This window comes from Pseudomonas sp. PSE14, assembly GCF_029203285.1.
Taxonomy (GTDB): Bacteria; Pseudomonadota; Gammaproteobacteria; order Pseudomonadales; family Pseudomonadaceae; genus Pseudomonas.
The window spans coordinates 281,940-337,741 of sequence record NZ_CP115669.1 but is presented as its reverse complement, the minus strand read 5'-3'; the positions used below and the strand labels follow the sequence as shown (position 1 = coordinate 337,741).

51 protein-coding genes and 1 other RNA gene (2 of these 52 cut by a window edge) are annotated in these 55,802 nt (G+C 66.0%); 15 read left to right on the top strand and 37 right to left on the bottom strand.

Annotated elements, in window-relative coordinates:
- Positions 1–33, top strand: the 3' portion of a protein-coding gene (locus O6P39_RS01560; protein ID WP_275609735.1) for a hypothetical protein. It extends 306 nt beyond the left edge of the window; 33 of the gene's 339 nt are visible here — the last part of the coding sequence; its start codon lies beyond the left edge, outside the window; the stop codon is at positions 31–33.
- Between the two features lie 15 nt (positions 34–48).
- Here the strand turns inward: O6P39_RS01560 and O6P39_RS01555 are convergent, their stop codons facing one another.
- From O6P39_RS01555 to O6P39_RS01535, 5 genes are all read right to left on the bottom strand, one after another.
- The gene (locus O6P39_RS01555; RefSeq protein WP_275611866.1) at positions 49–1,044 is read right to left on the bottom strand and encodes an extracellular solute-binding protein; all 996 of its coding nucleotides are present in this window, start codon (positions 1,042–1,044) and stop codon (positions 49–51) included.
- Between the two features lie 298 nt (positions 1,045–1,342).
- Positions 1,343–2,560 (bottom strand): 2-octaprenyl-3-methyl-6-methoxy-1,4-benzoquinol hydroxylase, encoded by a 1,218-nt coding sequence (locus tag O6P39_RS01550; protein ID WP_275609734.1) that lies wholly within the window; start codon positions 2,558–2,560, stop codon positions 1,343–1,345.
- 25 nt (positions 2,561–2,585) lie between these two features.
- Entirely contained in the window at positions 2,586–3,770 is a 1,185-nt protein-coding gene (gene ubiH, locus O6P39_RS01545; protein WP_275609733.1) for a 2-octaprenyl-6-methoxyphenyl hydroxylase, read from the bottom strand.
- 1 nt (position 3,771) lies between these two features.
- Positions 3,772–5,106 (bottom strand): Xaa-Pro aminopeptidase, encoded by a 1,335-nt coding sequence (gene pepP, locus O6P39_RS01540; RefSeq protein ID WP_275609732.1) that lies wholly within the window; start codon positions 5,104–5,106, stop codon positions 3,772–3,774.
- Positions 5,107–5,115: 9 nt separating this feature from the next.
- On the bottom strand, positions 5,116–5,670 hold the full coding sequence (locus tag O6P39_RS01535) for a UPF0149 family protein (RefSeq protein ID WP_275609731.1): 555 nt from the start codon (positions 5,668–5,670) through the stop codon (positions 5,116–5,118).
- 186 nt (positions 5,671–5,856) lie between these two features.
- Here O6P39_RS01535 and O6P39_RS01530 point away from each other — a divergent pair, with 186 nt between their 5' ends.
- The 4 genes from O6P39_RS01530 (at position 5,857) to O6P39_RS01515 (ending at position 7,251) form a co-directional block, all read left to right on the top strand.
- A complete protein-coding gene (locus O6P39_RS01530) occupies positions 5,857–6,066 on the top strand; it encodes a TIGR02449 family protein (protein WP_015475059.1) in 210 nt (69 codons plus the stop codon).
- The gene (locus tag O6P39_RS01525; RefSeq protein ID WP_275609730.1) at positions 6,063–6,377 is read left to right on the top strand and encodes a cell division protein ZapA; all 315 of its coding nucleotides are present in this window, start codon (positions 6,063–6,065) and stop codon (positions 6,375–6,377) included. Before O6P39_RS01530 ends, O6P39_RS01525 begins: the two co-directional genes overlap by 4 nt.
- 32 nt (positions 6,378–6,409) lie before the next feature.
- Positions 6,410–6,588, top strand: a non-coding RNA gene (gene ssrS / locus O6P39_RS01520) — 6S RNA.
- A 9-nt stretch (positions 6,589–6,597) separates the two neighbouring features.
- The gene (locus O6P39_RS01515; RefSeq protein ID WP_275609729.1) at positions 6,598–7,251 is read left to right on the top strand and encodes a 5-formyltetrahydrofolate cyclo-ligase; all 654 of its coding nucleotides are present in this window, start codon (positions 6,598–6,600) and stop codon (positions 7,249–7,251) included.
- On the opposite strand, the gene O6P39_RS01510 is transcribed toward O6P39_RS01515, so the two are convergent.
- Complete coding sequence (locus O6P39_RS01510) at positions 7,239–7,370, bottom strand: hypothetical protein (protein ID WP_275609728.1); 132 nt, start codon at positions 7,368–7,370, stop codon at positions 7,239–7,241. The two genes, O6P39_RS01515 and O6P39_RS01510, sit on opposite strands and share 13 nt — an antisense overlap.
- A gap of 314 nt (positions 7,371–7,684) precedes the next feature.
- Here O6P39_RS01510 and O6P39_RS01505 point away from each other — a divergent pair, with 314 nt between their 5' ends.
- Positions 7,685–8,146, top strand: a complete 462-nt coding sequence (locus tag O6P39_RS01505) for an EVE domain-containing protein (protein ID WP_275609727.1) — start codon at positions 7,685–7,687, stop codon at positions 8,144–8,146.
- An 85-nt stretch (positions 8,147–8,231) separates the two neighbouring features.
- A complete protein-coding gene (locus O6P39_RS01500; protein ID WP_275609726.1) occupies positions 8,232–10,070 on the top strand; it encodes a diguanylate cyclase in 1,839 nt (612 codons plus the stop codon).
- 110 nt (positions 10,071–10,180) lie between these two features.
- Here O6P39_RS01500 and O6P39_RS01495 read toward each other — a convergent pair whose 3' ends face one another.
- The 4 genes from O6P39_RS01495 to O6P39_RS01480 form a co-directional block, all read right to left on the bottom strand.
- Positions 10,181–11,305 (bottom strand): ABC transporter permease, encoded by a 1,125-nt coding sequence (locus O6P39_RS01495; RefSeq protein ID WP_275609725.1) that lies wholly within the window; start codon positions 11,303–11,305, stop codon positions 10,181–10,183.
- Between the two features lies 1 nt (position 11,306).
- The gene (rbbA, locus tag O6P39_RS01490; protein ID WP_275609724.1) at positions 11,307–14,042 is read right to left on the bottom strand and encodes a ribosome-associated ATPase/putative transporter RbbA; all 2,736 of its coding nucleotides are present in this window, start codon (positions 14,040–14,042) and stop codon (positions 11,307–11,309) included.
- Positions 14,039–15,112, bottom strand: a complete 1,074-nt coding sequence (locus O6P39_RS01485) for an HlyD family efflux transporter periplasmic adaptor subunit (RefSeq protein ID WP_275609723.1) — start codon at positions 15,110–15,112, stop codon at positions 14,039–14,041. The genes rbbA and O6P39_RS01485 overlap by 4 nt, the downstream gene beginning before the upstream one ends.
- 166 nt (positions 15,113–15,278) lie before the next feature.
- Positions 15,279–15,686, bottom strand: a complete 408-nt coding sequence (locus tag O6P39_RS01480) for a flagellar basal body-associated protein FliL (protein ID WP_275609722.1) — start codon at positions 15,684–15,686, stop codon at positions 15,279–15,281.
- 148 nt (positions 15,687–15,834) lie between these two features.
- Here O6P39_RS01480 and O6P39_RS01475 point away from each other — a divergent pair, with 148 nt between their 5' ends.
- The gene (locus O6P39_RS01475; protein WP_275609721.1) at positions 15,835–16,812 is read left to right on the top strand and encodes an NADPH:quinone oxidoreductase family protein; all 978 of its coding nucleotides are present in this window, start codon (positions 15,835–15,837) and stop codon (positions 16,810–16,812) included.
- A 695-nt stretch (positions 16,813–17,507) separates the two neighbouring features.
- Here the strand turns inward: O6P39_RS01475 and O6P39_RS01470 are convergent.
- From O6P39_RS01470 to O6P39_RS01440, 7 genes are all read right to left on the bottom strand, one after another.
- Positions 17,508–19,031 carry a malonyl-CoA synthase gene (locus O6P39_RS01470; protein WP_275609720.1) on the bottom strand — a complete coding sequence of 508 codons (1,524 nt, stop codon included), beginning with the start codon at positions 19,029–19,031 and terminating at the stop codon, positions 17,508–17,510.
- Between the two features lie 9 nt (positions 19,032–19,040).
- Positions 19,041–20,360 carry a malonyl-CoA decarboxylase gene (locus tag O6P39_RS01465; protein ID WP_275609719.1) on the bottom strand — a complete coding sequence of 440 codons (1,320 nt, stop codon included), beginning with the start codon at positions 20,358–20,360 and terminating at the stop codon, positions 19,041–19,043.
- A 28-nt stretch (positions 20,361–20,388) separates the two neighbouring features.
- Positions 20,389–21,849, bottom strand: coding sequence for an amidase (locus tag O6P39_RS01460; protein ID WP_275609718.1), 1,461 nt, complete (start codon positions 21,847–21,849; stop codon positions 20,389–20,391).
- Between the two features lie 165 nt (positions 21,850–22,014).
- A complete protein-coding gene (locus tag O6P39_RS01455; protein WP_275609717.1) occupies positions 22,015–23,049 on the bottom strand; it encodes an extracellular solute-binding protein in 1,035 nt (344 codons plus the stop codon).
- 21 nt (positions 23,050–23,070) lie between these two features.
- Positions 23,071–23,877, bottom strand: a complete 807-nt coding sequence (locus tag O6P39_RS01450; protein WP_275612058.1) for an ABC transporter permease — start codon at positions 23,875–23,877, stop codon at positions 23,071–23,073.
- On the bottom strand, positions 23,877–24,800 hold the full coding sequence (locus O6P39_RS01445; protein ID WP_275609716.1) for an ABC transporter permease: 924 nt from the start codon (positions 24,798–24,800) through the stop codon (positions 23,877–23,879). Before O6P39_RS01445 ends, O6P39_RS01450 begins: the two co-directional genes overlap by 1 nt.
- Before the next feature lie 13 nt (positions 24,801–24,813).
- Positions 24,814–25,932, bottom strand: a complete 1,119-nt coding sequence (locus O6P39_RS01440; RefSeq protein WP_275609715.1) for an ABC transporter ATP-binding protein — start codon at positions 25,930–25,932, stop codon at positions 24,814–24,816.
- Positions 25,933–26,161: 229 nt separating this feature from the next.
- Here O6P39_RS01440 and O6P39_RS01435 point away from each other — a divergent pair, with 229 nt between their 5' ends.
- Positions 26,162–27,082: a LysR substrate-binding domain-containing protein gene (locus O6P39_RS01435; protein WP_275609714.1), complete on the top strand. Its 921-nt coding sequence runs from the start codon at positions 26,162–26,164 to the stop codon at positions 27,080–27,082.
- Between the two features lie 112 nt (positions 27,083–27,194).
- On the opposite strand, the gene O6P39_RS01430 is transcribed toward O6P39_RS01435, so the two are convergent.
- The 4 genes from O6P39_RS01430 to trxA form a co-directional block, all read right to left on the bottom strand.
- Entirely contained in the window at positions 27,195–28,163 is a 969-nt protein-coding gene (locus O6P39_RS01430; protein WP_275609713.1) for a CDP-6-deoxy-delta-3,4-glucoseen reductase, read from the bottom strand.
- Between the two features lie 123 nt (positions 28,164–28,286).
- Positions 28,287–29,753, bottom strand: a complete 1,467-nt coding sequence (gene ubiD / locus O6P39_RS01425; RefSeq protein ID WP_275609712.1) for a 4-hydroxy-3-polyprenylbenzoate decarboxylase — start codon at positions 29,751–29,753, stop codon at positions 28,287–28,289.
- 114 nt (positions 29,754–29,867) lie between these two features.
- Positions 29,868–31,130 carry a transcription termination factor Rho gene (rho, locus tag O6P39_RS01420; protein ID WP_275609711.1) on the bottom strand — a complete coding sequence of 421 codons (1,263 nt, stop codon included), beginning with the start codon at positions 31,128–31,130 and terminating at the stop codon, positions 29,868–29,870.
- Between the two features lie 251 nt (positions 31,131–31,381).
- The gene (gene trxA, locus O6P39_RS01415; RefSeq protein ID WP_015475045.1) at positions 31,382–31,708 is read right to left on the bottom strand and encodes a thioredoxin TrxA; all 327 of its coding nucleotides are present in this window, start codon (positions 31,706–31,708) and stop codon (positions 31,382–31,384) included.
- A 190-nt stretch (positions 31,709–31,898) separates the two neighbouring features.
- Between trxA and ppx the strand changes: the two genes are divergently transcribed.
- On the top strand, positions 31,899–33,401 hold the full coding sequence (ppx, locus tag O6P39_RS01410) for an exopolyphosphatase (RefSeq protein WP_275609710.1): 1,503 nt from the start codon (positions 31,899–31,901) through the stop codon (positions 33,399–33,401).
- Between the two features lie 211 nt (positions 33,402–33,612).
- Here ppx and ppk1 read toward each other — a convergent pair whose 3' ends face one another.
- Entirely contained in the window at positions 33,613–35,805 is a 2,193-nt protein-coding gene (gene ppk1, locus O6P39_RS01405) for a polyphosphate kinase 1 (RefSeq protein ID WP_275609709.1), read from the bottom strand.
- Positions 35,806–35,826: 21 nt separating this feature from the next.
- Positions 35,827–36,840, bottom strand: a complete 1,014-nt coding sequence (gene hemB, locus O6P39_RS01400; protein WP_275609708.1) for a porphobilinogen synthase — start codon at positions 36,838–36,840, stop codon at positions 35,827–35,829.
- 222 nt (positions 36,841–37,062) lie between these two features.
- Between hemB and O6P39_RS01395 the strand changes: the two genes are divergently transcribed.
- Positions 37,063–37,623, top strand: a complete 561-nt coding sequence (locus tag O6P39_RS01395; protein WP_275612057.1) for a DedA family protein — start codon at positions 37,063–37,065, stop codon at positions 37,621–37,623.
- Between the two features lies 1 nt (position 37,624).
- Here O6P39_RS01395 and O6P39_RS01390 read toward each other — a convergent pair whose 3' ends face one another.
- On the bottom strand, positions 37,625–38,863 hold the full coding sequence (locus tag O6P39_RS01390) for a sterol desaturase family protein (protein WP_275609707.1): 1,239 nt from the start codon (positions 38,861–38,863) through the stop codon (positions 37,625–37,627).
- Positions 38,864–39,004: 141 nt separating this feature from the next.
- Here O6P39_RS01390 and elbB point away from each other — a divergent pair, with 141 nt between their 5' ends.
- Positions 39,005–39,658 (top strand): isoprenoid biosynthesis glyoxalase ElbB, encoded by a 654-nt coding sequence (gene elbB / locus O6P39_RS01385; RefSeq protein ID WP_275609706.1) that lies wholly within the window; start codon positions 39,005–39,007, stop codon positions 39,656–39,658.
- Positions 39,659–39,804: 146 nt separating this feature from the next.
- On the opposite strand, the gene O6P39_RS01380 is transcribed toward elbB, so the two are convergent.
- The 5 genes from O6P39_RS01380 to O6P39_RS01360 form a co-directional block, all read right to left on the bottom strand.
- On the bottom strand, positions 39,805–40,275 hold the full coding sequence (locus O6P39_RS01380) for a YaiI/YqxD family protein (RefSeq protein WP_275609705.1): 471 nt from the start codon (positions 40,273–40,275) through the stop codon (positions 39,805–39,807).
- Between the two features lie 72 nt (positions 40,276–40,347).
- Positions 40,348–42,249, bottom strand: coding sequence for a cytochrome c/FTR1 family iron permease (locus tag O6P39_RS01375; protein WP_275609704.1), 1,902 nt, complete (start codon positions 42,247–42,249; stop codon positions 40,348–40,350).
- A 128-nt stretch (positions 42,250–42,377) separates the two neighbouring features.
- Entirely contained in the window at positions 42,378–43,007 is a 630-nt protein-coding gene (locus tag O6P39_RS01370) for a LysE family transporter (RefSeq protein WP_275609703.1), read from the bottom strand.
- Between the two features lie 239 nt (positions 43,008–43,246).
- Positions 43,247–44,005, bottom strand: a complete 759-nt coding sequence (locus O6P39_RS01365; RefSeq protein WP_275609702.1) for a TerC family protein — start codon at positions 44,003–44,005, stop codon at positions 43,247–43,249.
- 109 nt (positions 44,006–44,114) lie between these two features.
- Complete coding sequence (locus O6P39_RS01360; RefSeq protein WP_275609701.1) at positions 44,115–46,025, bottom strand: ATP-binding cassette domain-containing protein; 1,911 nt, start codon at positions 46,023–46,025, stop codon at positions 44,115–44,117.
- 47 nt (positions 46,026–46,072) lie between these two features.
- Here O6P39_RS01360 and O6P39_RS01355 point away from each other — a divergent pair, with 47 nt between their 5' ends.
- Positions 46,073–46,537, top strand: coding sequence for a TIGR02444 family protein (locus O6P39_RS01355; protein WP_275609700.1), 465 nt, complete (start codon positions 46,073–46,075; stop codon positions 46,535–46,537).
- A gap of 3 nt (positions 46,538–46,540) precedes the next feature.
- Here the strand turns inward: O6P39_RS01355 and O6P39_RS01350 are convergent, their stop codons facing one another.
- Positions 46,541–47,767, bottom strand: a complete 1,227-nt coding sequence (locus O6P39_RS01350; RefSeq protein ID WP_275612056.1) for an AlgP family protein — start codon at positions 47,765–47,767, stop codon at positions 46,541–46,543.
- Between the two features lie 127 nt (positions 47,768–47,894).
- On the opposite strand from O6P39_RS01350, the gene O6P39_RS01345 reads away from it, so the two are divergent.
- The gene (locus O6P39_RS01345; RefSeq protein WP_275609699.1) at positions 47,895–48,545 is read left to right on the top strand and encodes an FKBP-type peptidyl-prolyl cis-trans isomerase; all 651 of its coding nucleotides are present in this window, start codon (positions 47,895–47,897) and stop codon (positions 48,543–48,545) included.
- Positions 48,546–48,603: 58 nt separating this feature from the next.
- On the opposite strand, the gene rsd is transcribed toward O6P39_RS01345, so the two are convergent.
- Positions 48,604–49,071 (bottom strand): sigma D regulator, encoded by a 468-nt coding sequence (gene rsd, locus O6P39_RS01340; RefSeq protein WP_275609698.1) that lies wholly within the window; start codon positions 49,069–49,071, stop codon positions 48,604–48,606.
- A gap of 254 nt (positions 49,072–49,325) precedes the next feature.
- Positions 49,326–49,808: a disulfide bond formation protein B gene (locus O6P39_RS01335; RefSeq protein WP_275609697.1), complete on the bottom strand. Its 483-nt coding sequence runs from the start codon at positions 49,806–49,808 to the stop codon at positions 49,326–49,328.
- Between the two features lie 114 nt (positions 49,809–49,922).
- Between O6P39_RS01335 and O6P39_RS01330 the strand changes: the two genes are divergently transcribed.
- Positions 49,923–51,008, top strand: a complete 1,086-nt coding sequence (locus O6P39_RS01330; protein ID WP_275609696.1) for a sorbosone dehydrogenase family protein — start codon at positions 49,923–49,925, stop codon at positions 51,006–51,008.
- A 45-nt stretch (positions 51,009–51,053) separates the two neighbouring features.
- On the opposite strand, the gene O6P39_RS01325 is transcribed toward O6P39_RS01330, so the two are convergent.
- From O6P39_RS01325 to algR, 5 genes are all read right to left on the bottom strand, one after another.
- Entirely contained in the window at positions 51,054–52,286 is a 1,233-nt protein-coding gene (locus O6P39_RS01325; RefSeq protein ID WP_275609695.1) for a heme biosynthesis HemY N-terminal domain-containing protein, read from the bottom strand.
- Positions 52,283–53,392, bottom strand: a complete 1,110-nt coding sequence (locus O6P39_RS01320) for a uroporphyrinogen-III C-methyltransferase (protein WP_275609694.1) — start codon at positions 53,390–53,392, stop codon at positions 52,283–52,285. The genes O6P39_RS01325 and O6P39_RS01320 overlap by 4 nt, the downstream gene beginning before the upstream one ends.
- A gap of 15 nt (positions 53,393–53,407) precedes the next feature.
- On the bottom strand, positions 53,408–54,178 hold the full coding sequence (locus tag O6P39_RS01315; RefSeq protein WP_275609693.1) for a uroporphyrinogen-III synthase: 771 nt from the start codon (positions 54,176–54,178) through the stop codon (positions 53,408–53,410).
- Positions 54,175–55,116, bottom strand: a complete 942-nt coding sequence (gene hemC / locus O6P39_RS01310; protein ID WP_275609692.1) for a hydroxymethylbilane synthase — start codon at positions 55,114–55,116, stop codon at positions 54,175–54,177. The genes O6P39_RS01315 and hemC overlap by 4 nt, the downstream gene beginning before the upstream one ends.
- Positions 55,117–55,229: 113 nt before the next feature.
- Positions 55,230–55,802 carry the 3' portion of an alginate biosynthesis regulator AlgR gene (gene algR / locus O6P39_RS01305; RefSeq protein WP_275609691.1) on the bottom strand. The gene runs 174 nt beyond the window's last position, so 573 of the gene's 747 nt are visible here — the last part of the coding sequence; the start codon falls outside the window, past its right edge; the stop codon is at positions 55,230–55,232.

Sequence of the window (55,802 nt, the reverse complement as noted above, 5' to 3'; positions counted from 1 at the left end):
GCACAGTACCAGGCAAAGGCCGACGCCCCTTGAGGCGTCGGCAGGCAATCAGTTCCAGCCGGCGCGATCCATCAGTTTGATCGCCTCGGCCTGGCGCTTGCCGGCAACTTCAACCGGGATGCTGTCGGCCTTGAATGCGCCCCAGGCCGCCACTTCCTGCGACGGCGCCACCTTCGGGTTGGCCGGGAATTCCTGGTTGATACCGGCGAACAGCGCCTGGGCCTGCGGGCCGGTCATCCATTCCACCAGTTTCTTGGCTTGCTCCGGGTGCGGCGCATACTTGGTCAGGCCGATGCCCGACAGGTTGACGTGCACGCCACGGTCGCCCTGGTTCGGCCAGAACAGCTTCACCGGCAGGTCCGGCTTCTCCTGGTGCAGACGGCCGTAGTAGTAGGTGTTGACGATGCCGACGTCGCACTGGCCGGCGGCGATGGCCTGGAGCAGCGCGGTGTCGTCGGAGAACACGTCAGTGGCCAGGTTGCTCACCCAGCCCTTGAGGATTTCCTCGGTCTTCTGCTCGCCGTGGGTCTCGATCAGGGTGGCGGTCAGCGACTGGTTGTAGACCTTCTTCGCCGTGCGCAGGCACAGGCGGCCTTCCCACTGCTTGCCGGCCAGCGCCTCGTAGGTGGAGAGCTCATCGGGCTTCACCCGCTGGGTGGAGTAGGCGATGGTGCGCGCGCGCAGCGACAGGCCGGTCCAGCTGTCGGTGCCGGAGCGGTACTGCGGCGGGATATTGGCATCCAGTGTGGGCGAGTCGAAGGGCTGCAGGATACCCATCTTCTCGGCCTGCCAGAGGTTGCCGGCGTCCACGGTGAGCAGCAGGTCGGCCGGGGTGTTGGCGCCTTCAGCCTTGATCCGCGCCATCAGCGGCGCTTCCTTGTCGGTGATGAACTTGATCTTCACCCCGGTCTTCTCGGTGTAGGCGTCGAACACCGGCTTGATCAGCTCGTCGATGCGCGAGGAATAGACCACCACTTCGTCGGCGGCCTGGGCAGTGCCAGCGATGGCGGCCAGCAGGAGGGTGGCGGGAAGACCTTTGCGCATGAGCATGGGCGTGTCCTTTGCGGGGAAGATATCCCGCAAATGATAAGGAACCGCATTTGCTACTGGGTCGCGTAGGTGTGTCGGGGTGTTTCGGGAGGGTGCGGTTTGGGGTCGCGGGGATACTGGGGTAGTAAACCAAGAGCCCCCCACCCCAGTCCTCTCCCAGAGGGAGAGGGAGCTATTCGGAGCAGGTGGATGTCGCGGAGTCAACCGGCGAGCCCTGAATCATCCGCTTGCGCCGATCAGTCCCCTCTCCCCTTGGGAGAGGGTTAGGGTGAGGGGCCGAAGGCCGCCGTTATCAAACCCGCGCCAACGTCGGCAGATCGCCGGAGAGCCCCAGCGCCTGCCGCACGAACATGCCCTTGGCTTCATGGTGCTTGTCCACCAGCCGCAGCCCGGCATTGCGCAGCCAGCGCACCGCCAGCGGGTCGGCCTGGAACAGGCGCTGGAAGCCTTCCATCGCCGCCATCATCGCCAGGTTGTGCGGCATCCGGCGGCGCTCGAAGCGGCTCAGCACGCGCTCTTCCGCAATATTCTCGCCCCGCTCGTAGGCATGCAGAATCACCTCGGCGAGCACCGCGGCATCAAGGAAACCGAGATTGACGCCCTGCCCGGCTAGCGGGTGAATGGTGTGCGCGGCATCGCCGATCAGCGCCAGCCCCGGCTCCACGTAGCGCTTGGCGTGACGCTGGCGCAGCGGGATGCACAGGCGGCGGTCGGCATGTTCGATGGCGCCCAGGCGGTGCTCGAAGGCCCGCCCCAGCGCAGCGCAAAACCCGTCGTCGTCCAGCGCCATGATGCGTTCGGCCTGTTCCGGGGTGGTCGACCAGACGATCGAGCACCAGTGCGCGTCACCCTCTTTCGCCAGCGGCAGGAAGGCCAACGGGCCGTCATCGGTGAAGCGTTGCCAGGCCGTGGCCAGGTGCGGCTTCTCGCAGCGCACGCTGGTGACGATGGCGTGGTGCAGGTAATCCCACTCGCGGGTGGCGCAGCCGGCCAGGCGGCGCACCGCCGAGTTGGCGCCGTCGGCGGCGATCACCAGCGGCGTGCGGATTTCCCGGCCATCGGCCAGGGTCAGCAGCCAGTCGTCGCCGGAATGGCGCAGTTGCTCCAGGCGCGCGCCGGGCAGCAGGCCGAGGGCGGAGTCGTGCAGGCGATCCAGCAGGGCATCCTGCACCACGCGGTTCTCGACGATATGGCCGAGCACCTCGGCATGCACGCTGGCGGCGCTGAAGTGGATCTGCCCGGTGCCCGAGCCGTCCCACACCTGCATCTCGCGATAAGGCTCGGCGCGGCGCGCGGCGATGCCGTCCCAGGCGTGCAAGCGCTGGAGGATGCGCCGGCTGGCTTCGGACAGGGCGCTGACGCGCGGTTCGAAGCTCGACTCGCGGTCGAACGGCTTGACGCTCATCGGGCTGCCATCCAGCAGCAGGATGTCCAGGCCGCTGCCTTCCAGGGCCAGGGCCAGTGCGCTGCCGACCATGCCGGCCCCGACTATTACCAGATCCGCGTGCATCGAATTTCCTTTTGACTGGGGGCTGTCACACCGGGCGGGCGCCCAGGCCCATGGCCTGGCGAGCGAACCAGCGCTTGGCCGGCGGCAGCAGGTCGAGGCCGAGCAGGCCCAGGTTGCGGCCGGTGGCGAGCAGCGGCTGGGCGTTGGAGAACAGGCGGGTGACACGGTCGGAGAAGCCGACGGTCATCTGCTGGTCCAGGCGCTGGCCGTCGAGATAACGCTGCAGCACGGCGAAATCGCCCGGCGCGGCCTCTTCCTGCAACAGCCGGTCAGCCAGGGCCTGGGCATCACGCAGCGACAGGTTGAAACCCTGCCCGGCGATCGGGTGCAGGCTGTGGGCGGCATTGCCCAGCACCACCAGGTGCGGGCGAATCTGTTCCTCGGCCTCGATCAGGCTCAGCGGGTAGCCATAGCGGGCGCCGACCTGGCGGAAGGCGCCGAGGCGATAGCCGAAGGCTTCCTGCAACTCGGACAGGAAGGCCGCATCGGACAGCTCGCGCAGGCGCTCGGCATCGCGGCCGTTGCGGGTCCAGACCAGCGCGCAGCGGTTTTCCGGCAACGGCAGCAGGGCCAACGGGCCGTTCTCGGTAAAGCGTTCGAAGGCCTGGCCTCGGTGGGCTTCGGACGGGCTGACGTTGGCGATCAGCGCGGTCTGCCCGTACGACGAGGAGCGCACGCCGATGCCCAGCTGCTCGCGCAGGCCGGAACGGCCGCCATCGGCCAGCACGGCAAGGTCGCAGTCCAGCTGCGTGTCGTCGTCCAGAGTCAGGCGATAGCCATCGCCGATCGCTTCCATCCGCCGCACCTCGGCGGGGCAGCGCCAGCTGACCACTTCCGGGTCCAGGGCACGCCACAGGCTCTGGCCGAGCCAGGCGTTCTCCACCACATAGCCCAGGGCCGGAACGCCCTCCTCTACCGCTGTCAGGCGCGCGGAACCGAAGCGGCCACGGTCGGAGACGTGAATCTGCGAGATCGGCTCGGCGCGCTGGGCGATCTGCTGCCAGAGCCCCAGGCGTTCGTAGATCTGCCGGCTGCCGAAAGACAGCGCGGACGAGCGCGCATCGTAGCTGGGCTGATAGGCATCGCCGGGGGCGAACGGCTCGACCAGCACGATCCGCCAGCCGCGCTCGCGGGCGCCGGCCTGGAGAATCAGTGCCAGGCTGGCGCCCACCAGGCCACCACCGATGATGGCCAGTTGCGTACGTTGCATGTCAGGCGGCCTGGGCGCGGGCTTGCGCCATCAGTGCCTCGATCTCGGCGACGGTCTTGGGCACACCGTTGGTCAGGATCTCGCAGCCGGTCTTGGTCACCACCACGTCGTCCTCGATGCGCACGCCGATGCCGCGCCACTTCTTCGGCACGTCGGTGTTGTCCGGGGAGATGTAGATGCCCGGCTCGACGGTCATCGACATGCCCACTTCGAGCACGCGCCATTCGCCGCCGACGCGATACTCGCCGACATCATGCACGTCCATACCCAGCCAGTGGCCGGCACGGTGCATGTAGAAGGCCTTGTAGGCTTCATTGGCGATCAGTTCGTCGACATCGCCGCTGAGCAGGCCGAGCTTCACAAGGCCCGCGGTGATGACCCGCACGGTGGCCTCGTGGGCCTCGTTCCAGTGGCGACCCGGCGCGATGTAGTCGAAGGCGGCCATGTTGGCGTCGAGCACCAACTGGTAGATCGCCTTCTGCTCGGGGCTGAACACGCCATTGGCCGGGAAGGTGCGGGTGATGTCGCTGGCGTAGCAGTCGATCTCGCAGCCGGCGTCGATCAGGATCAGGTCACCGTCCTTGATCGGCGCGTCGTTCTCCCGGTAGTGCAGGATGCAGGCGTTGCGACCGGTGGCGACGATGGAACCGTAGGCCGGCATCTTCGCCCCGCCCTTGCGGAAGGCGTAGTCGAGCTCGGCTTCGAGGTGATACTCGCTCAGCCCCGGACGGCAGATCTGCATGGCGCGCACGTGGGCGCCGGCGGAAACCTCGGCGGCGTAGCGCATCACCTTCACCTCGCCCGCGCTCTTGTACAGGCGCATGTCATGCAGCAGGTGGTCGAGGGCGACGAACTCGTTCGGCGGCTGCGCCCCCTGGCGGGCCTTGGAGCGGATCACGTTGATCCAGTCCACCAGCCGGCGGTCGAACTCCTGGTTGGCGCCCAGTGCGTAGTAGACGCGGTCGCGACCTTCGATCAGGCCGGGGAGGATGTCGTCGATATCACCGATGGGGAACGCATCGTCGGCGCCGAAGTTGCTGATCGCGCCGTCCTGGCCGGCGCGCAGACCGTCCCAGAGCTCACGCTCGGGATCTCGCTCGCGGCAGAACAGTACGTACTCGCCATGCTCGCGGCCGGGGATCAGCGCCATCACCGCTTCCGGCTCGGGGAAGCCGGTGAGGTACTGGAAGTCACTGTCCTGGCGGTAGACGTGCTCGACGTCGCGGTTGCGGATGTACATCGGCGCCGCCGGAAGAATGGCGATGCTGTTGGGTTCCATCTGCGCCATCAGCGCCTTGCGCCGACGGGCGTATTCCGACTTGGCGATACGGATCATGCAGCAACCTCAATGCAGGGACGGTTTCTCGGCCGGTGCCGGCACCTTGCCGAACTCGGAGAACAGCAGCAGCGGGGCGACGCGCAGGTACTCCTGCACTTCCATATAGTCGGCCTCGCCGTCTTCGGAATCTTCCAGTGCGCCCTGGACCTGGGCGATAGCGGCGATGTCCTGCAGCACTTCGTCGGCTTCGTCGGACAGGCTGGGGGAGCGCAACGCCAGTCCGAAGCCGGCGAGGAAGCCCTGGCACCACTGGCCCAGGGCCGCGGCGCGCTCGGCCAGCGGGGCGTCGTCATTGGGCAGCATCAGCACCACGGCCATCTCGCCGGCGCTGAAGTCCTGCTGGACCATGCCCAACAAGCCACCCAGGGCCGCGCTCAGACGCTCACCCGGCTCACCGCCGAGCAGCTCGCCGGCGGCTTGCAGCCATTCGTCCTGGTCGAAGCCGGAACCGGCGCAGACGCGGCCGAGCAGGTGGCCGTGCAGCTCGGCGGGGGAAATCGGCAGGGCGGCCTCGGCGAGCAGGGCGGAGAAGGCGGTATAGGCGGAACTTGACGTGGACATGATCGAACCCGGGGTAAGGCAGCTAGGCGCCATCGGGCGCCGCGCATAGAATGTGGTCTCGTATCCTAGCACCGCCGCCCAGTGCAAGACCATGTAACGGGTCGCCGCGTTGACCCACCCCCACGGCGGTCCTATATAGTTCCCGGTCACTCCCATTCTTACGAGTAAAGAGCCAAGCGAGAGCCCATGGAAGACGCCGACCTGCACACGCTGATCGCCAAGTTCGACCAGCTGCTCCAGCGCCTGGAGCAGCTCAAGGCCGAAAACCGGCTGCTGCGGGCGAACGAGAAAAGCTGGCGGGAAGAACGCGCCCATCTGATCGAGAAGAACGAATTGGCGCGGCAGAAGGTCGAAGCGATGATTTTGCGACTCAAAGCCTTGGAGCAGGACTCATGAGCCAGTCGAATACCCTCAATGTTCAAATCCTCGACAAGGAGTACTGCATCGCCTGCCCTCCCGAGGAACGCGTCAACCTGGAAAGCGCCGCGCGCTATCTCGACAGCAAGATGCGCGAGATACGTTCCAGCGGCAAAGTGATCGGCGCCGACCGCGTGGCGGTGATGGCCGCGCTGAACATCACCCACGACCTGCTGCACAAGCAGGAGCGTCAGGACCACGACAGCAGCTCCACCCGCGAGCGCGTGCGCGAACTGCTCGAGCGCGTGGACCGGGCCCTTACCACCGATAAGGAACCGGGTGAAGTCTGACCCTGGAAATTTCCTTGGGGTATAATCCACCCCGTTCCCTGGTGTGTTTGCCAGTCGGTGATGTCCCTGAGCCGATAATTGCAACAACGGGGGTTGCCAGTTGGGCTGGTGTGCATGTCCGCACGACGGAAAGCCTTAAAGCCTACTGCAACCACCACCTTGAACTCTCGGGTTCAAGGGCTAACCCGACAGCGGCATGTCCGGGGAGCTTTACCCTTTCATGATCCATTCCGACGGTCTCTCCCGTCCGGCCCTGCGCCGCAAGCTGCGCCAGGCCAGACGCGCCCTCACCCCGCTCCAGCAACGTCTCGCGGCCCAGGCCCTGTATCGCCAGTTGGCGCAGCATCCGCTGTTTCGCCGCGCGAAGCACATCGCCCTGTATCTGCCGGCTGACGGCGAGATCGACCCACGGCCCCTGATGAAAGCGGCGCAGAAGCGCGGCAAGGCGACCTATCTGCCGGTGCTGTCGGACTGGCCGAAAACCCACATGACCTTCCAGCGCGTCGGCATTGGCGAACGCTGGACGCGCAACCGTTTCGGCATCGCCGAGCCGGTGCCCAACCGCGGCCAGCAACGCCCTGCCTGGGCGCTGGACCTGCTGCTGTTGCCACTGGTGGGGTTCGATCCGCAGGGCGGTCGCCTGGGCATGGGCAAGGGGTTCTACGACCGCACCCTGGCCTACCTAGGCATGCGCAAAAATTGGCACACACCGACGCTATTGGGTCTGGCGCACGAATGTCAGAAGGTCGATCGGCTGGAGCTGGCCAGCTGGGACGTGCCGCTGATGGGCACGGTGACGGATGGCGGCTGGTATGGCCGGCTTGCACAGGCGTCGCGATCCCTGCGACACCCGGCGAAGAATCAGGGCTGCTGAGTGACCTGGGCAGGCAGACTGCCCTGGCGTTCCCAGAGGCTCTGGGTGTAACCGGTGGTGACGACCCCCAGGCCGAACAGGATTACCAGAACCCACAAAAGATCAGGCTTGCGTTTCATCGATTGCCTCCCCCTTCCAGGCAAACTGTCCACGATGGCCGGCGGTGGTTTTTTTGTCCGTCCGGCGGGCCAAGCTAAAAACGGCGGCATTCTCCGACAATGAAAAGCTTCTCGCAATTCTGACGCCAACCGATCGTCGGAGGAGGCACGCCTGCCAAAACATCGGGCACTTTCAGGCAAGGTTCATGCCGATTTCCTACATTTTCTTCCTACAGCAAATCTCCCGCGAGCCGGCAGCTTGTCGCAGGGGAAACACCTACCCTTAGTCCCCGGACGAGTCCGGACATTCGCCACATCCAAGGAGGCCTTCGCCGATGGCACGCGCATACTGGCTGATGAAATCCGAGCCTGACGAGCTCTCGATCCACGACCTCAAGCGCCTGAAGACCGCGCGCTGGGACGGCGTGCGCAACTACCAGGCGCGCAACTTCATGCGCAGCATGCAGCCGGGCGACCTGTTCTTCTTCTATCACTCCAGCTGCCCCGAGCCGGGCATCGCCGGGATCGCGCAGATCGAGGGCGAGGCCTACCCCGACCCCACCGCGCTCGATCCGCAGAGCCACTATCACGACCCCAAGGCCAGCGCGGAAAAGAACCCCTGGACCGCCCGCGACGTGGGTTTCGTCGAGGCTTTCAAGTCGGTGCTGCCGCTGGCCGCGCTCAGGGCCCAGGCGGGCCTCGAAGAAATGCCGCTGGTCCAGCGCGGCAGCCGCCTGTCGGTGATGCCGGTGACCGAGGAGCAGTGGCGGATCGTGCTGGGCCTGGCCCGGCACTGACGGGGGACAAGCCAGGAAATAGCCTGGCCGTGAAAGGCAGATGTCACTGTGCTATTAGGTAAGGAACGCTTTCGGAATTCATCGCATGGACCGCCTGAAGTCCTCCCTTGCCACCTATCTCGGACTTGGCGGCCTGCTCTGCGTTCTACTGCTGGCCAGCGCCTGGCTCGGCCTTGAACTGGCCAACAGCGAACGGCAACGGGTTCGCGAACGCCTGAACTACCAGGCGCGCGCCCTCGCCCACCAATTGGAGGCCAACCTGCACGAACAGGTGCAGGGGCTGGACCTGCTGGCCGAGCTTTGGACCCACCACGGGCGCATCCAGCGCTCGGAATGGGAGCTCAACGCGCGCTTCTACATCGACAACTTCCCCGGCTACCAGTCGATCCAGTGGGCCGATGCGAACCTGCGCATCCACTGGGTGGAGCCCTTGCAAGGCAACGAGGTGGCGCTGAACTACTGGCTGACGCCGATGAGCCCCGGCTACGCCACCGCGATGGCCGCCCGCGACACCGGCAAGCCACACCTGAGCGACAGCATCGAGCTGCTCCAGGGTGGACGCGGCTTCGTGCTCTACACGCCGGTCTACCTGCGCGCCCCGGACGGCACGCTGCAGTTCGACGGTTTCATGGAAGGCGTCTTCCGCGTCGGCAACCTGATGAACCACCTGCTGGAGCAGGCCGACAGCCAGCTGTTCAGCGTGCGCCTGCTGGAGCATGGCCAGCCGCTGTACGTCCGCGCCCAGCCGGAGAGCCGCGCCGAGGACACCCTGCGCCTGCCGCTGCAGCTGCTGAACAACCGCAACTTCGAACTGGAGCTCAGCCCCAGCGCAACGCTGGTGAAATCGCTCTCCACACCGCTACCGACGGTCGTCTTCAGCGCCGCCGTGGCCATCAGCCTGCTGCTGGTCGCCGCCCTCGCCCTGGCGCGGGACAACGCCCGCCGCGCCACCGCGCTCAGCGCCAGCAACCGCCTGCTCAACCTGGAAGCCGAGCAACGCCAGGAAATCGAGGGGCACCTGCTCGACAGCCGCGAACGCCTGCAACTGGTGCTCGACCTGACCGATTCCAGCCGCGACGCCCTGTTCATCTTCGAGCTGCACACCCGCGAGCTGCTGCACATGAACTGCGCCACCTACAGCAGCCTCGGCTACAGCGCCGAGGAGTTCCGCCAGTTGCTGCGCGACGACCCGGAGCGTCTGATTCCCGGCTTCTTCGCCTGGCTGCAACTGGTGCAGCAGGCCAATCGACTGAACCTGTCGATGATCTTCCAGCGCGAGATGCAACGCCGCGACGGCAGCCTGCAGGCGGCGGAGATCAATACCCAACTGGCCCACCAGGGCGAGCGCGAGTACCTGATCGCCGTGGCCCGCGACAATGGCGAACGTCTGCAACTGGAAGCCCAGCTGCAGAAGCAGTCGCAGCAGGATGGCCTCACCGGCCTGTACAACCGCCGCTACTTCGACCGCCAGTTGCAGAGCGAGTGGCGCCGCCTGCGCCGCTCCGACTCGCCGCTGGCGATCCTGATGCTCGACGTCGACCACTTCAAACTGTTCAACGACTGCCTCGGCCACCTGGCCGGAGACGATGCCCTGCGCCGGGTCGCCGGCGCCCTGCGCGGCTGCCTGCAGCGCGAAGGGGACGCGGCCTGCCGCTACGGTGGCGAGGAGTTCGTGATCATCCTCGCCGATACCGGCCTGGACGGTGCCGCCCACGTGGCCGCGCGGGTGCACCAGCGGATCGCCGAGCTGGGCATCGCCCACCCGGCGACGGAGCTGGGGCGCCTGGCCATCAGCATCGGCGTGGCCATCGCCAAGCCGGGGCAGGACAGCGAGCCGGACCAGCTGATCGCCCAGGCGGACCAGGCGCTGTACGCGGCGAAGCATCGGGGCCGGAACCAGACGTGCGTGTGGCCGGTGGAGTGAGGATGGCATTTCTGTAGGGGCGAGCTTGCTCGCGAACCCGCTTGACTCCGGAACTGCCGGACAGCTTGTTCGCGAGCAAGCTCGCTCCTACGAAGAGCAAAGAGCGGACATTACGCCATCTGCCCGATGGTCCGGCGGAAGCGCCACAGGGCGCCGGCGAAGAACGCCGCGCCAATCCCGACGATCGCCAGCAGCTGCGGCCAGACGATGGACAGGTCCGCCCCGCGGTAGAGAATCGCCTGGGCCAGGCTGACGAAGTGGGTGGTCGGCGCCGCCAGCATGATGGTCTGCACCAGCTCCGGCATGCTCTCGCGCGGCGTGGTGCCGCCGGAGAGTATCTGCAGCGGCATCAGCGTGAGGATCACCAGCAGCCCCAGCTGCGGCATCGAGCGCGCCACGGTACCGAGGAAGATGCCCATGGACGTGGTGGCGAACAGGTGCAGCGCCGCGCCCAGCAGGAACAGCCCCACCGAGCCGCTGATCGGCACGTCCAGCCAGCCGCGCACCACCAGTTGCAGGGAGATGGCCGCCGCCACCAGCACCACGGTGCCCATGGACCAGACCTTGGCCATCATGATCTCGAAGGCGGTCAGCGGCATCACCAGCAGGTGCTCCACCGTGCCGTGCTCGCGCTCGCGGATCAGCGCGGCGCCGGTAAGGATGATCGACAACATGGTGATCTGGTTGATCACTTCCATCACCGCGCCGAACCAGGCCTGGGTCAGGTTCGGGTTGAACTCCATGCGCACCGCCAGCTCCGCCGGCATCGCCGCCTCGGCGCGGTAGCGACTGACGAACTCGCGCACCTCGGTACCGATGATGTTCTGGATGTAGCCCGCGCCAGAGAATGCTTGCCCGGTCTGGGTCGCGTCGACGTTGACCTGGATCGCCGGCTGCCGCCCGGCCAGCACGTCGCGCTGGAAGTCCGGCGGGATGTCCAGGGTGAAGGTGTACAGGCCGACGTCCATGCCGCGGTCCATCTGCGCGTGGCCGATCATTTCTGGCGGTCGGAAGTACGGTGGCTGGAAGGCGTTGATGATGCGCGTGGAGAGCTGCGACTGGTCCTCGTCGACGATGGCAATCGGCGCGTGGTGCAGGGTTTCCGGCACGCCGGTGGCGGAGCTGTAGACGCCCAGGGTGAAGGCCCAGGCGATCAGGATCAGCATCGCGTAGTCGCGGCCCAGGCTGCGGAATTCCTTGATGCCGAGGTTGAAGATGTTCGCCAGCTTGTTCATCTCAGGCCTCCTGCTTCTTCAGGCAGGCCACGCTGAGCAGCGTCAGCACCACCACCATCGCCAGCAACGGCAGGTAGTAGACCCAAAGGTCGGCAAAACCCAGCGCCTTGGAAAAGGCGCCGCGACTGACGACCAGGAAGTGCGAGGTCGGGTAGAGCTGGCCGATCACCGCCGCCGCGCCCTCCAGCGACGACACCGGGTGGATCAGTCCGGAGAACTGGATGGCCGGGATCATGGTGGCGATGGCGGTGCCGAACACCGCGGCGATCTGGCTCTTCATGAAGGTCGAGAGCAGCAGCCCCAGCCCGGTGCTGGTCACCACGTAGAGGAAGGCGCCGATCAGCAGCGCGAGGAAGCTGCCCTTGAGCGGCACCTGGAACAGCAGCACGGCCATGGCCAGCATCAACACGAAGTTGATCATGCCCATGCCGATGTAGGGCAACTGCTTGCCCAGCAGGAATTCCAGTCGTGTGACCGGCGTGACGTAGAGGTTGGTGATCGAGCCCAGCTCCTTCTCGCGCACCACGCCCAGGGCGGTGAGCATCGCCGGGATCATGATCAGCAGCAGCGGGATCACCGCCGGCACCATCGCCTTGAGGCTCTCCACGTCCGGGTTGTAGCGGTAGCGCACTTCGGTGCTGGCCGCCGCGCTGGCGGCAGCACTGCCATTCTGTCGGGCGAGATCGGCGAGGTAGCTCGAATGCAGGCCCTGTACGTAGCCGAGCACGGTGTTGGCGCGGGTCGGCATGGCGCCATCGATCCACACGCCGATCTGCGGATCGGCACCGCGCTTGAGGTCGCGGCCGAAGTTCGGCGGGATTTCCACTGCCAGGCTGATGTCGCCGCTGCGCAGGCGCCGCTCCAGGTCGTCCGGGTCCTGAATGGTCGGTTTCTCGATGAAGTAGCGCGAGCCGGCGATGTTCAGCGCGTAGGCCTGGCTGGTGGTGGTCTGGTCACGGTCGAGCACCGCGTAGGTGAGGTCCTCGACGTCCATGTTGATGCCGTAGCCGATGATGAACATCAGCAGCGCGGTACCCACCAGCGCCAGGGTCAGGCGGATCGGATCGCGACGCAGTTCCATGGCTTCGCGGCGCGCGTAGCTGAACAGGCGCAGCCAGCTGAAACGGTCGCTGCCCTTGTATCGGGTCGGCTCGGCAGGTGCTTCCGGCGCAGGCGCGGTATCCGGCACCGGCGCGCTGCCGGTGGCCTCTTCCAGGTAGGCAATGAAGGTGGCTTCCAGGGTCGGCAGGCCACGCTTGTCGATCAAGCCCTGCGGGGTGTCGCTGTCGAGTACCTTGCCGGCGTGCATCAGCGAAATGCGGTCGCAGCGCTCGGCCTCGTTCATGAAATGGGTAGAGATGAAGATGGTTACGCCGTCATTGCGCGACAGTTCCACCATCAGCTCCCAGAAGCCGTCGCGGGCCACCGGGTCGACGCCCGAGGTGGGCTCGTCGAGGATCAGGATTTCCGGCTTGTGGATCACCGCCACGGCCAGCGACAGGCGCTGGCGGATGCCCAGCGGCAGGCTGTCGGGCAGCTCGTTGCGCACCTTGCCCAGGTCGAAACGTTCGAGCATCTCCTGTACGCGCGGCCCGATCTGGTCGGCCGGCAGGTGGAACAGCTTGGCGTGCAGCTCCAGGTTCTGCAGCACCGTCAGTTCGGCATACAGCGAGAAGGCCTGGGACATGTAGCCGACGCGCCGGCGGGTCTCCATGTCGTTGGCGTTCACCGGCTGGCCGAACAGCGCGCAGGTGCCTTCGCTGGCCGGCAGCAGGCCGGTGAGCATCTTCATGGTGGTGGACTTGCCGCAGCCGTTGGAACCGAGGAAGCCGAAGATTTCCCCGCGCTCGATGCGGAAGCTCACATGGTCCACTGCGACGAAATCGCCGAAGCGGCAGGTCAGTCCTTCGGCCTCGATGGCGATCTGCGGAGCGCCTTCGCTCTGCGCGCGCGGCGGAATCACCAGCGTGTGGTGACCGACGCGCTTGCTCTCGGGCAGCAGGGCGATGAAGGCTTCTTCCAGATTCCGGGTGCCGGTGTGCTCGCGCAGTTCGGCGGGCGTACCGGTGGCAAGCACCTTGCCGTCGTCCATCGCTACCAGGTGGTCGAAGCGCTCGGCCTCCTCCATGTAGGCGGTGGCGACCAGCACGCTCATGCCCTCGCGGCCGGCACGGATGCGGCCGATCAGCTCCCAGAACTGGTTGCGCGAAAGCGGATCGACGCCGGTGGTGGGTTCGTCGAGGATCAGCAGGTCGGGGTCGTGGATCAGCGCGCAGCACAGCCCGAGCTTCTGCTTCATGCCACCGGAGAGCTTGCCTGCCGGCCGTTCGGCGAACGGCGCCAGCCCCGTGCTGTGCAGCAGGTCGGCGATGCGCCGCTCACGCTCGGCCTTGTCGTGGCCAAACAGGCGGCCGAAGAAGTCGACGTTCTCGAACACCGAGAGCGTGGGATAGAGGTTCTTGCCCAGGCCCTGGGGCATATAGGCGATGCGCGGACACACGGAGCGGCGGTGGCGGGCGTCGCGCATGTCGCCGCCAAGCACCTGGATTTCGCCGTCCTGCATCTTCCGCGCGCCGGCCAGCAGCGCCAGCAGGCTGGACTTGCCGACGCCGTCCGGGCCGATCAGGCCGACCATGTGGTTGGCCGGGATATCCAGCGTGACGTTGTCCACCGCGCGAGTCTCGCCGTAGCGCAGCGAGACGCCAGCCAGACGGGCCACGCAGTCGGCGGTGTTCATTGCGGAACCTTGATCTGCAGTTCAGCCGGCCACTGCGCTTGCGGGTCGAGGCGCAGGTAGGCCATGCCCGGCACGCCGGTCTTCACGTAGGTGATGTACTTCGCAAGCAGCTGCGGATCCAGCCGCGCCTTGACGCGGAACATCAGCTTCTCGCGCTCGTTGGCGGTTTCCACGGTCTTCGGGGTGAACTGCGCGACGCTGGCGACGTAGGAGACTTTCGCCGGGATCACGTACTCCGGCACCGCATCGATCACCAGGCGCACTTCCTGGCCCAGCTCGACCTTGCCGGCCTGGCCCGAGGGCAGGAAGAAGGTCATGTAGACGTCAGCCAGATCGACCATGTTGAGCAGCTTGCCGCCGGCGGCCAGCACTTCGCCCGGCTGCGCCACGCGGTACTGCACGCGGCCGTTGCGCGGGGCCTTGAGCAGGCTGTCGTCGATGTCCGCCTGCAGGCGCACGGTGCTCGCGGTGGCGGCCTCGATGGCCGACTGCGCCTCGATCACCTGGGAGCGCGCGGCGGCAATGCCGGCCTGCGCCGACACCACCTGCGAGCGCGAGGCGGCCAGTGCGGCCTGGGCGCTCTGCATCACCGCACGGTCATCATCGAGTTGCTGTTGCGGCAGCGCATTGCGCTTGACCAGCTGCTCGGTGCGGGTGAAGCGCTTCTGCGCGGCGGTCAGCTCCGCCTGGCGCTGGGCGACCACGGCTTCGGCGGTGGCCTTCTCGCTGGTGCGCTGGGCGACCAGGGATTCAGCGGTGAGCCGGGCATTCTGCGCCTGCCGCACCTCAGCCTGGGCCTGGGCGAGCTGGGCCTGGAGCACCTGGGTGTCCATCTTCGCCACCACTTGGCCGGCCTTCACGAAGTCGCCCTCGTCCACCAGGATTTCCGCCACCCGTCCAGGCAGTTTGGTGGCCACGTCCACCTCGGTGGCCTCGATGCGTCCGTTACCGCCGGCGAAGCCTTCGGGGAGGCCGGCCGGTTTGAACGTCTGCCAGGCCAGCGCGGCGAGCACGGCCGCAACCACCACGATCAGTCCGCGGGTGCGCCAGCTTTTTGCGATTCCTGCCATCCGATAATCCCCTTCTGCGTGCGCTCGAATTCGAGCGAATCATGAGGGGATCATCGGTAATCGGCGGCGAATGACGCTTGATACAAGTCAGGCGTGACTAGGAAATTTCCTACATGCCTGGTTTGACGGGGCTTAGGGCCCTACTGCGCGATGGGCAGGCCCGAGGTCAGGGCTGGACGATCAGGTTGTTGAACAGCAGGTCATCCACCAGCGGCTTGCCCTCTTCCTGTTGCAGGACGCCCTGCACCTGCTTGAGAGCCTCCTGGCGCAGCTTTTCCTTGCCATCGACGCTGCCGAGGGAGTCGTCGGTCTGCTGGGCGAACAGCATCACCAATTGGTTGCGGATCAGCGGCTCATGATGCTCGACCTTCTCCGAGGCCTCCTTGCCGGTGACCTTCAGGGCGATGTCGGCCTTGAAGTATTTCAGCTTCGGACCGCTGCCATAGTTGCCCACCAAGGCCGGGGTGAGGTCGACGAAGACCGGCTTGTTGGCGTCTTCGGGCTTGGCCTCTTCTTCCGCGGCAACGAAGGGGCTGAAGGACAGGACCAGCAACAGGGCGAGGAAAGCTCTCAAGGCGATGTCTCCGGATTCGATGGCCCAAAGGATAGCCACACTCGCGCCGCCGCCCAAGCTATATCGGGGCATAAGCCGAGACCATGGTGATTTGCCCCCTCGCCATGCACTCCTACACTGGCCCGATACCTAAAGCGGAGTAATCCCCATGAAAGCCGTGCTGTGCAAAGCCTTCGGCCCCGCCGAAACCCTGGTGCTGGAAGACGTCGCCAGCCCCGAGCCGAAGAAGAACGAAGTCCTGCTGCAGGTGCATGCCGCCGGGGTGAACTTCCCCGACACCCTGATCATCGAGGGCAAGTACCAGTTCAAGCCGCCCTTCCCGTTCTCTCCGGGTGGCGAGGCTGCCGGCGTGGTGGGTGCGGTGGGTGAGAAGGTCACCCACGTGAAGCCCGGCGACCGGGTGATGGCGCTGACCGGCTGGGGCAGCTTCGCCGAGGAAGTGGCGGTGCCCGGCTACAACGTGATGCCGATTCCCGACGGCATGGACTTCGCCAGCGCAGCCGCCTTCGGCATGACCTACGGCACCTCCATGCATGCGCTGAAGCAGCGCGCCAACCTGCAGCCGGGCGAGACCCTGCTGGTGCTCGGCGCCTCCGGCGGCGTGGGCCTGGCGGCGGTGGAAATCGGCAAGGCCATGGGCGCGAAGGTGATCGCTGCCGCCAGCAGCGACGCCAAGCTGGAAGTGGCCAAGGCCGCCGGCGCCGACGTGTTGATCAACTACAGCGAGGGCAGTCTGAGGGACAAGCTCAAGGAAATCACCGGCGGCCAGGGCGTGGATGTGATCTACGACCCGGTGGGCGGCGACCTGTTCGAAGAAGCCTTCCGCTCCATCGCCTGGAACGGCCGCATGCTGGTGGTGGGTTTTGCCAGCGGCACCATCCCGTCGTTGCCGGCCAATCTCACCCTGCTCAAGGGCGCGTCCCTGGTCGGCGTGTTCTGGGGCTCCTTCGCCCAGCGCCAGCCGCAGGACAACGCGGCGAACTTCCAGCAGCTGTTCACCTGGTTCGCCGAGGGCAAGATCAAGCCGCTGGTGTCGCAGACCTATCCGCTGGAGAAGGCGGCGGATGCGATCAATCACCTGGGCCAGCGCAAGGCGGTCGGCAAGGTGGTGGTAACGGTGCGCTGATAGCGTTCCGGCGACACAAAAAGCCCCGCTCAAGCGGGGCTTTTTCATTCTGTCGCTCCTACAGGGAAATCCGGTGTTGAGCGATTCGCGAGCAAGCTCGCTCCTACGAAGAGCGCCATCTCGCCGGCTTTGGCTTTAAAAAGATTTCCAGAGAAACATCCACGCACTCCGAACCGCCCCGTTCAGGAGGCCTCGTTGAAGCACAGCTTCAGGGGTTGAGCGACATGGATGTCGCGAGAGCCGCGATGGGCCAGGGATGGCCCTTCGCGGCGTGCCCCGGAAACTGTGCTTCAACGAGGGTATTTTTCGCCCCAAGCGAAAAACCGGATGATTGGGGCAAGACCTTTGCCTCCTTTGGGGCGTTTGCCAAAGGAGGTCGCCCGAGGGGGCGAAACAAGAAGTCCGCGCGCACGCCAAAGCGGCGCAGGAAATAGAGGCGCGAAGCAGGCATATCGCGGACGAAGTCCGCTCCTACGAGCCCGAAAGCCCCTCTCCCTAACCCTCTCCCGCAAGCGGGAGAGGGGACCGTACGGCACAGCATGAAACCTTGACGTCAGCCGGCACGGGCAGCTCCCTCTCCCTTCAGGGAGAGGGCTGGGGAGAGGGAAAATCGCAGGCACGACCTCACAAGAAGACAGTTGCTCCTACAAAAGCAAAAAGCCCCGCGTGAGCGAGGCTTTTCATGCGAATCGGGCTCAGGCGTACAACGCCTTGAACTGCTCCCGCAGCACGTTCTTCTGCACCTTGCCCATCACATTGCGCGGCAGCGCGTCGACCACCATCACCCGCTTGGGCTGCTTGAAGCGCGCCAGCTTGCCGTCCAGGGCGGCGAGGACTTCCGCTTCGGTCGGGGTGTGCTCCTTGTTCGCCACCAGCACGGCGGTGACGCCTTCGCCGAAGTCCGGATGCGGCACGCCGATCACCGCCGATTCGGCCACGCCCGGCAGGGTGTCGAGGATCTGCTCCAGCTCCTTCGGGTACACGTTGTAGCCGCCGCTGATGATCATGTCCTTGCTGCGGCCGACGATCTGCACGTAGCCCTTGTCGTCGATGAAGCCGATGTCGCCGGTCATGAAGTAGCCGTCCGCGCGCAGTTCCTCGGCGGTCTTCTCCGGCATGCGCCAGTAGCCCTGGAACACGTTCGGCCCGCGCACTTCGATCATCCCCGGCTCGCCCTGAGGCAGCACGGTCGCTTCGCTCGCACCCGGATCGGTGATGCGCAGCTCGACGCCCGGCAGCGGGAAGCCGACGGTGCCGGCGATGCGCTCGCCGTTCAGGGGATTGGAGGTATTCATGCCGGTCTCGGTCATGCCGTAGCGTTCGAGGATGGCCATGCCGGTGCGCTCGGAGAATGCGCGGTGGGTCTCGGCGGTGAGCGGCGCGGAGCCGGAGATGAACAGGCGCATGTGCGCCACCGCCTCGCGGGTCAGGCCGGGCTGATCGAGCAGGCGGGTGTAGAAGGTCGGCACGCCCATCAGCAGGTTCACCTGGGGCAGCAGCTTGAGGATTTGCGCGGCGTCGAACTTGCTCAGGAACAGCATCGAGCCGCCGGCCATCAGCAGGCTGTTGCAGGCCACGAACAGGCCGTGGATGTGGAAGATCGGCAGCGCATGGAGCAGCCAGTCGGACGGGCTGATCTTCCAGTAATCCACCAGCGCGCGGGCGTTGGAGACCAGGTTGCCATGGCTGATCATCGCGCCCTTGGAGCGCCCGGTGGTGCCGGAGGTGTAGAGGATCGCGGCAAGGTCGCTCGATGCGCGCTCCACGTCGACGAAGCGTCCCGGCTTGCCCTGTACGGCGTCCATCAGCGAACCGTCGCCCTGGTCACCCAGGGTCGCCACGCGCGCCACGCCACTGGCCTCGGCCAGTTCACGGGCCTGGGCTTCGAAGGCCGGGGCACAGACGAACAGCGAGGGTTCGGCGTCGTCGAGGAAGTAGCGCAGCTCCTCGCCGGTGTAGCCGCTGTTGAGCGGCAGGTAGACCGCGCCGACGCGCAGCACGGCGAGGTAGAGCATCACCGTCTCGGGGCTCTTGTCGACCTGCACGGCGACGCGATCACCCGGCTGCACGCCGAGCTCCACCAGCGCGTGGGCGAACTGCGAGGTGCTGCGCAGCATGTCGGCGTAGCTGTAGCCGCCGCCCTCGGGGGTGCGGATGAAGGGCTTGGTGAGGTCGCTGGGCAGGTGTTTGCCGACTTCGGCGAAAAGGCTCTGGTTCATGTGCGGGTCCTAGCGTTTTGTTTTCGCCGACAGGGTGGCCAGCTTGCGGACCTCGGGAGAGGCCGTGACCGCGCCCTGGTTGGCGTAGGCTTCGTGGTTCTTTTCGATCTGGCGCAGTTCGTAGCGGTAATTGACCATCAGCCCGGCGGCTTGGCGCAGGCCGGTCGCGGAGAGGTCGCCGCGCCAGTTCAGGCGTTCCAGGCGGGCACCGTTGCCCAGGTGGAAGCGCGCCACCGGGTCCAGCGGCAGGCCGCCGCCGTTCTTGGCGTGCAGGAAGTACTCAGCGGCCAGCGCCAGCAGCGGGTGCTCCGTGCGTGGCGGCGGCGGTGTGTCAGGCTTGAGGGCCTTGAGCACGTCAGCGGCGGCCGCGCCCAGTTGCGGGTCCTCGCCCAGGCTGTCGAGCCAGCGGCGGAAGCCGGGCACCGGCGAGAGAGTGACGAACTGGCGCAGGCCGGGAATCTCCCGCGCCAGTTCCTCCACCACCTGCTTGATCAGGAAGTTGCCGAAGGAGATGCCGCGCAGGCCGTCCTGGCAGTTGCTGATGGAATAGAACACTGCGGTGTCCGGCTCCTCCGCCGGCTGCGCTGTGGCGCCGGGTTCGAGAATGTCAGCGATGGCGCCCGGCATGGCGCGGGTCAGCGCCACTTCGACGAAGATCAGCGGCTCGTCGGCCAGGGCCGGGTGGAAGAAGGCGAAGCAGCGGCGGTCTGCCGGCTGCAGGCGGCTGCGCAGGTCGTCCCAGTCCTTGATGGCGTGGACGGCCTCGTACTTGATGATCTTTTCCAGGATCGACGCCGGGGTCGACCAGTCGATGCGACGCAGCACCAGGAAGCCCCGGTTGAACCAGGAGGCCAGCAGGTGTTGCAGGTCGTGGTCCACCGCCGTCAATTCCGGCCTGGCTTTCAATTCCTGCAGCAACAGGCGGCGCATGGCGATCAGCTGGGCGGTACCGCCGGGCGCCTGGTTCAGGCGGCGGAACAGTTCCTGGCGTGGCGGTTCGCTGGCCTGGAACAGCGCCGTGGTGTTGGCCGAAGACGGGTCGTCGAGATAACGCTGGCAGGCCTCGGCCAGCGCTTCGCGAGATGGGGCGAAATCCTTCAACAGGATGTCGAAGAAGGCTTTCTGCTGCGCCTGCGGGCAATCCCGATAGGCACACAGCACCTGCTGCGCCAGGGCGACGCCCGAGGCTTCGCCGTGGCTGGAGATCAGCTTATGGCACGCCTGCGCCAGCGCCTGGGCATTGCCCGGCGCTGGCTCGCGCGACTCCAGCAATTGCCGGCCGCGCTCGCTGATGCTTTGCAGCAGTTCCTGGAAGAAGCTGATGTTCATGCGTCCCCCTCGCTTGTGGATAAGTGGGTCAATCGCCCTTGAGCATGGGCGGCGGACAGCGCTGGTACCAGCGCGACGCCTGCTCGTAGGCGTGGGCCAGTTGCAGCACGGCCATGTCGGCATGGTGCTTGCCGATGATCTGGATGCCCATGGGCAGGCCCTGCTCATTGAAGCCCACCGGCACGTTGGCCGCCGGACAACCGGACAGCGTGGCCGGGATCACCACCTCCATCCAGCGGTGATAGGTGTCCATGGTCTTGCCGGCGATTTCCTTGGGCCAGTCCCAGGTCTTGTCGAACGGGAACACCTGGGCGCTGGGCAACAGCAGGTAGTCGTAGCGCTCGAACAACCGGCTGATGGCGCGATACCAGTCGCTGCGCGCGGCGGAGGCGTGGAAGACGTCCATGGCGGAGAGCTTCAGGCCGTTCTCCACTTCCCAGATGGCCTCGGGCTTGAGCAGTTCGCGCTTGGCCGGGTCGGCGTACGCCGCGCCCAGGGAGCCGGCGACCATCCAGTGGCGCAGGGTGCGCCAGGTGTCCCACAGGCGTTCGGCGGAGAAGCCCAGGGCAGTGTCCTCGACCTGGCAGCCGATGGCTTCGAAGTCGGCGAAGGCGGTCCGGCACAGTTCCAGCACGCCCTTCTCCATGGCCAGATGACCGCCCAGGTCGCCCAGCCAGCCCAGTCGCGCGCCCTTGAAATCGCGCGCAAGCGAACCGGCGAACTGCTCGCCACTCTCGGCGATGGACAGCGGCGCGCGGGCATCGCCACCGGCCTGCACCGACAGCAGCAGCGCCACGTCGCGCACGCTGCGGCCCATGGGGCCTTCATAGCCGAGCTGGTCGATGAACAGATCGGCGCTATCGTCGAAGGGCACGCGCCCCTGGGACGGGCGGAAACCGATGATGTTGTTGAAGGCCGCCGGGTTGCGCAGCGAGCCCATCATGTCGCTGCCGTCTGCCACCGGGACCATCTGCAGCGCCAGGGCCGCTGCGGCGCCGCCACTGCTGCCGCCGGCGGTGCGCTCCGGCGCGTAGGCACAGCCGGTAGCGCCGAAGATCGGGTTGTAGCTGTGGGAGCCAAGGCCGAATTCGGGGGTGTTGGTCTTGCCGATGATGATGGCGCCGGCCGCCTTGATGCGCTCGACCATGATGCCGTCACGCTCGGGCAGGTAGTCGCGGAACAGCGGCGAGCCCAGGGTGGTGCGGATGCCCCGGGTCAGCGACAGGTCCTTCACCGCGTGGGGCAGGCCGTGCATCCAGCCGCGGTACTCGCCGCGGGCCAGTTCGGCGTCGCGCTGGTCGGCCTCGGCAAGCAGAAGATCGTCGGGTTGCTGGCTGACAATGGCGTTGACCGCCGGGTTGAACCGCTCGATCTGCTCGAGGTGCGCCTGCATGACTTCGCGGCAGGACACCTGGCGCAGGCGGATGCGCTGGGCCAGTTCGTGGGCCTGCAGCTGGACGAGTTCGTTATTGTGCTTGTACTGGCTCATGGAGCGCGGCCTTCTTTCATCAGGCTTCCGGCAGGTGGGAAGCGTCGGTCGGGTTCAGCGACCCCGCCCGCAGGCAGGGCTTGTTGCGTTCTTCAGGCCGAGCGATGCCGCTGCGCCGAGCTGGCGCACGCGCGCATCGCTTTGCCGTTTTCCCGCTTGGCGGGATCAGCGCATCAGGTTGGTCCAGATACGGTCGGCCAGGCGGATCGCGCCCTCGCCGCAGGTCTGGCTGAATACCACCTTGGTGCCTTCAGGGATGTGCAGTTCAGGCGCATCCTTCAGGCCAGCGTCGAGGAAAGGCTCCACGCCCTTGATCGGGCTCTGGTGCTTGAGGAAGTTCTGGGTCATCGCCGAGTTTTCCGGCTGGCTCATGAAGGCGATGAACTTCTTGGCGCTCTCCGGGTGCTTGGCGCCGGCCGGGATCACCAGGTTGTCCACCCAGGCCATCACGCCTTCTTTCGGGTAGAGATACTTCAGGCTCGACTTCATCTCACGCGCACGCATCGACGAGCCGCCCCAGAACATCGACATGTCGACCTCGCCCGAGGCCAGGTTCTCGCGGATCGAGCCGGCCTTGGAGCTGTAGGTCTTCACGAAGGGCTTCTGGTTCTTCAGCAGGGTCAGCACCTGCTGCATCTGCTTGGGATCCTCGCTGCACGGCGGGATACCCAGGTAGAGGCTGGCGGTGTCGATCACCTCGCTGGAGGAGTCGAACATGTTGATCCTGCCCTGCAGTTCCTTGGGCGGGGTGAACAGCACCGAGTAGCTGTCCATCGGGCCGCTGTACCTGGCGGTATCCAGCACCACGCTGGTGGTGCCCCAGATGAAGGGCACCGAGTAGGCGCCTTCCGGGTCCCAGGTAGGCTTCTTCAGGTTGTCCACGATGTTCGCGTAGTACGGCTGGCTGACCGGATCGAAGCGCTCCAGCAGCTTCTCCTTCACCAGGATCGGCACGAACTGGTGCGAGGGAATGGCCACGTCGTAGCCGGCACCGCCCTGCTTGAGCTTGGCCAGCAGGGTCTCGTTGGAGTCGTAGGAATCCACGGTTACCTTGATGCCGGTTTCCTTCTCGAACTTCTCCAGGATCTGCGGGGTGAAATAACCACTCCAGCTCACCACGTTCAGTTGCTCGGCGGCTTGCGCGTGGACGGCCATGGCCAGCGTCAGCGAGGCCCCTACTGCTGCGATCAGTTTGCTCATCTTCTACTCCGGTATGTGGGCTCAGGCCTTCTTCTTGCCGAGCAGGAACGACAGGGTTACGAACAGCACGGAAACACCGAGGATCAGGGTCGACACTGCGTTCACGTCGGGCGTCACGCCCATGCGCAGCAGGCCGAAGATGAAGATCGGCAAGGTGGTGGTGCCAGCCTGGGAGACCATCATCGAGATCACGAAGTTATCCAGCGAGACGATGAAGGCCAGCATCAGCCCGGAGACGATCCCCGGGGTCAGCAGCGGCAGGGTGACCTTGCGGAATGTCCGCCAGGGGCCGGCGTAGAGGTCGGCGGCGGCCTGCTCCAGGGACAGGTCCATGTCGTTCAACCGGGCGCGGATCGGCAGGTAGGCGAACGGGATGCAGAACACCGTGTGGGCGATGATCAGGTTGCCGTAGCCCAGCGACAGGCCGAGGGTGGAGAACAGCGCCAGGGTGGCGACGCCGACCACGATCTCCGGCAGCACCAGCGGCAGCATGATCGCCCCCATGGACAGGCGCAGGCCCTTGAACTTGGCCCCGCGCGAGGTGCCCAGCGCGGCCAGGGTGGCGATCACGGTGGACAGCACGCAGGCGCACACGGCAATCAGCAGGCTGTTGCCGGCGGCCTGGCGCAGCGCCTGGTTGGCGAAGGCGCTGCGGTACCAGTCGAGGCTGAAGCCGGTCCACACGGTGGCGGACTGGTTGGCGTTGAACGAGAGCACCACCAGCACCACGATGGGCGCGTAGAGGTAGATGTAGAACAGCAGGCTCAGGGCGCCGAAGCCCCGGAAATCCTGCACGCCCAGACGGCGCTTGGTCAGCAGCGAGAGCATCATTCACCTCCCCGAGCGATGCGCAGGCGCTCGGCGCGCATCGCGTAGAACATCAGCACCAGCATCACCGCGGCCATCAGCACCAGCGACAGCGCCGCGCCGAAGGGCCAGTTACGCCCGTCGCTGAACTGCCGGAAGATCAGGTTACCGAGCATCATCTTGGTGCCGCCGCCGAGCAGTTCGGGAGCGATCATCGCGCCCAGGCAGGGCACGAAGGTGAGGATGGCGCCGGCCAGGATGCCCGGACGGGCGATCGGCAGGACCACCTTGCGCAGGGTGCGGATGCGCCCGGCATAAAGGTCCTGGGCCGCTTCGAGCAGGCGCATGTCCATCTTCTCGAGGGTGGCGTAGATCGGCAGCACCACGAAGGGTGCGTAGGTGTAGACCAGGCCCAGCAGCACCGCGCCGTCGGTGTACAGCAGGTCCAGCGGCTGGTGGATCAGCCCCAGGCTCATCAGCGTGCCGTTGATCACGCCGGTGCCGCGCAGCAGTAGGATCCAGGCGTAGGTGCGGATCAGCAGGTTGGCCCAGAACGGTACGGTGATCAGGAAGATCAGCAGGCCGCGACGGTGCGCCGGCTGCATCGCCAGCCACACCGCCACCGGGAAGCCCACCAGCAGGGTGATGAAGGTGGTCGCGGCAGCGATGCCGATGGAGCGCAGGGCGATCACCATGTAGGAATCGGCGAAGGCCAGGCTGTCGTCGAGCTGACGCTCGAACAGCAGCGAGACGTAGGCGTCAGTGCTGAAGTGCGGGTTGACCCCGCCATAGGGATTGGCCTGCATCAGCGAATAGCCGATCACGATGAAGATCGGCACGATCAGGAACAGCCCGATGGAGACCAGCGCGGGCGACACGCCGAGGAAGCTCCTCAGCGCCTTGCGCCGCTCCAGCGCACCGCCGGTGGTGGATATCTGGTTCATGCTCACCCCCGCCTCAGTCCAGCAGGACGCTGGCGCTGCCGGTTTCGAACAGCAGCCCGGCGCGTTGCCCGGCCACCAGGCGCTGACGCTGGCCGGCGCTGTTGGGCGCGCGGACGGTCAGGCGGGTGCCGTCGGCGAGGCTGACCTGGTACTGCAGGTCGGTGCCCAGGTAGATCTGCTGGGCGATGCTGCAGGGCGTGGCGGACGGGTTGTCCTCGGCCACCAGTTGCAGGCGTTCTGGGCGGATCGACAGGGTGACCTCGGCGCCGCTCCTGAGGCCGTCGCGGCTGGCAGCCTGGATCAGCTGGCCACCGGGAATGCGGAACTGCGCGCAGTCGCCAGCGATGCTCTCGACCCGGGCCGGGAGGAAGTTGGTCTCGCCGATGAAGTCGGCGACGAAGCGATTGCGCGGATGCTCGTAGATCTCGTCCGGGCAGCCGACCTGCTGCACCTCGCCCTCGGAGAGCACCGCGATGCGGTCGGACATGGTCAGGGCTTCTTCCTGGTCATGGGTGACGAAGATGAAGGTGATGCCGGTCTTGGACTGGATCGCCTTGAGCTCTTCGCGCATGGCCTGGCGCAGCTTGAGATCGAGGGCGGAGAGCGGCTCGTCGAGCAGCAGTACCTTGGGATGCGGCGCCAGGGCACGGGCCAGGGCGACGCGCTGTTGCTGGCCGCCGGAGAGCTGGGTCGGCTTGCGCTGGGCGAAGCGTTCCATCTGCACCAGGGCGAGCATCTCGCGAACGCGCTCGGCGACTTCCGCCTTGCTCATGCGCTTGCCCATCGGGTGCGATTCCAGGCCGAAGGCCAGGTTCTCGGCAATGGTCATGTGCGGGAACAGCGCGTAGTGCTGGAACACGGTGTTCACCGGACGCTCGAACGGCGGGCGGTCGGCGATGTTTTCGCCATACAGCTGGATTTCCCCGGCGGTGGGGAATTCGAAGCCGGCAATCATCCGCAGCAGGGTGGTCTTGCCGCAGCCCGAGGGGCCGAGCAGGGTGAAGAACTCGTTGTCGCGGATATCCAGGTCGACGCATTTCAGCGCCACGGGGCCGCTGGCCGGATCGCCGTAGACCTTGCGTACGGAGCGGATCGAAACCGCCGCCGTCTGCAGGCTGTGCAGGGCATTCATGGTGAAACCTCCGCATCCTTCCCGTCCGCCGCACGCTGGCGGTCGGGGGATCTTGTAGTTGTTCTGGCAGGACTAGAGAAACGCTGGACCCAGCGCCGGCCGCATGTTCGGCTCGAATTATCGTGGTGCTCCTGGAGCGGATATTCGAAGAAAGGTGGTTGAGCGAAAAGCTCAATTTTCTTACATTCGGTATTAAAAAAATTAACAGCTCACCGCCGAGGCAGTTCTCATGTCGATCCAGCGCCTTCCGCCGCTCAATGCCGTCCGCGCCTTCGAGGCCGCCGCCCGGCTGGGCAGCTATGTCGCGGCCTCCCGGGACCTGCACGTCACGCAGCCGGCCATCGGCCGTCATGTGAAACTGCTGGAGGACTGGCTGGGCGTGCAGCTGTTCGAGCGCACCCCGCGCGGGGTCAGCCTCACGCCCGCCGGACAGCGCTACTACGCGAAGATATCCACAGCCCTGCAGCAGATCGCCGATGCCGGCCACGAGCTCGCCCCCGGTGGCTCGGCGCGCTGGTTGAAGATCATGGCGGTGCCGGCCTTCACCAAGCGCTGGCTGATGTCGCGCCTGGAAACCCTGCGCCAGCAACGACCGGGCCTGAAGGTGGCGGTGGAGCCCAACCCCACCTTCACCGAGGTGGACGGCAAGAGCGCGGACCTGGGCATCGTCTACGGCCTGCCGGGTATCTACCCGCAATGCCACGCAACGCTGATCCGCCCGGCGGTGTTCCCGGTCTGTTCACCGTCCTACCTGGCCGAGCACGGTCCGCTGACCAGTGCCCGCGACCTGGCGCAGCACGAACTGATCCATGTGGACGACGGCGAATGGTGGAACCTCTGGCTGTCCACCATCGGCCTGGACCTGCGGGTGAGCCCGGAGGTGCTGTACGTCAGCAACGACCACGCCCTGTCGATGGCCGAGGCGGGCCACGGCATCGCCCTGGCCAACCTGGTGCTGGTCAAGCACCAGCTGGCCGCCGGCACCCTGGTGCGGCCGCTGGCCGAGGAAGTACCGCTGGAGAGCTACCAGTTGCTGCTGCCGCCGGGACCGGTGAGCGCCGATGTGGCGTGGTTCGAGGAGTGGATTCGCGCGGCGTTGCAGGAAGAATTTTCACCCAGCGCGGCCCCCGTGACTGATTCCACGGAGTAGCCGACCCCTGCGGCTAGCGTGCCCCCTGTAGGAGCGAGCTTGCTCGCGAACCTCAGCCCCACTGCGGAGGCTATTCGCGAGCAAGCTCGCTCCTACAAAAGCCCCCTTGGGTTCAGCCCCGCGGCGCGTAGGCAAACACATCCGCGCGCATCTGGTGTGGGTCCATACCCGCCGCCACCAGCGCATCCAGCGTGCCGTAGACCATCGCCGGCGAGCCGCTGGCGTAGACGCGCAGGCCGGAAAGATCGGCGAAATCCTCGCACACCGCCTCATGCAGCAGGCCACAGCGCCCCACCCAGCCGCACATATCGCTGACGATCTTGTGCAGGAGCAGGTTGGGCACACCCTGCCACTGTTCCCAGTGCGGCAGCTCGTAGAAGTCTTCCGGTCGGCGCACACCCCAGTACAGGTGCACCGGGTGAGCGAAACCGGCGGCGCGGCAGTATTCGATCAGGCTGTGCATCTGCGCCATGCCGGTGCCGGCGGCGATCAGCACCAGCGGGCCGTCCGGCAGGTCGGCCAGGTGGGCATCGCCGAACGGCATCTGCACGCGGGCGAAACGGTCGCGCTGCAACTGCGCCAGCAGGTCGATGGCGCTGTTCTCCCGGGCCAGGATGTGCAGCTCCAGGTCGCGTCCTTCCTGCGGCGCAGAGGCCATGGAGAAGGCGGCCGGATCGCTGCCGTCGCGCTCGATCAGCAGGTACTGCCCGGCGTGGTAGCGCGGCGGCTTTCCGGCCGGCGCGCGCAGGCGCACGCGCCAGACATCGCCACCCACCGGCTCGCAGAGGATCAGCTGGCAGGACAGCTTGCGCACCGGCAGCTCGCCGGGGGCCAGCACGCCATCCCAGTGCAGCACGCAGTCTTCCAGCGGCTCGGCCAGGCAGGTGAAGAGTTCGCCCTGATCGCGCACCTCGCCGTCCTGGCGCACGCGCCCCTCCACCAGCAGTGCCGCACAGATGTGGCAGTTGCCGTTGCGACAGCTCTGCGGGCACTCGTAGCCCAGGCGCCGCGCACCGTCGAGGATACGTTCGCCGGGCCTGAGCTCAAGCTGGGCGCCGGAGGGTTGCAAGGTCACTTTCAAGCGTTGTTCTCGTTCTTCTGATTTTGTAGGACCGAGGGGGACGCCTTAGTCCTTGCTCGCGAACCCATTCCCGCTGCGGGGGCTGTTCGCGAGCAAGCTCGCTCCTACTGGCGGGCGGCCCTATCAATCGATACCCAGGCTCGCCCAGATTTCATCGACACGGCGAGTCACCGCCGGGTCCTTCTCGATCACCCTGCCCCACTCGCGGCTGGTCTCGCCCGGCCACTTGTGGGTGGCATCCAGGCCCATCTTCGAACCCAGGCCGGAAATCGGCGAGGCGAAGTCCAGGTAGTCGATCGGCGTGTTGTCGATCATCACCGTGTCGCGCTTGGGGTCCATGCGCGTGGTGATGGCCCAGATCACGTCGTTCCAGTCGCGGGCATTGATGTCATCGTCCGTGACTATGACGAACTTGGTGTACATGAACTGTCGCAGGAACGACCACACACCCAGCATTACGCGCTTGGCGTGGCCGGGGTACTGCTTCTTCATGGTCACCACCGCCATGCGGTAGGAACAGCCTTCGGGCGGCAGGTAGAAGTCGGTGATCTCCGGGAACTGCTTCTGCAGGATCGGCACGAAGACTTCGTTCAGCGCCACGCCGAGGATCGCCGGCTCATCCGGCGGGCGGCCGGTGTAGGTGCTGTGGTAGATCGGTTTCTGCCGGCGGGTGATGCGCTCGACGGTGAAGACCGGGAAGCGGTCCACCTCGTTGTAGTAGCCGGTGTGGTCACCGTACGGGCCTTCGTCGGCCATCTCGCCGGGATGGATCACCCCTTCGAGGACGATTTCCGCGCTGGCCGGCACCTGCAGGTCACTGCCGACGCATTTCACCAGCTCGGTCTTGTGCCCGCGCAGCAGGCCGGCGAAGGCGTATTCGGAAAGGGTGTCCGGCACCGGGGTGACGGCGCCGAGGATGGTCGCCGGGTCCGCGCCCAGGGCCACGGCCACCGGGTAGGGCTTGTCCGGGTGCTTCTGGCACCACTCGCGGTAGTCCAGCGCGCCGCCACGGTGGCTGAGCCAGCGCATGATCACCTTGTTGCGGCCGATCACCTGCTGGCGGTAGATGCCCAGGTTCTGCCGTTCCTTGTTCGGCCCGCGGGTGACGGTCAGGCCCCAGGTGATCAGCGGCGCGACGTCGCCGGGCCAGCAGGTCTGTACCGGCAGCTTCGACAGGTCGACGTCGTCGCCCTCCTCGATCACTTCCTGGCACGGCGCGTCCTTGAGGACCTTGGGCGCCATGCTGATGACCTTCTTGAAGATCGGCAGCTTCGACCAGGCGTCCTTCAGCCCCTTTGGCGGCTCCGGCTCCTTGAGGAAGGCCAGCAGCTTGCCGATCTCGCGCAACTCGGAGACGTCCTCCGCGCCCATCCCCAGGGCCACGCGCTCGGGTGTGCCGAACAGGTTGCCGAGCACGGGGATGTCGTAGCCGGTGGGTTTTTCGAACAGCAGGGCCGGGCCCTTGGCGCGCAGGGTGCGGTCGCACACCTCGGTCATTTCCAGCACAGGGGAAACCGGCGCCTGGATGCGCTTGAGCTGTCCACGCTGCTCCAGGGCGGCGATGAACTCGCGCAGGTCGCGATACTGCATGAGGGTCTCGATGCGAAGGTGAAGTTGCGACAGTTTAGCCGCTAACAACACCTCGCAGAAACACGAAGGCCGGGTTTCCCCGGCCTTGTGGCATTCAAAAGCGCGTAGCGTCGCTTACTTGCTGCGCTTCATGGAGTCGAAGAACTCGTCGTTGGTCTTGGTCTGCTTGAGCTTGTCGAGCAGGAATTCGACCGCGGCGATCTCGTCCATCGGGTGCAGGATCTTGCGCAGGATCCACATGCGCTGCAGCTCTTCCTCACCGGTGAGCAGCTCTTCGCGACGGGTGCCGGAGCGATTGATGTTGATCGCCGGGAACACGCGCTTCTCGGAGATGCGACGGTCGAGGATGAGTTCCGAGTTACCGGTGCCCTTGAATTCCTCGTAGATCACTTCGTCCATCTTCGAGCCGGTTTCGATCAGCGCGGTGGCGAGGATGGTCAGCGAACCGCCTTCCTCGATGTTGCGCGCGGCGCCGAAGAAGCGCTTGGGCTTCTCCAGGGCGTGGGCGTCGACACCGCCAGTGAGCACCTTGCCGGAGCTGGGGATCACGGTGTTGTAGGCGCGAGCCAGGCGGGTGATGGAGTCGAGCAGGATGATCACGTCCTTCTTGTGCTCGACCAGGCGCTTGGCCTTCTCGATCACCATTTCCGCGACCTGCACATGGCGAGTCGGCGGCTCGTCGAAGGTGGAGGCGACCACTTCGCCGCGCACGGTGCGCTGCATCTCGGTCACTTCTTCCGGGCGCTCGTCGATCAGCAGGACGATCAGGTGGCACTCGGGGTTGTTGCGGGTGATGTTCGCCGCGATGTTCTGCAGCATGATGGTCTTACCGGCCTTCGGCGGTGCGACGATCAGGCCGCGCTGACCCTTGCCGATCGGGGCGCAGAGGTCGATCACCCGGCCGGTGAGGTCCTCGGTGGAGCCGTTGCCGGCTTCCATGGTCAGGCGCTTGGTCGGGAACAGCGGGGTCAGGTTCTCGAAGAGAATCTTGTTCTTCGCGTTTTCCGGGCGGTCGAAGTTGATCGTGTCGACCTTGAGCAGCGCGAAGTAACGCTCGCCTTCCTTCGGCGGACGAATCTTGCCGATGATGGTATCGCCCGTGCGCAGGTTGAAGCGCCGGATCTGGCTGGGCGAGACGTAGATGTCGTCGGGGCCGGCCAGGTACGAGGAATCGGCGGAGCGCAGGAAGCCGAAGCCGTCCTGGAGAATCTCCAGCACGCCGTCGCCGGAGATTTCCTCACCGCTTTTCGCGTGCTTCTTCAGCAGCGCGAAGATGATGTCCTGCTTGCGCGAACGAGCCATGTTTTCCAGGCCCATGGCATCGGACATTTCCAGCAATTCGGCAATCGGCTTTTGCTTGAGTTCGGTCAGATTCATAGAAGGGGACGTAAATACGCTGAAAGGGAAATAGGGAACAAGCGTGATGCTTGAAGAGCCGTGCCGCGGATGACGGACAGGATCGCTTGGAATTCGAATAGGAAGTGCGTCGGCGACGGCTTGCAGGGGACAACGTAAATCAACGTTGTGCGCCCGAATTTAACACCCGAGTTTCGGAGCGTCTAGGGGGAAATCACCGCAAAAAGAAAAAAGCCCCGCTGATTTGCGGGGCTTTTCATGCAGGCTTCGACTCAGATGTTGCTGTCGAGGAAGGCTGCCAGCTGGGACTTGGACAGTGCGCCAACCTTGGTCGCTTCGACGTTGCCGCCCTTGAACAGCATCAGGGTCGGGATGCCGCGCACGCCGTACTTCGGCGGGGTGTCCTGGTTCTCGTCGATGTTCAGCTTGCAGACTTTCAGCTTGCCCTGATAGTCCTTGGCGATCTCGTCGAGTACCGGGGCGATCATCTTGCACGGGCCGCACCATTCAGCCCAGTAGTCGACCAGCACGGGACCGTCGGACTTCAGTACGTCCTGCTCGAAGCTGGCATCGGTAACATTGACGATATGTTCGCTCATGTATTCTCTCCGTCAATCGGATGCGAAAAAGTGTCCGTCATCATATCCCGCCTCGGCCCGCACCGAAAGGCACAGCTGATTGAGTCTATCTATCGCTGATGCGGCATTCGCTGATCGGTGACACCCTCTTCATTGGCACTCCTTGCCTAAAATGGCAGGATGTCTCCTGTATCTGTCCGGACCTTCAAACATGCCCCATACCCCAGCCAAGACCTTCCCTTTGATCGCGGCCATCGACCTCGGCTCGAACAGTTTCCACATGGTTTTGGCAAAGGCCGATCACGGCGAGATACGCATCCTTGAGCGGCTCGGCGAGAAGGTTCAGCTGGCCGCCGGTATCGGCGAAGACCGCATGCTCACCGAAGAATCCATGCAGCGCGGCTTCGATTGCCTGAAGCAGTTCGCCCAGTTCATCAGCGGCATGCCGCCGGGCTCGGTCCGCGTGGTGGGCACCAACGCCCTGCGCGAGGCGCGCAACCGCGCCGACTTCATCCGCGTCGCCGACCAGATCCTCGGCCACCCGGTGGAAGTCATCTCCGGCCGCGAAGAAGCGCGCCTGATCTACCTGGGCGTGTCCCACACCCTGCAGGACACCTCCGGCAAGCGCCTGGTGGTGGACATCGGCGGCGGCAGCACCGAATTCATCATCGGCCAGCAGTTCGAATCGCAGCTGCGCGAAAGCCTGCAGATGGGCTGCGTGAGCTTCACCCAGCGCTATTTCAAGGACGGCAAGATCACCCCGGCGCGCTACGCCCAGGCCTATACCTCGGCGCGACTGGAGCTGATGAGCATCGAGAACAGCCTGCGCCGCCTGGGCTGGGACGAGGCAGTCGGCGCCTCCGGCACCATCCGCGCCATCTGCCTGGCAATCCAGGCCGGCGGCCACGGCAACGGCGAGGTCAATCCCGAGGGGCTGGCCTGGCTCAAGCGCAAGATGTTCAAGATAGGCGAGGTCGAGAAGCTCGACATCGACGGCATCAAGCCCGACCGCCGACCGATCTTCCCGGCGGGCCTGGCGATCCTCGAGGCACTGTTCGACGCCCTCGAACTGAACCGCATGACTCACTCCGAAGGCGCCCTGCGCGAAGGCGTGCTCTACGACCTGCTTGGCCGCCACCACCACGAGGACGTTCGCGAGCGCACCATCGGCGCGCTGATGGAGCGCTACCATGTCGACCCGGAACAGGCTGCGCGCGTCGAGGCCAAGGCGCTGGAGTCCCTTGACCAGGTCGCCAACGCCTGGGACCTGAACGACGACGGCCACCGCGAACTGCTGATGTGGGCCGCCCGCGTGCACGAGCTGGGCCTGGACATCGCCCACTACCACTACCACAAGCACGGCGCCTACCTGCTGGAGCATTCGGACCTGGCCGGCTTCTCCCGCATCGACCAGTTGACCCTGGCACTGCTGGTGCGCGGCCACCGCCGCAACATCCCGGCGGACAAGTTCAACGAGCTGGGTGACGAGGGCGACAAGCTGATCCGCCTGTGCATCGTGCTGCGCTTCGCCATCCTCTTCCACCACATCCGCGGCACCCAGCAGATGCCGGCAGTGGCCCTCAAGGCCTCCTCCAAGAGCCTGAGCGTACGCTTCCCGGACGGCTGGCTGGCCGCCAACCCGCTGACCCAGGCGGACTTCGAGCAGGAAGCCGGCTGGCTTGCCCGCGTGGGTTATTCGCTCAGCGTGAGCTGATCGCCCCCGCGACAGAAAAAGGCCCCGGCGCGCAAACGCCGGGGCCTTTTCATTCCGGGCGCCAGGCCGGCATGACCTGTAGGAGCGAGCTTGCTCGCGAACCCTGGGCCCGCAACGGAAGCTGTTCGCGAGCAAGCTCGCTCCTACGAAGAGCCTTGGCGCACCCATGAAAAAGCCCTGCCGAGGCAGGGCTTTCGGTGACACCGGCTGATCAGCGCGAACTGATCACCGGCGTGCACAGGCGTTCGAGCAGTATCGCCTGGGAGTTGCGGGCGTTCTGGTTGCCGCTGGGGCTCTGGCGTACGTAGCTGCCGTCAGCCTGCAGCACCCAGGCCTGGGTGTTGTCGGCCAGATACGACTCCAGCTCCTTCTTCACCCGCTGCACCAGCTTCTTGCCTTCCACCGGGAAGCAGGTCTCCACGCGCATGTCGAGGTTGCGTTCCATCCAGTCGGCGCTGGAGAGGAACAGCTTCTCGTCGCCGCCGTTGAGGAAGTAGTAGATCCGGCTGTGCTCCAGGAAGCGGCCGATGATCGACCGTACCTGGATATTGTGCGAAACGCCCGGCACCCCCGGACGCAGGCAGCACATGCCGCGCACCACCAGGTCGATCTTCACCCCGGCCTGGCTGGCCTTGTACAGCGCGCGAATCACCTTGGAGTCGGTCAGCGAGTTGACCTTGGCCATGATGTGCGCCGGCTTGCCTTCGGCGGCCTGGGCGGCCTCGCGGTTGATCATCTCCAGCAGGTTCTTCTTCAGGGTGAAGGGCGCGTGCAGGAGCTTCTTCATGCGCAGGGTCTTGCCCATGCCGATCAGCTGGTTGAACAGCTTGTGCAGGTCCTCGCAGAGCGCCACGTCGGCGGTCAGCAGGCTGTAGTCGGTGTACAGGCGCGCGTTGCCGGCGTGGTAGTTGCCGGTACCCAGGTGGGCGTAGCGGCGCAGCTCACCGTCCTCGCGACGCAGGATCAGCATCATCTTGGCGTGAGTCTTGAAGCCGACCACGCCGTAGATCACCACGGCGCCGGCCTGTTGCAGGCGGCTGGCCAGTTGCAGGTTGGATTCTTCATCGAAGCGCGCCCGCAGCTCGATCACCACGGTGACTTCCTTGCCGTTGCGCGCGGCTTCCACCAGCGCATCGACGATCTCGGAGTTGGCACCGGAGCGGTACAGCGTCTGCTTGATCGCCAGGACGCTTGGGTCCTTGGCGGCCTGGCGCAGCAGGTCGATCACCGGGGTGAAGGACTCGAACGGGTGCATCAGCAGCACGTCGAGCTTGCCCAGCACGTTGAACAGGTTTTCCTTCTTCTGCAGCAGTTTCGGGATCGCCGGGGTGAACGGCGGGTACTGCAGCTCCGGATGGCTGGCGAGGCCCGTGACGCTGAACAGGCGGGTCAGGTTGACCGGACCGCTGACCTTGTACAGCTCGCTTTCGGCCAGGCCGAACTGCTTGAGCAGGTAGTTGGACAGGTGCGTCGGGCAGGTGTCCACCACCTCCAGGCGCACGGCGTCGCCGTAACGGCGCGAGAACAGCTCGCCGCGCAGCGCGCGGGCTAGGTCCTCGACGTCCTCGGCGTCCACCGAGAGGTCGGCGTTACGGGTCAGGCGGAACTGGTAGCAGCCCTTCACCTTCATGCCGTGGAACAGGTCGTCGGCATGGGCGTGGATCATCGACGACAGGAACACGTAGTTGTCGCCGGCGCCGGCAACGTCTTCCGGCAGGCGGATGATCCGCGGCAGCGAGCGCGGCGCCGGGATGATCGCAAGGCCGGAGTCGCGGCCAAAGGCGTCCAGGCCTTCGAGCTCGACCATGAAGTTCAGGCTCTTGTTCACCAGCAGCGGGAACGGGTGGGTCGGATCGAGGCCGATGGGGGTGACGATCGGCGCGATCTCGTCGCGGAAGAAGCGACGGACCCAGGCCTTGATCTTCGGCGTCCAGTAGCGGCGGCGGATGAAGCGGATGTCGTGCTTGGCCAGCTCCGGCAACAGGATGTCGTTGAGGATGCTGTACTGGCGGGCGACCTGCTCGTGCACCTGCTCGCTGATGCGCGCCAGCGCCTGGTGCGGCAGCAGGCCGTCGGCGCCGGCCTGTTCGCGGGCGAAGGTGATCTGCTTCTTCAGGCCGGCGACGCGGATCTCGAAGAATTCATCGAGGTTGCTGGAGAAGATCAGCAGGAACTTCAGGCGTTCCAGCAGCGGGTAGGACTCATCCAGTGCCTGTTCCAGCACGCGGATGTTGAACTGCAGCTGCGAGAGCTCGCGATGAATGTAGAGGGCACTGTCATCCACGTTGACCGCAGGGACGGCCACCTCCGGCGGCGGAGGCGTCGCCTCGGTGGTCTCGGCCACGACGACTTCGGTGGATTCAGCTTCGATAACTTCGGTTTCGCTAAGGCCTTCGGTATTCATCGCAAGTCTCGTCGGCGGGGGTCAGCCCCCCTTTTTCAATTGTTCTGCAGCGCGTTTGGCGAAGTAGGTCAGGATGCCATCTGCACCGGCGCGTTTGAAGGCCAGCAGCGACTCCAGGATGACCGCCTCGCTGAGCCAGCCGTTCTGGATGGCCGCCATGTGCATCGCGTACTCGCCACTGACCTGGTAGACAAAGGTCGGCGCGCGGAATTCGTCCTTCGCCCGTCGAACGATGTCGAGATAGGGCATGCCCGGTTTGACCATGATCATGTCGGCGCCTTCGGCGAGGTCGGCATAGATCTCGTGCAGCGCTTCATCGCTGTTGGCCGGGTCCATCTGGTAAGTGGCCTTGTTGCCCTTGCCCAGGTTTGCGGCCGAACCGACGGCGTCGCGGAACGGGCCGTAGTAGGCGCTGGCGTACTTGGCCGAATAGGCCATGATGCGCGTGTTGACGTGGCCGGTCGACTCCAGGGCTTCGCGAATCGCACCGATGCGGCCGTCCATCATGTCCGACGGGGCAACCACCTGGGCTCCGGCTTCGGCGTGGGACAGCGCCTGCTTGACCAGCACATCGACGGACACGTCGTTCAGCACGTAGCCATCTTCATCGAGGATGCCGTCCTGGCCGTGGGTGGTGAAGGGATCCAGGGCGACGTCGGTGATGACCCCCAGCTCCGGGAAGCGCTCGCGCAGGGCACGGGTTGCGCGCTGGGCGATGCCATCGGGGTTGAAGGCTTCGGCGCCATCGAGGGACTTCTTCTCCAGCGGGGTCACCGGGAACAGCGCGACGGCCGGAATGCCCAGCTCCACCAGTTCCTCAGCTTCCTTGAGCAGCAGGTCGATGGACATGCGCTCCACACCCGGCATCGAGGCCACCGCCTCACGCTGGTTCTTGCCGTCGAGGACGAACACCGGAAGGATCAGATCATTGGTGGTCAGCACGTTCTCGCGCACCAGACGACGGGAAAAGTCGTCACGGCGATTGCGGCGCAGGCGGGTGAAAGGGAAGGCACGATCGGCAGGAATGAAGCTCACGGCGTACTCCAGGGCCTGGACAAACAGGCACAGTGTGACAGTTATAGCCGTGAATTATGACCGATTGGTAACAAGCGGTAACAGTGACCCTTGGTCGCGGCATCCTGCCACACCACCTGGCGGCCGGAGGAAGTTGCCCCAGGTCAGGGGGCGCGACTGGCACGCCTTCCCCCGGAGCGACAACCGAGTTAGGCTTCGCCTTCATTTCGCTGCGTTGCCTCGATAATGCTTCAACAATTCCTGCAGGATTTCGGCTATATCGCCCTGTTCCTCGGCACCTTCTTCGAGGGCGAGACCATTCTGGTTCTGGCCGGGTTCCTGGCATTTCGCGGCTATATGCAGCTCGAATACGTGATCGCCGTGGCCTTCCTCGGCAGTTACGCGGGCGACCAGCTGTGGTACTTCCTCGGCCGCCGCCATGGCCGCAAGCTGCTCGCGCGCAAGCCGCGCTGGCAGCAGATGGGCGACAAGGCGCTGGAACACGTGCGCCGTCGCCCGGACATGTGGGTGCTGAGCTTCCGCTTCGTCTACGGCCTGCGCACCGTGATGCCGGTGGCCATCGGCCTGTCCGGCTATCCGCCGGGACGCTACCTGCTGCTCAATGGCATCGGCGCCATCGTCTGGGCCACCGCGCTGGGCTCGGCAGCCTACTACTTTGGTAGCGTGCTCGAAGGCGTGCTGGGCAACATCAAGAAGTACGAATTGATGGTGCTCGGCGGCCTGATCGTCATTGGGCTGCTGCTGTGGCTGCGCCGCCGCTTCAAGAGCGCCAGCAAGGCCTGAGTCAGGCGGCCTGCGGTAGCCGCTCGGCACGCCGCAGGCTCAGCAGCACGACCAGGCTTGCCAGCGTGTAGACCGCCAGCGCCCAGGGCGTCCACTGCGGCAACTCAATCCCACCCCACAGCGCCAGTGCCGCCACCGCCGGTACGTTGAGCGCCAGGCGCAGCACTTCCATGCGCAGCGCCCAGGTGCGGTTCTCCAGCCAACAGCCAATGGCGTAGAGCCCGAAGGCCATCCAGCTCCAGCCGATCACCAGCGGCAACATCTGCCAGCCCTCCCCCACGCCCAGCAGCCAGGTGCCGATCACCACGTAAGTCGCGAACTGTAGCCCGGCGTACCACTGCCTGCCCCGCGTGAGCGGCACCTCGAACTTGCGGAAGGCCGCCAGGTCCGGCTTGACCATGGGGTAACGCTGGGCGACGTCCTCCGGGCGCCAACCGGTGCGCATGAACCAGATGCGCAGCTTGTCCCGGACGCTGCCGGCGCGGCGTGCATCGTTCCACAGGTGCGCGTAGACCTGCAGGTTGGCCCACAGCGGGTTCCAGCTGGCCAGCGGCACGGTCACGCCGAACACCACCGGCTCCTCGTCCAATTCCTCCTGGAAGGTGCCGAACAGACGGTCCCAGAGGATGAACACGCCGCCGTAGTTGCGGTCCATGTACACCGGGTTCTGCGCGTGGTGCACGCGGTGGTTGGACGGGGTGATGAAGACCCACTCGAACACGCCGAGCTTGGGAATATGCCGGGTGTGCACCCAGAACTGGTACAGCAGGTTCAGGGCACCGACGGTGAGGAACACCAGCGGCGGCACGCCGGCCACCGCCATCGGCAGGTAGAAGATCCAGCCGAAGATGAAGCCGGTGCTGGTCTGGCGCAGCGCCGTGGAGAGGTTGTAGTCCTCGCTCTGGTGGTGCACAGAATGCGCCGCCCAGAGCACATTGCGCTCGTGGCCCAGGCGGTGGTTCCAGTAGTAGCAGAAGTCGTAGAAGACAAAGGCGAAGGCCCAGACCCACAGGCTCTTGGCCGACAGCTCGAACAGTGCAAGCTGTTGCCAGGCCAGGGTATAGGTCACCACCGCGAGCCCCTTGGTCAGCAGTCCGCTGGTGGTGGACAGCACCCCGGCGCTGAGGCTGTTCAGCGCATCGCTCAGGCGATAGGTACTGATGCCCCGCCAGCGGTCCGCGAGCAACTCGATCGCGATCAGGAGGAAAAAGAAGGGTACGGCGAAGAGGATGTAGTTCATGGCGCGGCCGAGTCGTTATGCTTGTGGGTAAGGCCCTGGTTTCATCGATCCTAGCCTCTTGCCCCGCGCCGGCCCCGACCGCCGGCGACAACCCGGGCGGCATATCGCGACACGCCCGGCACCCTCGAACAGGAGCAGTCCATGCAGAAGAAAGTTGCCGTCATCCTCTCCGGCTGTGGCGTCTACGACGGCGCTGAGATCCACGAAAGCGTGATCACCCTGCTGCGCCTTTCCCAGCGCGGCGCGAAGGTGCAGTGCTTCGCCCCCGACATCGCCCAGCACCACGTGCTCAACCACCTGACCGGCGAGGAAATGGCCGAGAGCCGCAACGTGCTGGTGGAGTCCGCGCGCATCGCCCGTGGCGAGGTGAAGGACGTTCGCGAAGCCAAGGTCGAAGACTTCGACGCGCTGCTCATCCCCGGCGGTTTCGGCGCCGCGAAGAACCTCAGCGACTTCGCCTTCAAGGGCGACCAGTGCGAAGTGCAGCCGGACGTGCTGGCCCTGGCCAAGGCCTTCGCCGCGGCGAAGAAGCCGGTCGGGCTGATCTGCATCGCCCCGGCCATGGCCGCGCGCATCTACGGCGCGGGCGTGGAATGCACCATCGGCAATGATGAAGGCACCGCCCAGGCGCTGACCCGCATGGGCGCCAAGCACGTCGACTGCGCCGTGGAAGACATCGTCGAGGACAAGGACCACAAGCTGGTCACCACCCCGGCCTACATGCTGGCGCAGTCCATCGCCGAAGCCGCCAGCGGCATCAACAAGGCGGTCGACCGGGTGCTGGAGCTGGCCTGAAGCCATTGAGCGTCGAATGTTCGCGAGCAAGCTCGCTCCTACGAAGAGCGGATGCCCCCTGTAGGAGCGAGCTTGCTCGCGAACCGATGCCACACCGATCTGCCCATTGAAATAAAAACGCCCGGCAATGCCGGGCGTTTTCATGTTCAGGCCTTGCGGCTCTCCGCCTCGCGCATCAACCGCGTCAGCAGCCGATCCAGGCCATTGGCGAAGGCCTGCCGGTCCTTGTCGCCATAGGGCGCCTGCCCTCCCCCCACCTGCCCCTGCTCGCGCAGGTCGGTGAACAGGTTGCGCACCGCCAGGCGCTCGCCCATGTTCTTCTCGTCGAACTCGCGGCCGCGCGGGTCGAGGGCATCGACGCCCTTCTTCACCAGCCGGTCGGCCAGCGGCACGTCGCTGCAGATCACAAGGTCGCCCGGCTCGGCCTGCTCCACCAGGTAGTCGTCGGCAGCGTCCATCCCGCTGGGCACCACTATCAGGCTGACGCAGGCGAACGGCGGCTTGGCCACGGGTTGGCCGGCGACCATCACCACCTCCAGCTTGCGCTTGAGGGCGAACTTCGCCACCAGGTCCTTGGCCGCGCGCGGGCAGGCGTCGGCATCGATCCAGATACGCATCAGGAAAACCTTCCATCGAAAAGCACAACGGCCAGTATCGCACTGGCCGTCGTGAACCGCGTGATCAACACATCAGGAGGAGGCGATGCTCTCCGCCTTGCGGCGTTCGGTGAGGTAGCTGCGGCCGTAGAACACGGCCACCGCCAGCAGCGCTACGGCCTGGGCCGACAGCGAGTAGGCGTCGGCCTTGATGCCGAGCCAGTCGAAGTCGAAGAACGGCACCGGGCGGGTACCGATCACCCCGGCCTCCTGCAGGGCGACCACGCCATGGCCGGCGAAGACCACCGACAGGGCGCAGAGCAGCGCGGCGTTGACGGTGAAGAACAGCTTCAGCGGAAGCCTGGCCGAACCACGCAGAATCACCCAGGCGATACCGATCAGGACCACCACGGCAGTGCCCGCACCGGCGATCACCGCGTTGTGCCCGGCCGGGCCGGCCTGCAGCCAGAGGGTCTCGTAGAACAGGATGACTTCGAACAGCTCGCGGTACACCGAGAAGAACGCCAGCACGGCGAAGCCGAAGCGGCCACCGCCGCCGACCAGGCTGCTGCGGATGTAGTCCTGCCAGGCGGCGGCGTGGCGCCGGTCGTGCATCCACACGCCGAGCCAGAGCACCATCACGCAGGCGAACAGCGAGGTGAAGCCCTCCATCAGCTCGCGCTGGGCGCCGCCGATGTCGATCACGTAGGCGGCTACAGCCCAGGTGGCGAAGCCGGCGACGAAGGCCAGCCCCCAGCCGACATGCACGCCGCGCACGGCCTTCTCCTGCCCGGTGTTACGCAGGAAGGCGAGGATGGCGGCCAGCACCAGGATCGCCTCCACGCCTTCGCGCAGCAGGATCAACAGGGCCGACACGAAGCTGATGGAGAAGCTCAGCGAGTCGCCGCTCAGGGCCTTGGCAGCCGCGGCCAGCTTGGCCTTGGCCAGTTCCAGTTGCTGGGCCACTTCGCCTTCCGGCAGACCATCACGCAGGGCCTGACGGTAGGCCATCAGCTGCTTCTCGGTGGCCTTGCGCAGGTCGGCGTCGACGTTGTCCAGCGAGCTTTCCACCAGCTCGAAGCCTTCCAGGTAGGCCGCCACGGACAGGTCGTAGGCCTGGTCGTGGTCGCCTGCGCGGTACACGGCGAAGCTCTTGTCCAGGGTCGCGCTGGTGTAGTCGATCTGCTGCGCCGGGCCGCGGTGTTCCAGCGGCGGGTGGGCGCGGAGGGCACGGAAGCTTTCCGCTGCGGCCTCGCCATCGCGCTCGGCGACTTCGGCCGGGGTCTGGGTCGCCAGGGTGCCCAGCGGGTAGGCATGGGCTGGATCGGCCTTGGCCTGGCCAGCGCTGAGGCTCGCGACGTAGGCCGCCAGGTCCCAGCGCTGACGCTCGTCCAACTGGTCGGCGAAGGCCGGCATGTCGGTGCCGGCGACGCCCAGGCCGATGACGTTGTGCAGGTCATACAGGCTCAGGTGGTCCAGGCGCGCGCGGTCGGTCAGGTTGGCCGGCGGCGGCTCCAGGCCGATGCCCGCCGGGCCATCGCCCTTGCCGGCGTCACCGTGGCAGATCGAGCACTGCTGGGCATAGGTCTCGGCGGCACGGGACGGATCGGGCGTGATCGCCGGGGTCTGCACCACCTGGTAGATGTCCGCGACGCGCGCCTCAAGATGGCGCGCCTGCTGGGCGACCTGCGCACCGGGCTGGCGTTGCTCGATGGCCTGCTTGAGAGCATCGGCCGCCTTCTCCAGGTCGGCGCGCTCGGGGCGGGCAGGCAGGGCCAGGATCAGCGCATGGAGATTGCCGACGAACTCCAGCTGCTCCTTGTACTCGCTGGCGTCGACGATCTGGCCGTCGGCAACGGTTGCCGGGTAGTCGGCGGCAAGATAACTGAGCAGATGAAGGGCTTGCGAAGGATCGACAACCGTGTCGGCGTGAGCTCCAAGGCTGAAAAGGCCGAACAGCGGCAACAGCCAGACGAGAAGTTTGGAGGGTTGCATAGCGGAAGCTAAATGAGAATGAATGAGGTTAAATTGTCACCTCAGGTTTCCGTCTATGCAAGGACAATGTCCCACGACACGGCGCCCGATGAGTTTTTGACGACACCCCGGGCGCGGCGCAAACGCCCTCAGGCCGGGGCGCGGCGTACGGTGGCGAGCAGCGTGGCAGCACCCACGAAAAGGGTAGCGAAGGTGCGATTCATCACCTTCTGCTGACGCGGGGAACGCAGGACACGCAGCACACGGGCCGCCAGACCGGTGTAGCCAGCCATGACGATCAGGTCGACGGTGATCATGGTCACGCCCATGATCAGGTACTGGATCGCCATCGGCCGGTGCGGATCGACGAACTGCGGCAGCACCGCAAGCATGAAGATCACCGCCTTGGGGTTGCTGGCGTTGACCAGGAAGCCGCGCAGCACCAGCGACAGTGGCCGGCCGATCGGACGTTCGCCACCCGCATCCATCGCCTGCGGCGGCGAGGTCCATTGGCGGTAGGCAAGGTAGAGCAGGTAGACCACGCCGAACCATTTGATCGCGCTGAAGGCGACCGCGGAGGCGGACAGCAGCGCGCCAACCCCGGCAGCGACCACGGCGATCTGCAGGGCCAGGCCGATCTGCAGCCCCAGAGCGTTCCAGTAACCACGCCAGAAACCGTATTGCAGGCCGCAGGACATCGAGGCGATGGCCCCGGCGCCGGGCGACAGGCTGATCACCCAGCAGGCGATGAAGAAGGCGAACCAGGTACTGGCGAGCATCTCGAACCTCACGGCGCCCGAACGAGCGCAATATCTTGTTACGGGCAGCCAGTGTGCCCTAGTCCCGGCGCGTCGCCCAGTGCCGACGACGAAGGTCGCATTCCCCTTGTAGGAGCGAGCTTGCTCGCGAACCGCCTCAGCGGCGGAATCGCCGGAAAGCTCTGTTCGCGAGCAAGCTCGCTCCTACGAAAAACAAAAAGCCCGGCGCAAGGCCGGGCTTTTCGATGACGCCGCCGCGATCAGCTCGGCACATCCTTGCGCAGCTTCACCGGCTCTTCGCCACGCTTGCGCGCCATGGCGCCGCGCAGGCGGATGTTGATTGCCTCCACCGCCAGCGAGAAAGCCATGGCGAAGTACACGTAGCCCTTCGGCACGTGGATTTCGAAGGCTTCGGCGATCAATACGGTGCCGACCACGATGAGGAAGGACAGCGCCAGCATCTTCAGCGACGGGTGCTTGTCGATGAAGGCACTGATGGTGCCGGCCGACAGCATCATCACGCCGACCGAGATGACGATGGCGGCGATCATCACCGGCACGTGCTGCACCAGGCCCACGGCGGTGATCACCGAGTCCAGGGAGAACACGATGTCGATGATCGCGATCTGGATGATGATGCCCATGAAGCCGCGTGCCTTGCCGCCCTGCTGCTCGCCCTCTTCCGCGCCCTCCAGGCTGTGGAAGATTTCCATGGTGCTCTTGAACAGCAGGAACAGGCCGCCGAAGAACAGGATGAGGTCGCGCCCGGAAATACCGTGGTCGAACACGGTGAACAGGTCGGCGGTCAGGCGCATCACCCAGGTGATCGACAGCAGCAGCAGGATGCGCGTGCCCATCGCCAGTGCCAGGCCGAAGAAGCGCGCCTTGGGTTGCTGGGCGACCGGCAGGCGGCTGACCAGGATCGAGATGAAGATGATGTTGTCGATGCCCAGCACGATTTCCAGGGCGGTGAGGGTCAGAAAGGCGACCCAGATCTCGGGGCTAGTGAGCCATTCCATAGTGGGGGACGTCCGTCAGTGGGGGTGGGAAAATTCGGTCCGCGCTGGCGCCGGATGGATTTCTGGAAAAACAAGTTGGGCGCCTGCCACAACGCAGCAGGCCCCTCCATCACTCGCTGGCCTCGAGCTGGCGCTGCAGCTCTTCGAGGGTTTCCAGCGCCATCAGCCAGCCCTCTTCCAGCTCGCTTTCGCGGGCCTTGAGGGTGGACTGGCGGGCCAGCAGGTCGCGCAGCTCATCTTTGCGCGCGGCTTCGTAGAGCGCGCTGTCGCCCAGGCGCTCCTCGATCTCGGCGAGCTGTTCGTGGACCTTGCCCAGCTCCTTTTCCAGCTTTTCCGCCTCGCGCTTATGCGGTGCCAGTTGCTGGCGCAGTGCGGCGGCGGCCTGGCGCTGGGCACGCTTGTCGGTCTTGTCGCCGGCCGGCGCGGCGGGTGCAGAAGGCGCTTGGCGGGCCCGGAAATCCACCAGCCAGCGGGCGTAGTCGTCGAGGTCGCCGTCGAACTCGCGGATGCGCCCATCGGCCACCAGCAGGAACTCGTCGGTGGTGCTCTTGAGCAGGTGTCGATCGTGGGACACCACCACCACGGCACCGGAGAATTCCTGCAGCGCCAGGGTCAGCGCCAGGCGCATTTCCAGGTCGAGGTGGTTGGTCGGTTCGTCGAGCAGCAGCAGGTTGGGCTTCTGCCAGGCGATCAGCGCCAGGGCCAGACGCGCCTTCTCGCCACCGGAGAAATTCACCACCGGCTCATCGCAACGATCACCGCGGAAGTCGAAGCCGCCGAGGAAGTCGCGCAGGGTCTGTTCGCGCTCGGCCGGCGCGATGCGCGCCAGGTGCAGCAGCGGGCTGGCCTTGGGGTCGAGCGAGTCGAGCTGGTGCTGGGCGAAGTAGCCGATGGCGAGGTTCTCGCCACGACCGAGCTCGCCGGCCAGCAGCGACAGGTCGCCGGACAGGGTCTTGATCAGGGTCGACTTGCCGGCACCGTTGGGGCCGAGCAGGCCAATGCGCGCGCCGGGCACCAGTTGCAGCTTGACCTTCTCCAGCACGGTCTTGTCGCCGTAGCCCAGGCGAGCTTCGGAAAGGTTCAGCAGCGGACTGGAAATCTTGTCGGACTCGCGGAAGCTGAAGTCGAACGGCGAGTCGACGTGGGCCGGCGCCAGCTCTTCCAGGCGTTCCAGCGCCTTGATCCGGCTCTGCGCCTGGCGGGCCTTGGTGGCCTGGGCACGGAAGCGGGCGATGTACTTTTCCATGTGCGCGCGTTGCGCCTGCTGCTTCTCGTACGCCTGTTGCTGCTGGGCGAGACGTTCGGCGCGGGTGCGCTCGAAAGCCGAGTAGCCGCCGCGGTACAGGGTCAGCTTGCGTTGCTCCAGGTGGGCGATATTGTCCACCACGGCGTCGAGGAAATCGCGGTCGTGGGAGATCAGCAGCAGCGTGCCCGGGTAGCCCTTGAGCCACTCTTCCAGCCAGAGGATGGCATCGAGGTCGAGGTGGTTGGTGGGTTCGTCGAGCAACAGCAATTCGGACGGGCACATCAGCGCCTGCGCCAGGTTCAGGCGCATCCGCCAGCCACCGGAGAAGTCGCCGACGCGGCGGTCCATCTGCTCGGGCGTGAAGCCAAGACCCGCCAGCAGCTTACGCGCGCGGGCGTCGGCGGTATAACCGTCGGCGCTGTCCAGCTCGCTGTGCAGGCGCGCCAGGGCGGTGCCGTCGTGGGCCTGTTCGGCTGCGGCGAGGTCAGCCTGGATCCTGCGCAGGTGCACGTCGCCATCGAGTACGTAGTCGACGGCGAGGCGGTCGAGGGTATCGACTTCCTGGCGCATGTGCGCGATGCGCCAGTCGGCCGGCAGGTAGCATTCGCCGGCGTCCTGGCCGAGTTGGCCGCGCAGCAGGGCGAACAGGCTCGACTTGCCGGCGCCATTGGCGCCGATCAGGCCGATTTTCTGTCCGGCATGCAGGGTGAGTTCGGCACCTTCCAGCAAGCGCTGGGGGCCACGCTGTAGCGTAAGATTTTGTAGTCGAATCATGGCGGCGGAGTTTATCAGCTTCGCCTGGCAATCGCTGTGGGTGGTCTATGTCTGATGATGTCTGGTCGTATGCGCTGAAACTCTACGCCCGCCCAGGGGTTGAGCCGGCTTGCCTGGCCTTGCAGGAAGCGGGGGCGGACGTCTGCCTGGCGCTCGCGGCGGCCTGGCTGGGAAGCGCTGGAGTGACCTTCTCGCAGGCGAGGATGGATGCGCTGGACAGTGTGGCGCAGGACTGGCGCGAAGACGTGATAGTGCCGCTGCGTTCGTTGCGTCAGCGTTGGCGGGAAGCGGCGAAGCAGGATACGGAACTGGCGCCGCTGCGCGAGCGAATCAAGCAGCTCGAACTGGAAGCGGAAAAGGTGCTGCTGGAGCGACTGGAAAGCGTGGCGAAGGATTGGCCACGAGGTGATGCGGAAGACTTGTCGCGCTGGCTGGAAGCAGCGACGGGTGATGCGGGCAGCTTGCGCCGCGATGCGCGGGAAACCCTGCGCACCGCGGCGAGCCTCTCCTGAGCCTTAGGAAGCGCTGGAGGAGGTGCTGCTGGTGCTGGCCGGAGCTGCCGGTGCCGGGGCGGCACTGGCGGCCGGAGCAGCAGCCGGAGCAACCGGAGCAGCCGGTTGAGCAGCCGGTGCGGCAGGCGCTACCGGAGCGGCGGGCTTGGCGGCAACAGGCTTGGCAGCGGGTTTGGCGGCAGGCTTCGCAGCAGCAGGCTTGGCAGCGGGCTTCGCGGCAGCAGGCTTGGCGGCGGGCTTCGCGGCAACAGCTTTAGCAGCCGGCTTGGCGGCGGGCTTGGCAGCGGCAGCTTTGGCGGCCGGCTTGGCAGCAGGCTTCGCAGCGGCAGCTTTGGCAGCCGGCTTGGCGGCAGGCTTCGCAACAGCAGCTTTGGCAGCCGGCTTGGCGGCGGGCTTCGCGGCAGCAGCTTTGGCAGCCGGCTTGGCGGCAGGCTTCGCAGCGGCAGCTTTGGCAGCCGGCTTAGCAGCGGGCTTCGCAGCGGCAGTTTTGGCAGCCGGCTTAGCAGCGGGCTTCGCAGCGGCAGTTTTGGCAGCCGGCTTGGCAGCGGGCTTCGCGGCAGCAGCTTTGGCAGCCGGCTTGGCGGCGGGCTTCGCAGCGGCAGTTTTGGCAGCCGGCTTGGCAGCGGGCTTCGCGGCAGCAGCTTTGGCAGCCGGTTTTGCAGCAGGCTTCGCGGCAGCAGCTTTAGCGGCGGGCTTGGCAGCGGGCTTCGCAGCAGCAGCTTTGGCAGCCGGTTTGGCGGCGGGCTTCGCAGCGGCAGCTTTGGCAGCAGGCTTGGCGGCGGACTTCGCAGCAACAGCTTTGGCAACCGGCTTGGCAGCGGCGGCCGGCTTGCGGCTGGCCAGGGACTTGCCTGCAGCCTCCTTCACCTTGGCCACGCCCTGGGCGAGCCTCAGGCTCTCCTGCACGTCGCGCTTGAGGTTGGCGATGTAGGCACGGGTTTCGGTCTGACGGGCCTTCAGGGTATCCAGCGCTTCGTCCAGCTCAGCGATGGCGGACTTCGCCTTGGCCTGGGCCTTGGTCTTACCCTCTTTGGTAGCGTCCTGCAGTTTGGTGCGTGCGTTGTGCAACTTCTCTTGTGCCTTGCCGCGTTGTTTCTCGAGCTTGGCGAGGAGTTTTTCTGCGTCGACGAGGGCCTGCTTGCAGGCACCTTCGAGGTGATCGATCAGGCTATGGGACAACTGCTGCAGCAGGTGCAAAGGGGTAGTGACAGGTTTCTTGTTGGCCGACATGACGTGCCTCCTGGCGGACGTGGTTGCGCCCATACTAGCCCCGTCGGAAGCGGCTCGCCACTGTCCTGATTGAGCTGGAGCCCGCGCCCGGCATAATCTCCAGCGGATTTCACAGCCGAGAGAACCCATGCTTCGTCTTGCTCCGCTCTGCTTGCTCGTCGCACCTCTGATGGTCAGCGCCGCACCACCCAAGGACGAACTGGCCTACAGCCTGGGCGTGCAACTGGGCGAACGGCTGCATCAGGAAGTCCCGGATATCGCCATCGGCGACCTGCTGGAAGGCCTGCGCCAGAGCTATCGCGGCGAGCCGCTGGCACTGCCGGAAGAGCGCATGGCGACAGTGCTGAGCGCCCATGATCAGCAGCAGCAAGGCACCCCGGCAGCCACCGATTCCGCCGACTCCGCGAAGGCTGCGGAGAAGCGTTTTCTGGTCAACGAAAAGGCCCGCTACGGCGTTCGCGAATTGGCGGGAGGCGTACTGGTCAGCGAGTTGAAAGCAGGACATGGCAACCGCAATCCGCAACTGAGCGAAGCACGGGTGAACTACACCGGCAGCCTGGCGGATGGCAGTCCGTTCGATGCCAGCAGCTCACCGCAATGGTTCCGCCTGGATGCAGTCATTCCCGGTTGGCGCACGGCACTACAGGCGATGCCGGTGGGTGCTCGCTGGAGAGTGGTGGTGCCTTCAGCGCAGGCGTATGGCGCCGACGGGGCGGGAGACCTGATTCCGCCGTACGCACCGTTGGTGTTCGAGATCGAGCTGCTGGAGAGTCGCTGAAACAAAAACGGCGCGATCGCTTCAAGCGCTCGCGCCGTCTTCACACCCGGTGCATCGATCAGACCGTGGCGACGTTCTGTCCGTGGGCGTTGTGCAGCACTTCGATCAGGCAATCTTCCAGTTCGAAGCGTTCGTGCAGTTGCTGACGCAGGCTCTTCAATTCGCTGGTGAGGCAGGTGCCTTCGCGGCAGTCGCCGTTGTCGCAGCGGTCGTTGAAATTGAGTGCATTGGCGGTGATGGTTTCGAGACGGGGATAGATCTGCTTGGCCAGTTCCAGACCTCGGGTATCGCCGAAGGCCTGCGCTTCGTTCATCAACTGTTCGTAGACTTCGAAGTGCCCTGCCGACACGTAGTCGAGCAGGAGCTGGCAAAAGCTCTGCAGGGATTCGGCATTGGTCTTCGGCGCCTGGACACCGTCCAGGGAATCGAATGCCCGGACCAATTCATGTCGATCCCGCAGCCAGCGATCGATCAGCTGGTGTACGCCTCCCCAACGTTCCTGGGCATTACGGCAGCTCTCGAGCATGTTGTCCTCACTTCCCTTGTCGCCGTCCCGGCAATGTCCGCCCCGGGACAATATTCTGTCGAACCTCGGTACCCGCGTGATTGGTTTTCTTCGGCGGCGGCTTTCCGGCGGAATGGAAGTCCAGAGTATGCCCGCGCGATTTCGCCTTCAAGACACCGGCGCGCGGAAAATTCATACGAGCGTTTAATCGGAAGGCCGCGGCCTCTCTGGCCTGCGCCAGACAGCGCAGGCCAGAGCAGAAAGGCCTGCGACGCTCAGCCGCGGCGGAAGAACTGGAAGATGGCGAACAGCGAGAAGGCGATGAAGGCGAGCAGGCTCCACTCCGGAATGCTCAGGCTGAGCAGGGTCCAGCTGACCTCGGCGCAGTCGGCCGAACCGTGGAACATGGTGTAGATGATCTTGGTGTAGGGCATGCTTTCGAGCATGTAATCCAGCGGCGGCAGGCACGCCGGCAACTGATCCGGCGGCAGGGTCTGCAGCCAGATCTGCCGGCCCGCGGTGCCGGCACCGGCCAGCGAGAAGAGCAGGATCAGCACCGAGTACAGGCGCGGGGCACGGCCATGCAGCCCGGCAATCAGGGCGAAGAGCCCGGCGCCGGCGAAGAAGATGCGCTGCAGGATGCACAACGGGCAGGGCTCCAGCCCAACCACGTATTGCAGGTAGAAGCCGGTGCCGAGCATGGCGGCGCAGGCGAGGAAGGCGAGGAAGAACAGGGAACGAGGGCTGGCCAGGTTCATGGCGGCTCCGCTGAATGGGCTGCTGCAGGAAGGGCGCTACGGTAGAGGAAAGACCGGCGCCGTTTCAAGGCGGCTGTCTACACTGCCGGTGGCACTCATCCGGGAATCCATGCCATGCGTCGTCCGCTGCCGCTTTTTGCTCTCCTGTGCCTGGTCAGCTTACCAGCCTGCTCGGACAGCACTCAGGGAAACATCCGACTGCCCGAGGGCTTTCACATCAGCCTGCTCACCGACCAGGTGCCCGGCGCGCGCGCCATGACCTGGGGCGATGCGGGCACCCTCTTCGTCGGCAGCATGAACGCCGGCAAGGTCTATGCGGTGCGCCCGGACGGCCGCGTCTCGGTGGTCGCCGAAAACCTGACGATGCCCGTGGGCGTCGCCTTCCACGAAGGAGACCTGTATGTCTCGGCCGTCAGCCGTGTGGTGGTGCTGCGCGATATCGAACGCCACCTCGACGCCCCTCCGGCCCCCGAGGAATTGCCCACCCGGTTCCCGTCCAAGACGGCCCACGGCTGGAAGTTCATCGCCTTCGGGCCTGACGGCAAGCTCTATGTCCCGGTGGGCGCACCCTGCAATCTCTGTCGCCCGGACCGCGAGCGCTACGCCAACCTGCAACGCATGAACACCGATGGCAGCGCCCGTGAAGTGGTTGCCTACGGCATCCGCAACACCGTCGGCTTCACCTGGCATCCGCAGACGCACCAGCTCTGGTTCACCGACAACGGTCGAGACCTGCTCGGCGATGACCGGCCCAACGATGAGCTGAACACGATCAGCCGCGTCGGCGAGGACTTCGGCTACCCCGACTGCCACCAGGGCGACCTTGCCGACCCCGAGGAAGGCAGGACGCCCTGCTCCGCCTTCACGCCGCCGGTGGCCAAGCTCGGCCCGCACGTGGCGGCACTGGGGCTGCGCTTCTATACGGGCGACCAGTTCCCGCCGGAGTACCGCAACAACCTGTTCATCGCCGAGCACGGCTCCTGGAATCGCAGCCAGAAGATCGGCTATCGCGTGGCCCGGGTCGAGTTCAACGAGGACGGCACGCTCAAGCGCCAGAGCGTGTTCGCCGAAGGCTGGCTGGACGCGGGCGGCAAGGTGCACGGCCGGCCGGTCGATGTGCTGGTGGCCCCCGACGGCGCGCTGCTGGTGAGCGACGACCAGAACGGAGCGATCTATCGCATCAGCTACGGCAAGCCCTGAGAAACGAAAACGGCGCCCACAGGCGCCGTTTTTCTTGCAGCAGGATCAGGCTCGAACCGTCACCGGCAACGAAGCCGACGGCGCCAGCAGGCCCAAGCCTTCCTGGAACAGCTGGTTGCTGCGTTCCACTTCGCCCAGCTGCGCCAGCAGACGCGCCAGCTCGGCGCAGGTCTCCGCGCTGCGCTGGCGGGCAAGGCTCGCCTCCAGGTACTCGCGCGCCTTGCCCCATAGCTTGTTCTGCAGGCTCAGGCGACCAAGGGTGAGCAGCAGTTCGGAATCATCTCCATGCTGCTTCAGCCAGCCTTCGGCGGTCTTCAGCTGGTGCGCGCCATCGCGGCCACGGGCGCGGCCATACAGATACACCAGGCGGCTGTCGTAGCCGTCCTTGAGCGCCTTGCGCAGCACGTCCTCGGCCTCTTCCGGAGCTCCCAGGCGCAGCAACTGCTCGGCGTACGCAGCCACCAGCGGCGGCTGCGCGCGTAGATTGGACGGCACGTTCTGCCAGCGCTGGGTCAGCGGTTGCAGGCTGCTCTCACCCTGCCCCACGCCCCGCTCACCGGCCTCGGCAAGCGATGCGATCCAACTGCGGCGCTCCAGGTCCGCCAGCTCGGCGTTCTGCAGCACGCGCTCCTTGCGCAGCTCGGGCAGCAACACGCAGAGCGCCTGCCAGTCGTGCAGGCTGACGTACAGCTGCTGGAGCAGACGCAGCACGGTGGGATGACGCGGATGGTCCTGGTGCAGTTTGTCCAGCACGCTGCGCGCCTGGCCGACATCGCCCCGGTTGATCAGCAACTGGGCGCGAGTCAGGCCCACGGCCAGCTCGGCGCCTGGCTCACGCTTCAGGGCGTGGTCGAGCAGCTCATCGCACTCTTCGGTCTTGCCCAGCTCGTTTGCCGCGCGGGCGGCGCCCAGGAAGTGCGGCAGAGGACGCTCGCTCAGCTCGGCGGCGCGGCGCAGGTGACGCAGCGCCTGCTGCCAGTGCCCTTCGGCGAGGTCACGCTGGCCGTTCTCCTCGGCCAGCAGCGAACGGCGGCGACGGTTGAAGCGCGACCAGGGATTGACCACCCGCCCGGAAACGCCCAGCAGACGCATCGCCACCCGAACCGCCAGGTAGACCGCCCACAGCACTACCAGCAGGGCAAGGAAGGTCCACAGGCTGGACTCGTAGCGGAAGCTCTTGTAGGCGATCAGCACATAGCCCGACTGCTCGGCGACGGCCAGCCCGACCAGGGTGGCGGCCAGCACGACGGCCAGGATCAGTACATAGACGCGGCTCATGGCTGGGCCCCCGCATCGGGCGCGACGGTGTCCTGCTGCGCAGCAGCGGCGTCGCGGCGTGCAAGGTAGGCCTGCAGCGAACTGAGTGCGGGGCTCAGGTCCGGCGTCTGCACGGTGACAGCCTGGCCGCCCAGCTCGTCGAGACGAGTCGCCAGGGCGCGGCTGTCGGCAAGGTCGGCGTTGAAGAAGTCGCCGACGATCTGTCGGGCCTGTTTCAGCGCCTGCTGGTAGACCTCCTGCTTGCCGTTCAAGGCCGCCCACTGCGCCTGCTCCAGCGCCAGGCTGAGGGCCAGGCGCACGCGATCAAGCTGCTGGCCGGAGAGCAGCGGGCGAATGTCCTGGCCGGCGTTGAAATCGATGCGGACGTAGCGCGAGATGCGCTCCCACCACTGGTCCCAGGTGCTGCTGCCGTCGCCCCAGGCAGTGCTAGCGACGGAGCCGCTGTCGTCGGCCTTGAAGGCGGGATTGAGCGGCTGCAGTTGCGCGGCCTGGTCGCGCAAGGCGCCCAGTTGCAGGAACAATCCAGTGCGGTCCGGACGCGGCAGGCTGCGCAGCGCTTCCAGGCTCTTGGCCAGTTGCGCGCGGGCCGCGAAGGCGCCCGGATCGTTCTGCAGGCGCAGGATATCGTCGGCGCCCTGCACCAGCTCGGTCGCGCTGTCGATGTCCTGCAACGCGGACAGGCGCAGCGCAGCCAGACGCAGCAGGTGTTCGGCCTCCGCCAGACGCCACTGCTGGCGGCTCTGGCCCAGCACCTGCTTGAGCTGCTTGGACAGCTGCTGCTGGTCGCCCTGCAGCTCCACCACCAAACGGCGGCGGGCCTCGAGCTCATCGGCGGTCGGCAAGGCGTCCAGGCGCTTGTTCAGCTCGCTGTTGCTGTTCTGCACGCTCTGCGCCTGCCCGCGCGCGTCCTCCAGCTGGGCAGCGCGCTGCTGCTCGGCAGCCTTCAACTGCTGGACTTGCCAGATACCCCAGCCGCCCGCAGCGAGGCCGGCGGCGCCGACCAGCAGGGCCAGCAGGGCAATGCCGGTGCCGCCTTTGCGCGGTGCAGGCTCACGGGCCGGATTGGTCGGAGTGGGAGTCTCTTGGGGAGTGACGGCTTCGCTCACAGATCCATCCTTCGCTCAGAAATTGTTCTTGTCGGCGCTTTGCAGCGCCTCCATCAGTGCCGTAGCGCTGGCGCCCCGACAATCGATCACCCGCTGCGCGCCCAGCTCACGGGCCTGCTCGGCCACGCGCGGACTGGGCACGAACAGTGGCAGCGCACTCACCTGCGGCCAATCCTGCTCCGCCAGGCGATGCAAATGCTCCAGCCCCTGCCCGCTGCTGATCACCAGGGCATTCAGGTGCTCTTCCCGGATGCGCCTCGGCAGTTCACCCGGGGGATAAGACGGCAACTCGCGCCGGTAGAGTTCCAGATAGTCGACCGCCACGCCTTGGCCGCGCAGGCAATCGGCGAGGAATTCTCGGCCACCTTCGCCACGCAGGATCAGCACCTTCGGATCATGCACCTGCAAGGCCTGCTCCAGCGCCGGCAACCTCAGCAGGGCCTCGCTGTCATCGCCGTCCGCCGGATAGTGCGCGGTCAGGCCGTAGTCTTCGAGGATAGCCGCGGTCGCCGCGCCCACACTGAACCAGCTCTGGGTCAGCGGCGGCTGCGGCCAGTAGCGGTCCAGCCGCTCAAGGCCCAGGCGCGCCGCCGGTTTGCTGACCACGATAACCGCGCAGTAGCGGTCCAGGTCAAGGATCAGGCTGCGCTCGGCCGGCGACTCCTCCCGCGGGACGATCGCCAGCAACGGCAGACTGGCGCTGTAGATGCCCGCCTCGGCGAGGCTCGCGGCCAGTGCCACGCACTCCTCTTCGGGACGGGTCAGCAGCAGCCGCCAGCGGCTCACGGGTGACCGGCCTCGCCGTACACCGCCGTGAGGATTTCCTGGGCGCCCTGCTCCAGCAGGTCTTCGGCCACCTTCACACCAAGCGTTTCGGCGTCGGCCTGAGAAGCGCGCGCTTCGGCACGCAGCAGTTGGGAGCCATCGGGCTGGCCGACCAAGCCGCGCAGCCACAGCTGGTCACCTTCGAGGATCGCGTAGCAGGCGATCGGCACCTGGCAGCCGCCATTGAGGCGTTTGTTCAGGGCCCGCTCAGCGGTAACGCGCACGGCGGTTTCCGCATGGTGCAGCGGCTTGAGCAGCGCATGGATTTCGCTGTCGACGGTACGGCACTCGATGCCCACCGCCCCCTGACCGCCCGCCGGAAGGCTGGCTTCGACGCTGATGGAGGAGCGGATGCGGTCCTCGAAACCGAGACGGATCAGGCCGGCGGCAGCGAGGATGATGGCGTCGTACTCGCCGGCATCGAGCTTGGCCAGGCGGGTGTTGACGTTGCCGCGCAGGAAGCGGATCTGCAGGTCCGGACGGCTGGCCAGCAGCTGCGCCTGACGGCGCAGGCTGGAAGTGCCGACCACACTACCGGCGGGCAGATCATCAAGGCTGGCGTAGGTGTTGGAGACGAAGGCGTCGCGGGGGTCTTCACGCTCGCAGATGCAGTACAGGCCCAGGCCTTCGGGGAAGTCCATCGGCACGTCCTTCATGGAGTGCACGGCGATGTCCGCCTCGTTCTCCAGCAGCGCGGTCTCCAGTTCCTTGACGAACAGCCCCTTGCCGCCAATCTTCGCCAGCGGCGCGTCGAGCAGCTTGTCGCCGCGGCTGGTCATCGGCAGGAGGGTTACGACCAGGCCGGGATGGGCCTGTTCCAGGCGGGCCTTGACGTATTCGGCCTGCCACAGGGCCAGCGCGCTCTGGCGCGTGGCGATACGGATTTCGCGAGAAGACATGGGCAATTCCGTGCAATGGAAGCGTGCAAGAGATTGCCCGCATCATAACAGCTCGTGCGCGCAGAAACCCGGGCGGTAGGCCCAGGCTTCACGCGGAATGCGGCACTGTGTCGCTACAGGTTATGCATGAGTCGCCGTACGCCCGCGACATGCCGGCGGCTGACGGTCAGGGCATCGCCATTGAGCCCCTTGAGGTACAGCTGGAAGTGCCCCAGCGGGGTGCGCTGCAGACGCTCGATGCGCTCGCGGGAGACCAGCGCATTGCGGTGGATACGCACGAAGCGCTCGCCGAACTCATCCTCCAGCGCCTTCAGTGGCTCATCCAGCAGCACCTCGCCACCGGCGTGGCGCAGGGTCACGTACTTGTGGTCGGCGATGAAGAAGATCACTTCTTCCAGCGGGATCAATTCGATGCCTTTGCGAGTCCGCGCACTGATGTGGCTGCGCGGGCCAGGGCCGCCAGCCGCCGGGGGCTTGGTCAGCGCCGCCAGCTGCACGCGGTTGGGCCGCGAGGCCTTCTTCAGGGCATCGGCCAGGTCTTCGCTGCGGACCGGTTTGACCAGATAGCCGACCGCGCTGACCTGGAATGCTTCCAGGGCGAATTCATCGTGGGCGGTGCAGAAGATCACCGCCGGAGGGGCTTCACGCTCGCACAACTTGGCCGCCACCTGAAGCCCGTCCAGGCC

Bases quoted from the DNA above. Each gene is read 5' to 3' on its own strand.
- pepP (WP_275609732.1), bottom strand. From the start codon at position 5,106: ATGATCCGTATCGCCAAGTCGGAATACGCCCGTCGGCGCAAGGCGCTG.
- ppx (WP_275609710.1), top strand. From the start codon at position 31,899: ATGCCCCATACCCCAGCCAAGACCTTCCCTTTGATCGCGGCCATCGAC.
- rsd (WP_275609698.1), bottom strand. From the start codon at position 49,071: ATGCTCGAGAGCTGCCGTAATGCCCAGGAACGTTGGGGAGGCGTACAC.
- rbbA (WP_275609724.1), bottom strand. From the start codon at position 14,042: ATGAACACCGCCGACTGCGTGGCCCGTCTGGCTGGCGTCTCGCTGCGC.
- O6P39_RS01355 (WP_275609700.1), top strand. From the start codon at position 46,073: ATGTCTGATGATGTCTGGTCGTATGCGCTGAAACTCTACGCCCGCCCA.
- O6P39_RS01360 (WP_275609701.1), bottom strand. From the start codon at position 46,025: ATGATTCGACTACAAAATCTTACGCTACAGCGTGGCCCCCAGCGCTTG.
- O6P39_RS01375 (WP_275609704.1), bottom strand. From the start codon at position 42,249: ATGCAACCCTCCAAACTTCTCGTCTGGCTGTTGCCGCTGTTCGGCCTT.
- ubiH (WP_275609733.1), bottom strand. From the start codon at position 3,770: ATGCAACGTACGCAACTGGCCATCATCGGTGGTGGCCTGGTGGGCGCC.
- O6P39_RS01445 (WP_275609716.1), bottom strand. From the start codon at position 24,800: ATGAACCAGATATCCACCACCGGCGGTGCGCTGGAGCGGCGCAAGGCG.
- O6P39_RS01390 (WP_275609707.1), bottom strand. From the start codon at position 38,863: ATGAACTACATCCTCTTCGCCGTACCCTTCTTTTTCCTCCTGATCGCG.
- O6P39_RS01365 (WP_275609702.1), bottom strand. From the start codon at position 44,005: ATGGAATGGCTCACTAGCCCCGAGATCTGGGTCGCCTTTCTGACCCTC.
- O6P39_RS01495 (WP_275609725.1), bottom strand. From the start codon at position 11,305: ATGAACAAGCTGGCGAACATCTTCAACCTCGGCATCAAGGAATTCCGC.
- O6P39_RS01510 (WP_275609728.1), bottom strand. From the start codon at position 7,370: ATGAAACGCAAGCCTGATCTTTTGTGGGTTCTGGTAATCCTGTTCGGC.
- O6P39_RS01535 (WP_275609731.1), bottom strand. From the start codon at position 5,670: ATGTCCACGTCAAGTTCCGCCTATACCGCCTTCTCCGCCCTGCTCGCC.
- hemC (WP_275609692.1), bottom strand. From the start codon at position 55,116: ATGTCTTCTCGCGAAATCCGTATCGCCACGCGCCAGAGCGCGCTGGCC.
- elbB (WP_275609706.1), top strand. From the start codon at position 39,005: ATGCAGAAGAAAGTTGCCGTCATCCTCTCCGGCTGTGGCGTCTACGAC.
- O6P39_RS01525 (WP_275609730.1), top strand. From the start codon at position 6,063: ATGAGCCAGTCGAATACCCTCAATGTTCAAATCCTCGACAAGGAGTAC.
- O6P39_RS01335 (WP_275609697.1), bottom strand. From the start codon at position 49,808: ATGAACCTGGCCAGCCCTCGTTCCCTGTTCTTCCTCGCCTTCCTCGCC.
- rho (WP_275609711.1), bottom strand. From the start codon at position 31,130: ATGAATCTGACCGAACTCAAGCAAAAGCCGATTGCCGAATTGCTGGAA.
- ppk1 (WP_275609709.1), bottom strand. From the start codon at position 35,805: ATGAATACCGAAGGCCTTAGCGAAACCGAAGTTATCGAAGCTGAATCC.
- O6P39_RS01325 (WP_275609695.1), bottom strand. From the start codon at position 52,286: ATGAGCCGCGTCTATGTACTGATCCTGGCCGTCGTGCTGGCCGCCACC.
- O6P39_RS01350 (WP_275612056.1), bottom strand. From the start codon at position 47,767: ATGTCGGCCAACAAGAAACCTGTCACTACCCCTTTGCACCTGCTGCAG.
- O6P39_RS01460 (WP_275609718.1), bottom strand. From the start codon at position 21,849: ATGAGCCAGTACAAGCACAATAACGAACTCGTCCAGCTGCAGGCCCAC.
- O6P39_RS01330 (WP_275609696.1), top strand. From the start codon at position 49,923: ATGCGTCGTCCGCTGCCGCTTTTTGCTCTCCTGTGCCTGGTCAGCTTA.
- O6P39_RS01550 (WP_275609734.1), bottom strand. From the start codon at position 2,560: ATGCACGCGGATCTGGTAATAGTCGGGGCCGGCATGGTCGGCAGCGCA.
- O6P39_RS01555 (WP_275611866.1), bottom strand. From the start codon at position 1,044: ATGCGCAAAGGTCTTCCCGCCACCCTCCTGCTGGCCGCCATCGCTGGC.
- O6P39_RS01345 (WP_275609699.1), top strand. From the start codon at position 47,895: ATGCTTCGTCTTGCTCCGCTCTGCTTGCTCGTCGCACCTCTGATGGTC.
- O6P39_RS01465 (WP_275609719.1), bottom strand. From the start codon at position 20,360: ATGAACATCAGCTTCTTCCAGGAACTGCTGCAAAGCATCAGCGAGCGC.
- O6P39_RS01440 (WP_275609715.1), bottom strand. From the start codon at position 25,932: ATGAATGCCCTGCACAGCCTGCAGACGGCGGCGGTTTCGATCCGCTCC.
- O6P39_RS01380 (WP_275609705.1), bottom strand. From the start codon at position 40,275: ATGCGTATCTGGATCGATGCCGACGCCTGCCCGCGCGCGGCCAAGGAC.
- O6P39_RS01370 (WP_275609703.1), bottom strand. From the start codon at position 43,007: ATGCTCGCCAGTACCTGGTTCGCCTTCTTCATCGCCTGCTGGGTGATC.
- O6P39_RS01450 (WP_275612058.1), bottom strand. From the start codon at position 23,877: ATGCTCTCGCTGCTGACCAAGCGCCGTCTGGGCGTGCAGGATTTCCGG.
- O6P39_RS01530 (WP_015475059.1), top strand. From the start codon at position 5,857: ATGGAAGACGCCGACCTGCACACGCTGATCGCCAAGTTCGACCAGCTG.
- O6P39_RS01500 (WP_275609726.1), top strand. From the start codon at position 8,232: ATGGACCGCCTGAAGTCCTCCCTTGCCACCTATCTCGGACTTGGCGGC.
- O6P39_RS01515 (WP_275609729.1), top strand. From the start codon at position 6,598: ATGATCCATTCCGACGGTCTCTCCCGTCCGGCCCTGCGCCGCAAGCTG.
- O6P39_RS01470 (WP_275609720.1), bottom strand. From the start codon at position 19,031: ATGAACCAGAGCCTTTTCGCCGAAGTCGGCAAACACCTGCCCAGCGAC.
- trxA (WP_015475045.1), bottom strand. From the start codon at position 31,708: ATGAGCGAACATATCGTCAATGTTACCGATGCCAGCTTCGAGCAGGAC.
- O6P39_RS01455 (WP_275609717.1), bottom strand. From the start codon at position 23,049: ATGAGCAAACTGATCGCAGCAGTAGGGGCCTCGCTGACGCTGGCCATG.
- O6P39_RS01505 (WP_275609727.1), top strand. From the start codon at position 7,685: ATGGCACGCGCATACTGGCTGATGAAATCCGAGCCTGACGAGCTCTCG.
- O6P39_RS01435 (WP_275609714.1), top strand. From the start codon at position 26,162: ATGTCGATCCAGCGCCTTCCGCCGCTCAATGCCGTCCGCGCCTTCGAG.
- ubiD (WP_275609712.1), bottom strand. From the start codon at position 29,753: ATGCAGTATCGCGACCTGCGCGAGTTCATCGCCGCCCTGGAGCAGCGT.
- O6P39_RS01475 (WP_275609721.1), top strand. From the start codon at position 15,835: ATGAAAGCCGTGCTGTGCAAAGCCTTCGGCCCCGCCGAAACCCTGGTG.
- O6P39_RS01485 (WP_275609723.1), bottom strand. From the start codon at position 15,112: ATGGCAGGAATCGCAAAAAGCTGGCGCACCCGCGGACTGATCGTGGTG.